At 61.3% G+C, this 57,671-nt stretch carries 53 protein-coding genes and 2 pseudogenes (1 of these 55 running past the window's edge); 14 read left to right on the top strand and 41 right to left on the bottom strand.

Annotated features, from left to right (window positions below; translation table 11 throughout):
* On the top strand, window positions 1-902 hold the 3' portion of the coding sequence (locus HOP51_RS18960) for an EAL and HDOD domain-containing protein (RefSeq protein WP_234275443.1). It extends 331 nt beyond the left edge of the window; 902 of the gene's 1,233 nt are visible here — the last part of the coding sequence; its start codon lies beyond the left edge, outside the window; its stop codon occupies window positions 900-902.
* 121 nt (window positions 903-1,023) lie between these two features.
* Here HOP51_RS18960 and HOP51_RS18955 read toward each other — a convergent pair whose 3' ends face one another.
* Window positions 1,024-1,527: a helix-turn-helix domain-containing protein gene (locus HOP51_RS18955; protein WP_234275442.1), complete on the bottom strand. Its 504-nt coding sequence runs from the start codon at window positions 1,525-1,527 to the stop codon at window positions 1,024-1,026.
* A gap of 532 nt (window positions 1,528-2,059) precedes the next feature.
* Here HOP51_RS18955 and HOP51_RS18950 point away from each other — a divergent pair.
* On the top strand, window positions 2,060-3,277 hold the full coding sequence (locus HOP51_RS18950) for an EAL and HDOD domain-containing protein (RefSeq protein ID WP_234275441.1): 1,218 nt from the start codon (window positions 2,060-2,062) through the stop codon (window positions 3,275-3,277).
* 39 nt (window positions 3,278-3,316) lie between these two features.
* Here HOP51_RS18950 and HOP51_RS18945 read toward each other — a convergent pair whose 3' ends face one another.
* The 3 genes from HOP51_RS18945 to HOP51_RS18935 all read right to left on the bottom strand — a co-directional run bounded on the left by HOP51_RS18945 (window position 3,317) and on the right by HOP51_RS18935 (window position 6,183).
* A complete protein-coding gene (locus HOP51_RS18945) occupies window positions 3,317-4,444 on the bottom strand; it encodes a DUF294 nucleotidyltransferase-like domain-containing protein (RefSeq protein ID WP_234275440.1) in 1,128 nt (375 codons plus the stop codon).
* 100 nt (window positions 4,445-4,544) lie between these two features.
* Window positions 4,545-4,844, bottom strand: coding sequence for an HlyU family transcriptional regulator (locus HOP51_RS18940; protein ID WP_234275439.1), 300 nt, complete (start codon window positions 4,842-4,844; stop codon window positions 4,545-4,547).
* Window positions 4,845-4,962: 118 nt separating this feature from the next.
* Complete coding sequence (locus HOP51_RS18935) at window positions 4,963-6,183, bottom strand: argininosuccinate synthase (protein WP_234275438.1); 1,221 nt, start codon at window positions 6,181-6,183, stop codon at window positions 4,963-4,965.
* A gap of 230 nt (window positions 6,184-6,413) precedes the next feature.
* Here HOP51_RS18935 and rnt point away from each other — a divergent pair, with 230 nt between their 5' ends.
* Window positions 6,414-7,076: a ribonuclease T gene (gene rnt, locus HOP51_RS18930; RefSeq protein WP_234275437.1), complete on the top strand. Its 663-nt coding sequence runs from the start codon at window positions 6,414-6,416 to the stop codon at window positions 7,074-7,076.
* A gap of 16 nt (window positions 7,077-7,092) precedes the next feature.
* On the opposite strand, the gene HOP51_RS18925 is transcribed toward rnt, so the two are convergent.
* Window positions 7,093-7,755: an HPF/RaiA family ribosome-associated protein gene (locus tag HOP51_RS18925; protein WP_234275436.1), complete on the bottom strand. Its 663-nt coding sequence runs from the start codon at window positions 7,753-7,755 to the stop codon at window positions 7,093-7,095.
* 178 nt (window positions 7,756-7,933) lie between these two features.
* Window positions 7,934-8,284, bottom strand: a complete 351-nt coding sequence (locus HOP51_RS18920; protein WP_159552531.1) for a Grx4 family monothiol glutaredoxin — start codon at window positions 8,282-8,284, stop codon at window positions 7,934-7,936.
* Between the two features lie 157 nt (window positions 8,285-8,441).
* On the opposite strand from HOP51_RS18920, the gene argF reads away from it, so the two are divergent.
* Window positions 8,442-9,362 (top strand): ornithine carbamoyltransferase, encoded by a 921-nt coding sequence (argF, locus tag HOP51_RS18915; RefSeq protein ID WP_159552533.1) that lies wholly within the window; start codon window positions 8,442-8,444, stop codon window positions 9,360-9,362.
* 83 nt (window positions 9,363-9,445) lie between these two features.
* On the opposite strand, the gene HOP51_RS18910 is transcribed toward argF, so the two are convergent.
* From HOP51_RS18910 to HOP51_RS18770, 30 genes and pseudogenes are all read right to left on the bottom strand, one after another.
* Entirely contained in the window at window positions 9,446-10,129 is a 684-nt protein-coding gene (locus tag HOP51_RS18910; protein ID WP_234275435.1) for an OmpA/MotB family protein, read from the bottom strand.
* The gene (locus HOP51_RS18905) at window positions 10,122-10,940 is read right to left on the bottom strand and encodes a motility protein A (RefSeq protein ID WP_234275434.1); all 819 of its coding nucleotides are present in this window, start codon (window positions 10,938-10,940) and stop codon (window positions 10,122-10,124) included. The genes HOP51_RS18910 and HOP51_RS18905 overlap by 8 nt, the downstream gene beginning before the upstream one ends.
* A 139-nt stretch (window positions 10,941-11,079) precedes the next feature.
* Window positions 11,080-11,784: an RNA polymerase sigma factor FliA gene (locus HOP51_RS18900; RefSeq protein ID WP_234275433.1), complete on the bottom strand. Its 705-nt coding sequence runs from the start codon at window positions 11,782-11,784 to the stop codon at window positions 11,080-11,082.
* Between the two features lie 56 nt (window positions 11,785-11,840).
* On the bottom strand, window positions 11,841-12,203 hold the full coding sequence (locus tag HOP51_RS18895) for a flagellar protein FlhE (protein ID WP_234275432.1): 363 nt from the start codon (window positions 12,201-12,203) through the stop codon (window positions 11,841-11,843).
* Window positions 12,204-12,259: 56 nt separating this feature from the next.
* Window positions 12,260-12,853, bottom strand: a complete 594-nt coding sequence (locus HOP51_RS18890; RefSeq protein ID WP_234275431.1) for a hypothetical protein — start codon at window positions 12,851-12,853, stop codon at window positions 12,260-12,262.
* Window positions 12,854-15,046, bottom strand: coding sequence for a flagellar biosynthesis protein FlhF (gene flhF / locus HOP51_RS18885; RefSeq protein ID WP_234275430.1), 2,193 nt, complete (start codon window positions 15,044-15,046; stop codon window positions 12,854-12,856).
* Between the two features lie 3 nt (window positions 15,047-15,049).
* Window positions 15,050-17,131 (bottom strand): flagellar biosynthesis protein FlhA, encoded by a 2,082-nt coding sequence (gene flhA, locus HOP51_RS18880; protein WP_234275429.1) that lies wholly within the window; start codon window positions 17,129-17,131, stop codon window positions 15,050-15,052.
* Entirely contained in the window at window positions 17,128-18,324 is a 1,197-nt protein-coding gene (gene flhB / locus HOP51_RS18875; RefSeq protein WP_234275428.1) for a flagellar biosynthesis protein FlhB, read from the bottom strand. Before flhB ends, flhA begins: the two co-directional genes overlap by 4 nt.
* A gap of 205 nt (window positions 18,325-18,529) precedes the next feature.
* Entirely contained in the window at window positions 18,530-19,219 is a 690-nt protein-coding gene (cheZ, locus tag HOP51_RS18870) for a protein phosphatase CheZ (RefSeq protein WP_159552549.1), read from the bottom strand.
* Window positions 19,220-19,258: 39 nt separating this feature from the next.
* Complete coding sequence (gene cheY, locus HOP51_RS18865) at window positions 19,259-19,648, bottom strand: chemotaxis response regulator CheY (protein ID WP_234275427.1); 390 nt, start codon at window positions 19,646-19,648, stop codon at window positions 19,259-19,261.
* A gap of 76 nt (window positions 19,649-19,724) precedes the next feature.
* On the bottom strand, window positions 19,725-21,491 hold the full coding sequence (locus HOP51_RS18860) for a methyl-accepting chemotaxis protein (protein ID WP_234275426.1): 1,767 nt from the start codon (window positions 21,489-21,491) through the stop codon (window positions 19,725-19,727).
* 64 nt (window positions 21,492-21,555) lie between these two features.
* Window positions 21,556-22,617 carry a protein-glutamate methylesterase/protein-glutamine glutaminase gene (locus HOP51_RS18855; RefSeq protein ID WP_234275425.1) on the bottom strand — a complete coding sequence of 354 codons (1,062 nt, stop codon included), beginning with the start codon at window positions 22,615-22,617 and terminating at the stop codon, window positions 21,556-21,558.
* A gap of 143 nt (window positions 22,618-22,760) precedes the next feature.
* Window positions 22,761-23,603: a CheR family methyltransferase gene (locus HOP51_RS18850; protein ID WP_234275424.1), complete on the bottom strand. Its 843-nt coding sequence runs from the start codon at window positions 23,601-23,603 to the stop codon at window positions 22,761-22,763.
* Window positions 23,604-23,623: 20 nt separating this feature from the next.
* Complete coding sequence (locus tag HOP51_RS18845; protein WP_234275423.1) at window positions 23,624-25,813, bottom strand: PAS domain-containing methyl-accepting chemotaxis protein; 2,190 nt, start codon at window positions 25,811-25,813, stop codon at window positions 23,624-23,626.
* Between the two features lie 147 nt (window positions 25,814-25,960).
* The gene (locus tag HOP51_RS18840) at window positions 25,961-27,304 is read right to left on the bottom strand and encodes a methyl-accepting chemotaxis protein (protein WP_234275422.1); all 1,344 of its coding nucleotides are present in this window, start codon (window positions 27,302-27,304) and stop codon (window positions 25,961-25,963) included.
* 80 nt (window positions 27,305-27,384) lie between these two features.
* On the bottom strand, window positions 27,385-27,879 hold the full coding sequence (locus HOP51_RS18835) for a chemotaxis protein CheW (protein WP_234275421.1): 495 nt from the start codon (window positions 27,877-27,879) through the stop codon (window positions 27,385-27,387).
* A gap of 2 nt (window positions 27,880-27,881) precedes the next feature.
* A complete protein-coding gene (gene cheA / locus HOP51_RS18830) occupies window positions 27,882-29,963 on the bottom strand; it encodes a chemotaxis protein CheA (protein WP_234275420.1) in 2,082 nt (693 codons plus the stop codon).
* A 28-nt stretch (window positions 29,964-29,991) separates the two neighbouring features.
* A complete protein-coding gene (gene motB / locus HOP51_RS18825; protein WP_234275419.1) occupies window positions 29,992-30,939 on the bottom strand; it encodes a flagellar motor protein MotB in 948 nt (315 codons plus the stop codon).
* Window positions 30,936-31,808 (bottom strand): flagellar motor stator protein MotA, encoded by an 873-nt coding sequence (gene motA / locus HOP51_RS18820; protein WP_234275418.1) that lies wholly within the window; start codon window positions 31,806-31,808, stop codon window positions 30,936-30,938. The genes motB and motA overlap by 4 nt, the downstream gene beginning before the upstream one ends.
* Before the next feature lie 169 nt (window positions 31,809-31,977).
* Complete coding sequence (gene flhC, locus HOP51_RS18815; RefSeq protein ID WP_234275417.1) at window positions 31,978-32,553, bottom strand: flagellar transcriptional regulator FlhC; 576 nt, start codon at window positions 32,551-32,553, stop codon at window positions 31,978-31,980.
* A complete protein-coding gene (gene flhD, locus HOP51_RS18810) occupies window positions 32,550-32,882 on the bottom strand; it encodes a flagellar transcriptional regulator FlhD (RefSeq protein ID WP_234275416.1) in 333 nt (110 codons plus the stop codon). The genes flhC and flhD overlap by 4 nt, the downstream gene beginning before the upstream one ends.
* A gap of 351 nt (window positions 32,883-33,233) precedes the next feature.
* Window positions 33,234-33,515, bottom strand: a complete 282-nt coding sequence (locus HOP51_RS18805; protein WP_234275415.1) for an EscU/YscU/HrcU family type III secretion system export apparatus switch protein — start codon at window positions 33,513-33,515, stop codon at window positions 33,234-33,236.
* On the bottom strand, window positions 33,496-34,785 hold the full coding sequence (gene fliK, locus HOP51_RS21020; protein WP_234275414.1) for a flagellar hook-length control protein FliK: 1,290 nt from the start codon (window positions 34,783-34,785) through the stop codon (window positions 33,496-33,498). The genes HOP51_RS18805 and fliK overlap by 20 nt, the downstream gene beginning before the upstream one ends.
* The gene (locus HOP51_RS18795; protein WP_234275413.1) at window positions 34,782-35,159 is read right to left on the bottom strand and encodes a flagellar protein FliT; all 378 of its coding nucleotides are present in this window, start codon (window positions 35,157-35,159) and stop codon (window positions 34,782-34,784) included. The genes fliK and HOP51_RS18795 overlap by 4 nt, the downstream gene beginning before the upstream one ends.
* Before the next feature lie 5 nt (window positions 35,160-35,164).
* Complete coding sequence (fliS, locus tag HOP51_RS18790) at window positions 35,165-35,584, bottom strand: flagellar export chaperone FliS (RefSeq protein ID WP_234275412.1); 420 nt, start codon at window positions 35,582-35,584, stop codon at window positions 35,165-35,167.
* Between the two features lie 270 nt (window positions 35,585-35,854).
* Window positions 35,855-36,472: pseudogene (locus HOP51_RS21115) on the bottom strand (HD-GYP domain-containing protein); the annotation flags it as partial.
* 402 nt (window positions 36,473-36,874) lie between these two features.
* A pseudogene (locus tag HOP51_RS21110) lies at window positions 36,875-37,294 on the bottom strand (PilZ domain-containing protein); the annotation flags it as partial.
* A 274-nt stretch (window positions 37,295-37,568) separates the two neighbouring features.
* A complete protein-coding gene (locus tag HOP51_RS18780) occupies window positions 37,569-41,603 on the bottom strand; it encodes a sensor domain-containing phosphodiesterase (protein WP_234275410.1) in 4,035 nt (1,344 codons plus the stop codon).
* An 82-nt stretch (window positions 41,604-41,685) separates the two neighbouring features.
* Window positions 41,686-42,906, bottom strand: a complete 1,221-nt coding sequence (locus tag HOP51_RS18775) for a GGDEF domain-containing protein (protein ID WP_234275409.1) — start codon at window positions 42,904-42,906, stop codon at window positions 41,686-41,688.
* A gap of 129 nt (window positions 42,907-43,035) precedes the next feature.
* On the bottom strand, window positions 43,036-43,296 hold the full coding sequence (locus tag HOP51_RS18770) for a DUF2835 domain-containing protein (protein ID WP_234275408.1): 261 nt from the start codon (window positions 43,294-43,296) through the stop codon (window positions 43,036-43,038).
* A gap of 211 nt (window positions 43,297-43,507) precedes the next feature.
* Here HOP51_RS18770 and mntA point away from each other — a divergent pair, with 211 nt between their 5' ends.
* Window positions 43,508-43,918, top strand: a complete 411-nt coding sequence (mntA, locus tag HOP51_RS18765) for a type VII toxin-antitoxin system MntA family adenylyltransferase antitoxin (protein ID WP_234275407.1) — start codon at window positions 43,508-43,510, stop codon at window positions 43,916-43,918.
* The gene (gene hepT / locus HOP51_RS18760) at window positions 43,908-44,318 is read left to right on the top strand and encodes a type VII toxin-antitoxin system HepT family RNase toxin (protein ID WP_234275406.1); all 411 of its coding nucleotides are present in this window, start codon (window positions 43,908-43,910) and stop codon (window positions 44,316-44,318) included. The genes mntA and hepT overlap by 11 nt, the downstream gene beginning before the upstream one ends.
* A gap of 223 nt (window positions 44,319-44,541) precedes the next feature.
* Here the strand turns inward: hepT and HOP51_RS18755 are convergent, their stop codons facing one another.
* On the bottom strand, window positions 44,542-46,083 hold the full coding sequence (locus HOP51_RS18755; protein ID WP_407061823.1) for an ATP-binding protein: 1,542 nt from the start codon (window positions 46,081-46,083) through the stop codon (window positions 44,542-44,544).
* 131 nt (window positions 46,084-46,214) lie between these two features.
* On the opposite strand from HOP51_RS18755, the gene HOP51_RS18750 reads away from it, so the two are divergent.
* From HOP51_RS18750 to HOP51_RS18740, 3 genes are read left to right on the top strand one after another with little or no spacing between them, the layout of a single operon-like run.
* Entirely contained in the window at window positions 46,215-47,837 is a 1,623-nt protein-coding gene (locus tag HOP51_RS18750) for a CHASE2 domain-containing protein (protein WP_234275405.1), read from the top strand.
* Window positions 47,794-48,201, top strand: coding sequence for a hypothetical protein (locus HOP51_RS18745; protein ID WP_234275404.1), 408 nt, complete (start codon window positions 47,794-47,796; stop codon window positions 48,199-48,201). Before HOP51_RS18750 ends, HOP51_RS18745 begins: the two co-directional genes overlap by 44 nt.
* Window positions 48,192-49,541 (top strand): M48 family metalloprotease, encoded by a 1,350-nt coding sequence (locus HOP51_RS18740; protein ID WP_234275403.1) that lies wholly within the window; start codon window positions 48,192-48,194, stop codon window positions 49,539-49,541. The genes HOP51_RS18745 and HOP51_RS18740 overlap by 10 nt, the downstream gene beginning before the upstream one ends.
* Window positions 49,542-49,640: 99 nt before the next feature.
* Here the strand turns inward: HOP51_RS18740 and HOP51_RS18735 are convergent, their stop codons facing one another.
* Together HOP51_RS18735 and HOP51_RS18730 are read right to left on the bottom strand one after the other, a co-directional pair.
* A complete protein-coding gene (locus tag HOP51_RS18735) occupies window positions 49,641-49,943 on the bottom strand; it encodes an AzlD family protein (RefSeq protein ID WP_234275402.1) in 303 nt (100 codons plus the stop codon).
* The gene (locus HOP51_RS18730; protein ID WP_234275401.1) at window positions 49,940-50,665 is read right to left on the bottom strand and encodes an AzlC family ABC transporter permease; all 726 of its coding nucleotides are present in this window, start codon (window positions 50,663-50,665) and stop codon (window positions 49,940-49,942) included. Before HOP51_RS18730 ends, HOP51_RS18735 begins: the two co-directional genes overlap by 4 nt.
* 226 nt (window positions 50,666-50,891) lie before the next feature.
* On the opposite strand from HOP51_RS18730, the gene HOP51_RS18725 reads away from it, so the two are divergent.
* From HOP51_RS18725 to HOP51_RS18705, 5 genes are read left to right on the top strand one after another with little or no spacing between them, the layout of a single operon-like run.
* Entirely contained in the window at window positions 50,892-52,028 is a 1,137-nt protein-coding gene (locus tag HOP51_RS18725) for a C4-dicarboxylate TRAP transporter substrate-binding protein (protein ID WP_234275400.1), read from the top strand.
* 53 nt (window positions 52,029-52,081) lie between these two features.
* Entirely contained in the window at window positions 52,082-52,738 is a 657-nt protein-coding gene (locus HOP51_RS18720; protein ID WP_234275399.1) for a TetR/AcrR family transcriptional regulator, read from the top strand.
* The gene (locus tag HOP51_RS18715; protein WP_234275398.1) at window positions 52,710-53,207 is read left to right on the top strand and encodes a TRAP transporter small permease; all 498 of its coding nucleotides are present in this window, start codon (window positions 52,710-52,712) and stop codon (window positions 53,205-53,207) included. Before HOP51_RS18720 ends, HOP51_RS18715 begins: the two co-directional genes overlap by 29 nt.
* A gap of 8 nt (window positions 53,208-53,215) precedes the next feature.
* Window positions 53,216-54,523, top strand: coding sequence for a TRAP transporter large permease (locus HOP51_RS18710; protein WP_234275397.1), 1,308 nt, complete (start codon window positions 53,216-53,218; stop codon window positions 54,521-54,523).
* Between the two features lie 27 nt (window positions 54,524-54,550).
* Window positions 54,551-55,777, top strand: coding sequence for a metal-dependent hydrolase family protein (locus tag HOP51_RS18705; protein ID WP_234275396.1), 1,227 nt, complete (start codon window positions 54,551-54,553; stop codon window positions 55,775-55,777).
* Between the two features lie 62 nt (window positions 55,778-55,839).
* Here HOP51_RS18705 and HOP51_RS18700 read toward each other — a convergent pair whose 3' ends face one another.
* Both HOP51_RS18700 and HOP51_RS18695 read right to left on the bottom strand, forming a co-directional pair.
* The gene (locus HOP51_RS18700; RefSeq protein ID WP_234275395.1) at window positions 55,840-57,402 is read right to left on the bottom strand and encodes an AAA family ATPase; all 1,563 of its coding nucleotides are present in this window, start codon (window positions 57,400-57,402) and stop codon (window positions 55,840-55,842) included.
* Window positions 57,403-57,534: 132 nt separating this feature from the next.
* A partial coding sequence (locus tag HOP51_RS18695; protein WP_234274606.1) for an integrase core domain-containing protein occupies window positions 57,535-57,671 on the bottom strand: 137 nt, incomplete at its 5' end.

Here is a 57,671-nt window from a genome sequence, read left to right as displayed (position 1 = left end):
TGCGCCGCCTGCATGATCAGGGATTTCGCTTCGCCCTGGACGACTTTGCCTTTACACCCGACTGGGATCCGCTACTCTCACTGGCCTCATACATCAAGGTTGACATCACCTCATTGTCCCTCGCGACAGTCAAGCAGCACCGCACTCGCCTCGCCCATCTGGACGTGCAGTGGATCGCCGAGCGTGTGGAGACGCGTAACGAGCATGACGCCTGTCTGGCGCTGGGGTTCGACCTCTTTCAGGGCTACTTCTACGCTCACCCCGCCCCGGTCTATGGCAAGAAGGTCCCACCGGCGACACTCCAAGCCACGCAAATACTCAATCAACTCACCCGACCCGAGCCCGATATTGCTGAGATCTCCTCCCTTATCGGATCCGACCCACAACTTACCATCAAGCTGACACGCATCGCCCATAGCGCCTTTTATCCCTGCTATCGCGCCATCGTCTCGATCCAGGGCATCGTCATCCGTCTGGGCTTCCGTCAACTCTTCAGTTGGGTGACGCTATTTGGCCTGCTCGACCATACCTATTCCCCATACGCCTCGCTGGCACTGACACGCGCCAAGGCCTGCGAGCATCTCGCATATCAGGAGCAATTGGACGGCCAAACCGCCTATTTCATTGGTCTGCTCTCTACGGTCGACCTGCTGACCGGCATCCCCAGCGATGAGTTCTTCGCCGACCTGCAGATCGATACCACGATCCGCAAGGCAGTATTGCTGCACCAAGGGAGCTATGGAAGCCTTCTGAACCGCATAGAGGAAGCCGAGCGTCGCCATGCCCAGCGGCAGCCGGTCCGCAACACCGAGGAAGAGAAGCTGTCAGAACTGTATTACCAAGCGCAGCATGCCGCACTCGAACTGCTGGCCACGCTCACGCAGGAAACCGTTACCGAGTAAGTAAACCACGAAAGTCGCCCCCCGAGCCGCAGGATGGACAACGTCCATTTAATTGTTACCAATCACCGCAATACTGCACCCCAAATGGTATTGACCAAGCGGTGCCTACCTTTTTCCCCTGTCAGCGGAAGGCGGCCAGTGCTATGACATTATTCATGGTAGCCTCATCCATAGCATCGCCATGACGCAGATAGTACTCGTAAATTAGCCGGATCACCTTGGCCTCGGCCTCGGGCCGTAGCTTGATATCCTTGGCCTTGAACAAGGCACAAGTCTTAGCGATGACCTCCTCTAGAGTGTCGAAGTCGTGGGCAATGCCACTACCAACGGCAGGCTCCCTATACTGCGGGTCGGCCAGTTCCTCGAGCAGCATTTGTCCTTCACCGGTAAGAAGCCAATGGCCACTCACTCCCACGGCCTTGGCGATTGAGGCGAGCGCCGCCCCTTTGGGCTCACTCCGCCCGCTGAAATAATTCTCGAGCGTCCGTCTAGCCACCCCGGACTTATCTGCCAGGGCATTGCCACTCCCTGCGATACGCGCACAAGCACGTAGCCTATCGCTTAGTGTGCTGCCTAGCTCTGCTGCACCTGAAGGGGCGTCGTGCGTAACACTTTTCTTTTTCACGTGTCGCATTTCCAGTAAGCCGCTGATAATTATATAGAAGCGATGCCACTTCGATAGATACGCACTTATTTCCAACACAGTTGCAAAAAGGCTTGCACAGATTGGCATTAATGGGCTAACATCTGTGACACTAACCCATTTATCTGGCAGAGATGGGTATGTTGACGTAGCCATGGCGTTCGGTACCGCCACCCAAGCCCTGCTGCTTGTCGATAAAGTGGCGTCGCAACTCGGCACCTTACCGCTCCGATGGCAAGGACTGTCGATAGATGGCATAGACCGACAGGATAACATTGCCCGCACCTCCCGCAATGTTGGCAAAACAGCAGTGGCAACCTTCGCCTCTTTGGGCGACCGACCCTGGACGACGATGCTCCGATGCTGAAAGGCACCCCGCCTGCTCATGGATTCGCCCGGCGCACTCATGAGCCGATCGTCCGCTTACTTAATCCAAGCCAGCTTACTTGATCCAAGTTAAAGTATTTTCAAAGCGCTGCCGATAACGGAAAAATAAGAGTCCGAGGGTCAAGGCATGACACAGGGACCGGATAATAATCTCTTACTGGCTTCGCAGCCGATTTTCGATCGCGCGGACAATGTGCGTGGAGTCGAGTTGCTCTATCGCAACGACCAGGGCCTGAGCGCCCTGGATGTCGGTGAAGACCACGCTACAGCGGAAGTGGTTTACCAGTTGTGTACGGCCATATCGCAAAAGACCCTTCATTACCGGGCGCCGGCCTTCCTCAACGTATCCGCCGATCTGTTAATGGCACGCCATTTTCTGCCGGTATCCCCGGCGCATGTGGTGATCGAGCTGGTCGAGCGGATAACGCCCACACCCGCCTTGGTCGAGGCCGTCAGCCGCCTGCACCAGCAGGGCTTTCGCTTTGCATTGGACGATTTCGCCTTTGCCCCGGAGTGGGACCCCCTGCTTCCCTTCGCCTCCTATATCAAGATCGACATTCAAGTGTCGTCCCTGGCGGAAGCACGGGCGTACCGCGAGCGTTTCGCACATCTTGAGGCAACGTGGATAGCCGAGCGGATCGAAACCCGAGAAGAGCGCGACGCCTACCTCGAACTTGGATTCGAACTCTTCCAAGGGTACTTCTACGCGCGGCCGGCGCCAGTGTATGGCAAAAAAATCCCTCCCGCGACGCTACAGGCAACTCACCTCCTCAAGGAGCTTTGTCGATCCGAACCGGACATCGGCGAAGTCATCCGATTGATTCAGGCTGATCCTGAGTTGGCCATCAAGCTGATCCGCATCGTCAATAGCGCCTACTATCATCCGCTCATGCCCATCGGCTCGATCCAGGACGCAGTGACTCACCTTGGCTTCCGGCAGCTTTCCAGTTGGGTGACGCTCTTCGGGTTGCTCGGCAACGCACCATCCGCATACGCGGAGTTGGCGCTGACCCGCGCCAAGGCCTGCGAACTCTTGGCCCAGCGGGACCAATTGAATAGCCAGGATGCCTATTTCATCGGTTTGCTATCGACGGCCGAGCTGCTCTTGGGCATCCCACGCGAAGAGTTTCTCAGCTGTCTGGAACTCGAGCCGGCCACCAGCGATGCCATACTGCGCCGGGAAGGAGTTTACGGAAATGTGCTGCAATGCATCGAAGGGACGGAGCGGCAGTTCGCCATGCGCCAGATGGCGCCATACGATGGCAATTCCTGCCTGTTCGATATTTATCAACAGGCTCACCATCAGGCCAATGAACTCCTGACCGCCCTCACGTCCACGTCATAGGAGTGACAGCAGGGACATGCGTAGCGCTCAAGACTGGAATTACCTGCCAGCACTCCCCTGTGCCAGCCTGACCAGGCTTCGAATCGCCTGCATGTCGTACCGTAGCAACAATCGGTGGTCATCCTCGAGCCTGACGACATCGATCCATCCATCGGCGGCTCCCCCCGCCTTCAGGTTGATCAACTGCTCCATCAGCAACCGCTCCTGAAGACGGTCCAGCGCGGCGATACCCGACCTCGCCTGGCGCGCCGTGAGCGCTTCCTTGAGTACCAGCGCCGATAATCTCCGGCGCGTATCGGGCACCCTGACACCATGACGCAACGACAACAGACGTACCGCATTGACCAACGGCAGTAGTCCTTGTCGCTTGAGATTGAGAGCGTTCTCGTGAGGCGCCCCCTCGCCGTCTCCGGACAGCCGGCCGAAACGGTCCAGCGCCACGGGTAGCTCATCGAGCAGTTGCGCCATCTCATCGAGGAACAGACCGGCCCGAGGCATGAGTTGGGCGACATGTTCCGCCAGCGCGCCGGCCAGATTGGCATCGCCGAATACTGGATGAAAGTCGAGCAGGATATTGCTCTGCTGGACACGCTTGACGCGACGCTCCTGGGTCCACAGCGTGAGCTGGTCACACCACTCGGAGAGGCGCTTGCGCCACATTGGCCAGCGCGCCATGACATGGCCGTTGCACAGCGGGATGCCAGCCTCGTCGAGGCGTGCAGTGAAACGCTCCCCCAGGGCCTGAAAGAAACCGTCGATCTCTGAGTGACGAGCGTCTGGGTAATCAGCCACGATCATGGCGTTGTCCTGATCGGGGGCAAGCAGGCTCTCGTGACGGCCGGCAGAGCCCAGCGTGAGCACACAGAACGTCACCGGCGGACTACCCCACCCTTGGCCCTGCATCTCGTCCAGCGAGAGCTGTATGGCACGACGATAGAGCAGGTCGTTGTGATCGCTGATCAACTGACTGATGCGCCAGGCAGGCAGGTCGAGCCGCTGCAGCGCTTCGACCAGGCGTAGTTGCCAGGCATGGGCGGTAGGCAGATCGGGGCTTGGTCCCAACTCGTCCAGCGCGGCGCACAGAGGGGCCAGCAGAGCCACCGGCTCCGGCTCGCCATCGCCTACGAACAGCTCCCGCCAGGGTGAAGCCCGATGCAGCACACGCATGTCGTCTCCCGTTGCCCGACCCCATCAAGCGAGTGTAACGAGAGAAGGCCCGCGAGGCACTTGGGCCAAGGGATGAAGTCGCCTCGCGGCCAAATCCGCTTCAGCGCGATTCGAACATGTCGTCGCCGATCTGATCGATGTAACGCTGTGCCTTACTCACCATCAACTGGTCGCAGGCTTCGCGCCCCGGAACCAGGTCGGAACGCTCGAAGCGATGCTCTCGCACCTCACCATTCTCGCCCGGCTTGCGAATCCAACCGCTGACGCGAAATTGCCCGCTCTGCTCAGCCGGCTCCGAGACGATCTGATAGCCGTTGTACTCGACCGGCTCGGCGGCCTTGGCATTCTCCGGCTTGGCTTCGCCGCTTCCGAACAACCCGCTCAACAGTTTCTTCAGCATTGTTCTCTCCCCTATGGCTTTTCCCTACGAATTCTTCCCTACGAGCTCTTTCAATGCGAACCCACCAAACGAGAGCGCCGGCCACTGGCCGGCGCATTCAAAGCAGATCGACAGGCAATCAGCCTTGCTGGCGGCCCTTTCCGGCCGCAATACGTAACCGCAAGGCGTTGAGCTTGATAAAGCCTTCGGCATCCTTCTGATCGTAGGCGCCGGCATCGTCCTCGAAGGTAGCGATGGATTCGTCGAACAGCGACTGTTCCGACTTACGGCCCACCACGGTGGCGCTGCCCTTGTAGAGCTTCATGCGCACCACGCCGGAAACGTTCTTCTGAGTCTCGTCGATGGCGGCCTGCAGCATGCGACGCTCCGGGCTCCACCAGTAGCCGTTGTAGATCACCTTGGCGTACTTGGGCATCAGCTCGTCCTTGAGGTGCGCTTCCTCGCGGTCGAGGGTAATCGATTCGATGGCGCGATGGGCGCGCAGCATGATGGTCCCCCCCGGGGTCTCGTAGCAGCCGCGGGACTTCATGCCGACGTAGCGGTTCTCGACGATGTCGAGACGGCCGATGCCGTTGTCGCCGCCCAGCTTGTTGAGGGTTTCGAGCACTTCGTGGGGCTTCATCGGCTTGCCGTCGATGGCGACGATGTCGCCTCGCTCATAGGTCAGCTCGACGTAGGTGGGCTTGTCGGGAGCGGCTTCCGGCGACACGCTCCAGCGCCACATGTCCTCCTCGGCCTCGGCCCAGGGATCCTCGAGAATGCCGCCCTCGTAGGAGATGTGCAGCAGGTTGGCATCCATGGAGTACGGCGACTTCTTCTTGCTCTTGGAGAAATCGACGGGAATGTCGTGCTGCTCGCAGTAGGCCATCAGCTTCTCGCGGGAAGTGAGATCCCACTCGCGCCAGGGGGCGATCACCTTCACGCCGGGCTTCAGCGCGTAGGCCCCCATCTCGAAGCGCACCTGATCGTTGCCTTTGCCGGTGGCGCCGTGGGAAATGGCGTCGGCACCGGTTTCGTTGGCAATCTCGATCAAGCGCTTGGCGATCAGCGGGCGCGCAATGGAGGTGCCCAGCAGGTATTCGCCTTCGTAAATGGTGTTGGCACGGAACATCGGATAGACGTAGTCGCGTACGAATTCCTCGCGCAGGTCCTCGATATAAATCTCCTTCACGCCCAAGGCCTGAGCCTTGGCACGTGCGGGTTCGACTTCCTCGCCCTGACCGATGTCGGCGGTGAAGGTCACGACCTCGCAGTTGTAGGTTTCCTGCAACCACTTGACGATGACGGACGTGTCCAGGCCGCCGGAATAGGCAAGCACGACCTTCTTGACATCGGACATTCGGGGGCTCCTTTCAGATAAGCGTCACAAGGCGTCCAGTATAGCGTGGCTGCCGCCCGGCGAATACCGGCGGCGGGACGTATCGCCTCCGAGCTGATAGACTTTTTGCTCATGACTGCCGGCCGGACAGGGAACTCCTGCCGGCAGCAAGCCGATGCCGAAACGGCAGACGAGCAACAACGACTGACGACGACAGAGAGAGGCGCGTGACGCGTAATGAGGAGAGGCGCATGAGCGAGGCGACTCGCGAGCTGATGGCACAGAGGTTTCGCAGTTTCCTGCCGGTGGTGGTCGATCTGGAAACCGGGGGGTTCAATCCGGAGCGCGATGCCATTCTCGAAATCGCCGCCGTGACGCTGACCATGGACCCCGATGGCAACCTGATGCCGGACGCGACCTACGCCTACCATGTGCAGCCTTTTTCCGGGGCCAACGTGGAGCAGTCGGCACTGGACTTCACCGGCATCAAGCTCGACGACCCTCTGCGCCAGCAGGTGGCGCTCTCCGAAGCCGAAGCCCTTGGTGAGATCTTTCGCCCGGTTCGCAAGGCGATCAAGTCTCACGGCTGTACCCGCGCCGTGCTGGTCGGCCACAATGCTGCCTTCGACCACGGTTTCCTCAACGCCGCGGTCACCCGCTGCGGCATCAAACGCAATCCTTTCCACCCCTTTTCCAGCTTCGATACCGCCAGCTTGTCGGGTCTGGCCTACGGCCAGACGGTACTCGCCCGCGCGTGCCGCGCCGCGGGCATTCCCTTCGACAACCATGAAGCGCATTCGGCACGCTACGATACCGAACGCACCGCGGAATTGTTCTGCGCCATCGTCAACCGCTACAAGGATCTCGGCGGCTGGACGCTGGCGCAACGGGAACAGGGCCTGGAGGACCTGTAAAGCCCAGCGATGAGGCTTAATGGCGGGTGCCGGTATCCTGCTCCCAGCCGGCGGGCATGTCGAGGTCATCTTCGCCTGGCGTGCCGCCAACCCCCGGCTTGTCGATGATCTGCACGGTGCTGGCGTGCAGCCCCTCCTCGCCTTCATCGGGTTCGAAGCGCACCCGGGCACCTACGGTCAGGCGCTTGAAATCATCGTGCAGCACCGAGTTCCTGTGGAAGTAGAATTCCTCACCGCTGAGGCTCTTGAGAAAACCGTAGCCATCTTTCTCGAATAGGCGAACCACCGTCGCCACTGGAGGTATCGGCTCATCGTTATGCTGCTTGACCTTACCAACGCGCTTCGCCGTCTGTTTCTTGAGCTGCTTTTCCATGGCTTCGAAGGCGTTACGAATGATGGGGCGCAGTTGGACCTGTGGGTCGGTGACCTTGTCGCTCTTCTCGGCGACGAGTTCTCCCTTGGCCGGCAGGGACACCTCGACCAGGGCGCGATACGGATTCCCCGTCTTATGGGGGTTCTGGGTCTGTTCGATAGTGACGCGGCATGACACGATATCCTTGCTGAAGTGCTCCAGCTTGGCCACGCGCGACCTGACGTACTCATCGATCCAGTCGGAACGTGAAACGTGCTGGTAGGTGATTTCCAATGGTGTCTGCATCTTGCCTCCCTGGCGTTGCATGCCTGAATCCATTTCGCCACTCAGCTGTCAGCGTGGCCATGCCGGCAGGGGATTTCAAACCCGTTGCTTCGTCATTTGGTTTCCTAACGTATCAAGCTCGTGGACGCAGCCCGGAAACGACAAGGCCCGCGAGCCGAAGCTTGCGGGCCTTGTCGGGGCATGCCGTATCGAGGTGGAATCAGGCTTCGCCTCCCTCCTCCTTGGCCTTGGTACGTGCCGCCGCGTCCTTGATCAGCTTCTCCAGCTCGCCGCTCTGGTACATCTCTACGACGATGTCGCAGCCACCCACCAGCTCGCCTTCCACCCATAGCTGGGGAAATGTCGGCCAGTTAGCGTACTTGGGCAGCTCGGCACGGATGTCCGGGTTGTCAAGCACGTTGACGAAGGCGAAGCGCTCGCCACACGACATCAGGGCCTGCACGGTCTGGGCGGAAAAGCCGCACTGGGGCAGTTGGGGAGTGCCCTTCATGTAGATCAGGATGGGATTCTCGCTGATCTGGCGCTGAATGTTCTCGAGGGTAGTGCTCATGTGCGCTCCAGGTTGGATCGTGGACGCCGAGGGTGCCGGTAATATCCGAGTACCGCGCTCGGCCTTTTGCTCTTGGTCCCATTCTACTGATGACGGGCGAATTGCGCATCCCCCGCCGGCTGGATAGGATGGTGGTTTTTCGCGCGGAGAGATCGCCATGGCGACACGCCATTTCCTGACCTTGCTGGACCTGAGTCCCGAAGAGCTGCATTACCTGATCCAGCGCGCCATCACGATCAAGAACCGCCTGCGTGCCCAAGGACCAACCTACGCGCCGTTCACCAACCGCACGCTGGCCATGATCTTCGAGAAATCGTCGACACGAACACGGGTCTCGTTCGAAACGGCAATGGCTCATTTCGGCGGCCACGCCCTGTTCCTCTCGCCGCGAGACACTCAGCTTGGCCGGGGCGAACCGATCGAGGATACCGCAAGGGTCCTGGCGGAGATGGTCGATATCGTGATGATCCGCACCTTCTCTCATGCCGGCCTCGAGGCGTACGCCGCTGCCAGTTCAGTGCCGGTGATCAATGCCCTCTCCGACGATTATCACCCCTGCCAGTTGCTGGCCGACGTGATGACCTGGACCGAGCTGCGTGGCAGCGTGCGCGGGCGCACGGCGGTATGGATCGGCGATGGCAACAACATGTGCCACTCCTGGATCAACGCCGCACGCCAGTTCGACTTCCAACTGCGCGTATGCTGCCCCAAAGGCTACGAGCCGCGCCAGGACATCCTCGAGGCCGCTGGCGACCGGGTCACCCTACTGCACGACCCCGCCGAAGCCGTAGCCGGCGCCGATCTGGTGACCACCGATGTATGGGCCTCGATGGGCCAGGAGGAGGAACAGGCCAAGCGCGAGGCCGATTTCGCCGGCTTCCAGGTCAGCGAGGCGCTGCTCGACAAGGCCAAACCGGACGTGCTGTTCCTGCACTGCCTGCCGGCCCACCGCGGAGAGGAGATCAGCGAGACCCTGCTCGACGACCCGCGCGCCGTGGTGTGGCAGGAAGCCGGCAATCGACTGCATGCGCAGAAGGCACTGATCGAGTTCCTGCTGCTGGGTCGCGTCGACCACTGAGCTTTCGCCGCATCGTCGTGCCCTGTCCCCGCGACGCTGCGGCTATCCTCCATCCCCTTCGAGCGAGCCGCCTGCGACCGCGCTTAGCCGCTCGCGTCCTGATGCAGCAACAGCTCGACGCGCCGATTGGCAGCTCGCCCTGCCGCTGTCTCGTTGCTCTCCAGCGGTCGCGTCTCGGCATAGCCCACCGCCCGCAGCCGCTCGGCCGGCACGCCCAGTTCGGACAGGTAGCGCAGCACGGCAATGGCGCGCCCCGAGGAAAGCTCCCAGTTGGACGGGAAACGAGAGGTCGCAATGGGCATGCTGTCGGTGTGCCCCTCCACGGACACCTCACCTTCGAAGGAGGCGAGGACATCGCGCAAGCGTCCCAACACTTCTCTCCCCTGCATGGTAAGAATGGCCTGGCCGCTATCGAACAGCAGGTTGTCCTCAATGCGCAGGGTAACGCCTTTCTGATCTTCCAAGACGCTCACACCTTCGATCTCGAGTCCCGGGAAACGTGGCTGCAGGCCATTGTGATTCGGCATGATCCCCGCCCCCGCCACCATCCGAGCGGCGACCTCAGCCTGCGGAGTCACCAGTGCGGTCGCTTCACCGCCGTGTCGGCTGCCCTTTACGGCCAGGCCGTTACCGGCCAGCGAGAGCAGCAGGACGAACAGCGTGATCAACAGCGTCAATACATCGAGATAGCTCACCAGCCAGCCCTCGCCCTCCCCTGGCTCGATAGGAGGAGGGTGCAGCATGTCTCGCGTGCTGCGATCAAGCATTTTGCGTCTGTCCGTCAGTGGCATCGGGCTTGGTCACGACCGAGTCGCGAATCTCGTCGTGATAGTTGGCGACGAAGGAGTTCAGAGTCTCCTCGATAAACGAGGGCAAACGGCGCTTGGTGATCAGCGAGATCCCTTCCAGCACCATGTTCATGGCGATCAACCGCTCTTCAGTGCGTCGCTCGAGCTTCACGGCGATCGGCTTGAACACCAGGTTGGCCAGCAGGATGCCGTAGAAGGTGGTCAACAGCGCCACCGCCATGCGCGGTCCGATGACGTGCAGGTCGCCCGACTCCATGACCTCGAGCATGTTGACCAGCCCGACCAGGGTACCGATCATGCCGAAGGCCGGCGCATAGGTGGCCATGGTGCGGAAGATCTGTGCTTCGGCATGTTCACGCGCCTTGAGCCGCGCGATACGCCAACGCAGCAGGTCGAAGATCTCCTCCTCCTTGGTATTGGCGATCACCAGTTGGATGCCGGTACGCAGGAAGGGATTGCGGGCCTTCTCCAGCGCCGCCTCGACGGCTCTCACGTCGCCCTTGAACCATAGCCGCGAAATGTCGACCAGTTCCTTGATGTCATCGCGTATGTAGGTGTTCTCGCGCCGGAACACCAGCCCCACCAGGCGTACGACCCGGACGACCTCCTTCAGCGGGTAACTGATGAACGTCGCCGCCATGGTACCTGCCAGCACGATGGCGAGCCCGGGCAGGTTGATGAAACTCTGCGGAGACTCGGCGGTGAAGAAGAGTACGCTGACCAGCAGTATCGTGCTGGCAATCATGCCGATGATGGTAGATGGATTCATTGAAGCTCCTGAGCGTACGGGGCCGACTTGTCAGCCGAAGCCTAACGGTGCAATTCGGCTGCAGTAACAACTACTTTAGCCATGCCAGTGAAAAAGCATGCGAGAATTGATGTAGATCAAAGGAAACGCTGAACGACCTTCAATCAGGTTCCGTCAGACGCACCCGCAGCCGGCTCACCGCCTGGCTGTGTAACTGGCACACACGCGATTCGGTCACGCCGAGCACGACACCGATCTCCTTGAGGTTGAGTTCTTCCTGGTAATAGAGCGCCATCAAGAGTTTTTCGCGCTCGGGAAGCGCCTCGATGCCCTCGGCCAACTGCTGTCGCTTCTCCTCGTCGACGAGTACGCGGTAGGGAGTATCGACGGAGGCATCTTCGATGCCCAGCTCGATGCCCTCGGCCATCAGCACCTCAAAGGGCAACAGGTGTCCGCTATTGGTGTCGCTCAGCAGTTGGCGGTACTCGTCCCGTTCCATACCAAGTTCGGCGGCGATCTCGCTCTCCTCGGCCGGCCGCCCCAACTGCTGCTCGAGACGTCGCACGGCTTCGTCTACCGTTCGAGCGTTGCGTCGGACGCTGCGCGGCAGCCAGTCGCGACTGCGTAGCTCATCCAGCATTGCGCCACGAATACGCTGGCTGGCGAAGGTGGCAAAGCTGGCTCCCTGGGTCGCATCGAAGCGCCCCAGAGCTTCGAGCAGTCCTACCATGCCGGCCTGAATCAAATCATCGAGTTCAATGCTTGCCGGTAGCCGGACCTGCATGGAGAGCGCCTGGCGCCTTACCAGCGGCAGGTACTCATCCAGCAGGTCTGCCTGTTCGATCTTGCCTCGTGCTGTGTACATGCGCTTGCTCTCACGTCTGACGATGCCCTCGAGCTTCGATTCGATGGCTCGACGGGTCAGGGACGTTGCGGGTGTTCATGATTGACGATCACCTGCAGCCCTTGCAGGGTCGTGGCACGCTGGCGGCGATCCTGCAGTGAAAACTGAAAATGCAGTGGCGTATCGGCCGGCAGCCCGGCCATGGCTGCGGTCTGCCCTCGTGGCCCAGGCAGACGCACGCAGTTTCCCGGGTGGCACAACCAGGCGTTCACCTCGCCACCCACCGGAGCCTGATATTGCCAGCCGACCCGCCCCATGACCTGTCCACGCGCCAGCTCGGGCGTGGGCGGCAACATAGCGGCGGAGCTCATCGGGCGCTCGACCATGACCACCGTCAGCGCAGGGGCGGTGGCCACCCAACTGCCGGCAGCCTGTGCCATGCCCACCCAAAAACCGCTCGCTGCGATGGCCGCGAACCAACGGCTCCTGCAATATCTCATCTTGCCAATACCAACAATTCGATGCCGAAATAATCCTGCGCCACGTACTGCAGGTTGCTCAGCAGGCCCTGGCGCCCTACTCCCGGGGGGTGCACGGCAATCAGGCGTTGCGGGCCACCCCGCTCGGCAATCTGACGGAGCATGCGATAACCACGCCGGAAGGCCTCCAGGTCGTCATCCACCCACAGCGCCCAGTGCGATTGCTGAGCGGCCAGCACCGACAAGTGTGGGCTGCTGATGGGCAGGGCAACGACGCTCCAGGCACGCGGGTTGCCGACCCAGCGGCGACCCTCTCGCGCCCAGCACTCCAGCACTTCAGTCACCCTGGCAGTGTGGCGCTCGGCAGTACCCGGCAGGCCCAGCACCATCAACGTCGCCTCTTGAGCGTTACGCGCCGTGCGCGGAGGCACGGCGGCCGTGCTCGGCGCCGGCTTGGCCGGCGGCTTCACAGCAGCCTGCGGCCTGGGTTTGCTTGCGCCTCCGGCGGCAGCCAGCTCCACCAGCATTTCGGCCACATATGCCGGGCAATCCTCCTGCGAGGCTCCCTTTGCTGCCCATTGGCGCAGTCCAGCGGCCTGGTCCCATCCCATCTAGCCTGTCTCCCGTTCACCAAGGCCAAGGTGGCGAATGGAATCGCGCACCATGAAGAGTTGTACCAACGACTCGAGCAAAGCAACGTCACGGCGCCGACGACGCCCACCGCCGAGTCCCAACAGTTCCGCCCGAAGATCCATCGCCCCCTCGTCTTCGGCAATATCCAGATGAGCCGCCACCGTTGCCAGGCCACTCGCCATCAGCAGACGCACGTCGGCACGCAGTTCCCCAAATGCCCCCGGGTCGAGGTGCCGCCAGGCACGGCGGGCAAGCTGCGGCAGGACTTCCGCTTGCAGCAAGGCCAGCAGTAACGGCTGCGGCCCACGGCCCAGTCGCGCCGGAGTGAGCCAATAGCGCTTGGCCAGGATCCTGCCGCTTTCCTCGTCACGAACCTCGCCGAACCAGGCACGAGCGTCCAGGCTCTCGCGCCGGTTACCTTTGAGCATGCTCCCAACAGGCAACGTGGCAAGCTCGAGGCGGCCAGGCACGCCGCGGAAGCGGCAGCGGACTTCCCCGACGGGTTCACCTACGGCGCCAAGCATCGCCAACGACGAACGTTCGGCGGCATGCTCGACCCGCTGGCTACCCCGCACTTGGCTGCACCAGCTCAGTGCCTGGTCTTCCAACCACGCACCGGCTTCACCGTCGGGCAGACCGTTCAGCAGATGCACGCCAATCTCGCACTGCTCCAGTGCCGCCTCCAGGCGCGCCTGCTGCCCTGCTACCTGGCGATGCTGCAGCAGCGGCAGCGCCAGCCAGATGCCTTCCGGACTGAGTGCCACATCGGGCATCGACCAGGCTTCACCCGCGACACGGCGCCGCTCGCTCCATAGCATGCCAAGTGCCTGGCCGGAATGAGGGTATTCCGCCAACAGCGAATCCAGGCGTTGCTGCTGGATCGAAACGGGCAGTCCCGGCAGATTCCAGACTTCCTCGAGCCGATCGAATCCCGGCAGGTGCTGACGCAGCGTGCGCAACAGCGTCGCCAAGCGACGCCCCTGTCCCAACAGGCTGCCCGTTCCCCTCGCGACCGGCTCAGTCACCGGACGAGCCAGGGGCGCGGTCAGCGGTACACGCTCGGCGAAAGATTGCTCGATCAGGGCAGCGGGATCGGCGAGCGACATGTCTTCCGGCACCCGTTGACCATGCGAGACGAACAGCAGTCGCAGCCCATGGCGCATGATGATGTCCAGCACCGGTGCCAGCCGGCCCGCCTCATCCTGCTTGGAAATGATGCAGTCGTGCAGCTCGCCGCCAGCAGCCTGAGCCGCCTGACGGTAGCGCACCACCACCTCCTCGAGAGTCTCCGGCTGGCTGGCGGCATTGAGCAGCAGTACCAGACGAACCGGTGAGTCACCGCCGTGCAGGTGCCTGACCTGCTCGATGACACGCTGATCGCGCTGGCTCATGCCCACCGTGTCGATGATGATCCAGGACTTGCCCTTCATGCGCCCCAGCAGCTCCGATACCGGCTGGTCGGCATTGAGCGCATACATCGGTACGTCGAGCAGGCGCGAGTAGATCCGCAACTGTTCATGGGCGCCGATACGGAAGCTGTCGGTCGTCACCAATGCCACCGGACGCGTGCCGTGACGCATGACGTAGCGTGCCGTCAACTTGGCGGTGGTGGTGGTCTTGCCCACTCCAGTGGGTCCAATCAAGGCGATGATGCCGGTACGATCCATGAATCCGGCTTCATCATCCAGGCTGCCGAGCCGCTTGACCAATTGGCGTGTCAGCCAGGAAAGTGCCCGGTCATCCAGAGTGCTACCGGCCGCCAGCTCCTCGGGCAGGGTCGCCACGACCTCGTCGGCCAAGGCTTGGCCGAAGCCGGCTTCCCGCATAGTGAGGATGAGACGTTCGCTCAACGTATCGGCCGGTTCCGCCTGGCTGCGCTCACGGGCAAGCATGGCGCGCATCTCTTCGAGCAGCCGTGCGCTCATCGTCTCGAAAGCCTGGGCCGGGTCCTGATGCACGGGTGCGGCCGGGCTCTGCTGCCGGAGCTCAGTGGCGGGTGGCGTCACCGCCTCGGCGCTACTCTCCGCTGCCACCGATTCGGCCATGGCCAGGATCTCGACCCCCTGCTCGGTATGACGATTGGCCAGGATCAATGCCTCATCGCCCAGGGCCGCACGGACCTGGCGCATGGCCTCGCGGCTGTTGATGCCAACGAAACGCATGACACTCATCGGTTATCGACCTCCTACCGGCGTCACGATGCGCAGTGTACGATCGTCGGGCAGTTCCGCCTGCGACATGACCACCAAGTGGCGCATGCGCCGGCGCAGGAACCGGGAGAGCAGCGGACGCAGACTGTGCTGTACTACCAGCACCGGCGGCTCACCGCTTGCCTCATGCCGCTCTAGGGCTTGCTCGGTCTGGTGCATCAAGGTTTCGGCGAGCCCAGGCTCGAGCGCGCCATTGCCATTCATTGCCTGCAGCAGAACCTGCTCGAGCTGGGCGTCCAGGCCGATCACGTTCAGCGTATCGTGCCCAGGGAACCATTGCTGGGTAATGGTCCGCCCCAGTGCGACGCGCACCAGCGCCGTCAATTCGTTGATATCCTGCTGCTGCAGTGCATGTTCGGCCAGCGTATCCAGAATGGTACGCATGTCGCGGATGGAGACGTCTTCGTCGAGCAAGCTCTGCAGAATGCGCTGCAGAGCCGTCAAGCTGATCGCCTTGGGCACCACGTCCTCGACCAGCGACTTCTGCTCCTCGCCCAGCTTGTCGAGCAGCTTCTGCACTTCCTGCCGCCCCAGCATTTCGGCTGCGTGACGATGCAACAAGTGGTTGAGATGGGTCGCAATCACGGTACCGGCATCGACTACGGTATAGCCGTAGACCTGAGCATGCTCGCGCTGCCCGCTGTCGATCCAGATGGCTGGCAGGCCGAAGGCGGGATCGGAAGTCGGGGTGCCCTGGAGCTGCCCGGTGACCTGACCAGGGTCGATGGCCAGCCACTGACCGGGGAACGCTTCGGCACGGCCGATCTCGGCACCCTTCAGGGTGATCACGTAGGTATTGGCCCCAAGCTCCAGGTTGTCGCGGATATGCACTACCGCGGGCAGGAAGCCGACCTCTTGGGCGAATTTCTTGCGCACGCTCTTGATTCTTCCCAGCAGCTCGCCATCCTGGCGCTGATCGACCAGCGGAATCAGCCTATGCCCGACCTCGAGCCCTAGCGTATCCACCAGTTGAACGTCCTCCCAACTGGCCTCGGGCGCCTCGGGCTGGGGTGGCGGCTCGGCATTGAGCTCCTGCTCCACCAGACGCTGTTCCTGCTGACGAGTCAGCATCCAGGCCAGCCCCGCCAGCAGCCCGGTGAAGAGCAGGAAAACCAGGTTGGGCATGCCCGGCACCAGGCCCAGCAGGCCCATGACCAGCGCCGCCAGCACCATGACCTGAGGGTTGACGAACAACTGGCTGATCATCTGCTGGCCAACATCCTGTTCGGTGTTGACGCGCGAGACGGTAACGCCGGCGGCAGTGGAAATGATCAGCGCAGGAATCTGTGCCACCAGGCCGTCGCCGATGGTCATCAAGGTATAGGTCCTGGCGGCGTCGCCGAACCCCATGCCGTGCTGCAGCATGCCGATCAACAATCCGCCGATGATGTTGACCACCATGATCACCAGGCCGGCCATGGCATCGCCGCGCACGAATTTGCTGGCACCGTCCATGGAACCGTAGAAGTCGGCTTCCTGGGCGACTTCGGCACGCCGCTTGCGAGCGTCTTCCTCGCCGATCAAGCCGGCGTTGAGGTCGGCATCGATGGCCATCTGCTTGCCGGGCATGGCGTCGAGCATGAAGCGCGCGCCGACCTCGGCGATACGCCCCGCCCCCTTGGTGATGACCATGAAGTTGATGATGACCAGTATCAGGAACACCACCAGGCCCACGGCGAAGTTACCGCCGATGAGGAACTGGCCGAACGCCTCGATCACCTTGCCCGCAGAGTCGCCGCCCTGGTGGCCTTCCATCAGGATCACGCGGGTGGAAGCGACGTTGAGCGACAAACGCAGCAGCGTGGTGAACAGCAGCACCGCAGGGAAAGCGGCAAAGTCCAGCGGCTTCTGGGTGAACATGCTGACCAGCAGCACCATGACCGCCAGTGCGATGTTGAAGGTGAAGAGCAGATCCAGCGCGAATGGCGGCAACGGCACGACCATCATGCTCAGGATCATGATGATCAGGACGGGACCGGCCAGCAGCTTCATGCGCACGTCACCCAGCAGGTCGCGACGTCCGATGATATGACTGAGAGGTTTCATCGACGCTCTCCGCCGGGTCCGACCGCACCTTGGTCAGCGGCTGCGTCGCTCGCATCGGCGGCGGGCACTTCCAGGCTCGGCGGTATAGGCAAGTTCTCGGGTGTAGGCGGCACCTCTCCTCCCTCTCGTGTTACGTGCCTGAGACGGAAGGCCCAGGCCAGGACCTCTGCCACGGCAGTGTACAGATCCAATGGAATCTCATGCTCGAGATCGACGTGATGATATAGCGCTCGCGCCAGCGGCGGCGCCTGGAGCAGCGGCACACCAGCCTCCTCACCGAGTTCGCGGATACGTGCCGCCACCATATCGGCTCCCTTCGCCACGACGCGGGGAGCGCCCATGCGCTTCTCGTCGTACTGCAGCGCCACGGCGTAGTGGGTGGGGTTGGTGATGATCACATCGGCCTCCGGCACCTTGCTCATCATGCGGCCTCGTGCCATGGCCTGCTGCTGGGAACGAATCCGTGCCTTGACGTGCGGGTCGCCCTCGGACTCCTTGTGCTCGCGCTTGATCTCGTCCTTCGACATGCGCAGCTTCTTGGCGTGGCTCCAGAGCTGATAGGGCACGTCGATCAGAATCACCACCAGCAGCGTCAGCACCATCAACCCGCAGGCTTCGGCCGCCATCATCAACGCTCGGGCCAGCGCCTGAGAGGTCGGCTGATCCATCAACGACAGGTATTCCCCGCGATGGAAATAGAGATACGCCATGCCGACCCCGCCAACCAGCACCGACTTGGCCACTGCCTTGAACAGCTCCACCAGCGCCTGGGTGCCGAACATACGCTTCAAACCCTTGAAAGGGTTGAGCTTCGACATCTGTGGCTTGAGTGACTTGGCTGAGACCAGCCAGCCTCCCAGCAAGGCCGGCGCAACCAGTGCCACTACCGTCAGCAGCACGAACAACGGCAGCATGGTCAGCAACGTGCGATTGGCAAGATCGAGCACATTGCTCAACATGGGACCGGTTTCAAAGGCCTGACGGCGCTCGAACAGGAATGCTTGTTCCATCACCAGGCCCAATTGATCGTAGAGCAGCGCGCCCATCGACCACATGCCGACCACTCCGCCCAGCAACAGCATGAAGGTGGTCAATTCACGGGAGCGGGCGACCTGGCCCTCTTCACGTGCCTTCTCCAGGCGTCGTGGCGTGGCCTCTTCGGTCTTTTCCTGATCGCTGCTTTCGTCCGCCATGGTACCCGCACAGTTCTTCTCACGATGGCCATTGTCGCGTCAACGGCGGGTTGGCGATACGCCAAAAAGCGCCGATGATCGTAGTCTTATCGACCACGACCGTCGGCGCGGAAACGTTCGCTGAACGAAATGTATGGATTTCCGGTATCAGGCAACGGGCGCCGAACGACGGCCCGGGCCGGCTGTCTACGACTGACGAGGTCGCTCAGAAGCCCAGTTGATCGAGCAAATCATCAACCTGATCCTGACTGGTGACGATATCCACCCCTGGCTTGATCTGCGGACCGTTGAGCAATCCTTCCTGACGACGGGCTTCGTTCTCCCACTGATCGTTGGCCTTGCGCTGCATGTTCTCGCGAGCCTCGCCCTCGGGCACGTTATCGATCAGCACCTGAACCAGTTGATGCTCGATCTCGCGGATGACATCCATCATCTTCTTGATCACCTGGCCGGTCAGGTCCTGGAAGTCCTGGGCCATCATGATCTCGAGCAGCTCCTTCTGGGTTGCCTGGGTCTTGTCCGGCACCTCGGCCAGGTAGGAGCGTGTCTGCTTGACCAGGTCGCGTGCCTCGTCGAGTTCCTTGGGTTCGGCAAACCACTCCGCCCAGCGCTTGTCCAGCGACTCGGCGCCACTGCTGATGGAATCCTGAAGCGGCTGGGCACGATCGATGGCGTTGAGCGCACGCTCGGCGGCCTGCTCGGTCATGGTCGCCACGTAGCTCAGTCGATCCCGTGCGTCGGGAATCGCCTCAGCGGCCTTTTCGATTTCCTTGTCCAGGCCCAGCTCACGCATGCTTTCACGCAGCATGCGGGTCAGTTGCCCGATACGCTGAACCAGATCCTCACCACCGGCGCCGGGCGCTTGAGCCTGGTCAGGCTGCTCGTTTGCGCTCATCTCGTCATCTCCTCCGCAAGCGGGACTCGCCTGCCGGCGTCATTTGCCCAGTTTTTCGAAAATCTTGTTGAGCTTCTCTTCCAGGGTGGCGGCAGTGAATGGCTTCACCACGTAACCGCTGGCGCCCGCCTGGGCGGCGGCAATGATGTTCTCCTTCTTCGCCTCGGCGGTCACCATCAGAACCGGGAGCTCCTTGAGCGCGGCATCGGCACGAATCTGCTTGAGCATCTCCAGCCCGTCGAGATTCGGCATGTTCCAGTCCGACACCACGAATTCAAAGGAGCCGGAACGCAGCTTGGCCAAGGCTTCTTGACCGTCCTCGGCCTCCTCGACGTTGGTGTAACCCAGCTCCTTCAGCAGACTGCGAACGATCCGACGCATGGTCGGAAAGTCGTCTACCACCAGGAAGCTCATGTTCTTGTCAGCCATCGGTATTCCTCTTTTCTGTCAGGCTATGGTCGTCGTCAACGGCGCATGGAACCGTCGTAGATTTCGTCTTATGGATTCAAAATTCTTCCCAGTCGCCCTCGGCCACCGCCTCGCTGCGGGACCTGTGCTTGGGCTTGGGGTCGACCTCGGCCGGCTCGTGCCCTCTCGGACGCGTCTGGGCGCTCGGATTGGCCAGTGCAGGGACGCCAGTGCGTTGGGCCGGAGAAGTCTTGTCACTCAGGCCGTCTTTCTCTCCCTGCCGATGGCGGTGCTCGCGCTGCGCATCGCCTGACAGGCGGAACACGGCAACGGCCTGCTCGAGGCGGCCCGCTTGCTCCTCGAGAGAGGCAGCGGCAGCCGTGGCCTCCTGAACCAGCGACGCGTTCTGCTGGGTCACTTGATCCATCTGTCCCACCGCCTGGCTCACCTGCTCAATGCCGTCACTCTGTTCCTGCGATGCCGCCGAAATCTCATCCATGATGTCGGTCACACGGCGAACCGCCCTGACCACTTCGTCCATCGTCTCGCCCGCCTGCTCGGCCAGAGTCGAGCCTTCCTTCACCTGAGCCACCGAGCCTTCGATGAGTTCCTTGATCTCCTTGGCTGCCGTGGCACTGCGGCTGGCAAGGTTACGCACCTCGCCGGCCACCACGGCAAAGCCACGACCCTGCTCACCGGCTCGCGCCGCCTCCACCGAGGCATTCAGCGCCAAAATATTGGTTTGGAAGGCAATGGAATCGATCACGTTGGTAATATCGCTGATTTTCTGTGAGCTGGCCGAAATGCCCCCCATGGTCTTGACCACGCGATCCACCTCCTCGCCGCCACGCTCGGCGGTGGTAGAAGCGTCCAGGGCCAACCCACTGGCCTGGCGTGCGTTATCGGCATTCTGACGCACCGTGGCGGTGATCTCTTCCATGCTCGATGCGGTCTCCTCCAGCGAGGCCGCCTGCTGCTCGGTGCGCGAGGAAAGATCCACGTTGCCCTTGGCAATCTCGCGCGTGCCGACATGGATCGAGCTGCTGCTGTCACGTACCTGGCCGACGATGCGCGTCAGGCTCTGCTGCATGTTGCGCATGGCATTGAACAGCGTGCCGATCTCGTTGCGGCTGCCCTCGGGAATCTTGCCGGTCAGGTCGGCCTTGGCGATGGTCTGCAGATGCTTGACGGCGGAGCCGAGCGGCTGGATCACCGTGGCACGCAGCCCCATGTAGACCAGCACCAGCACCACCGCGGCCACCAACAGCGCTGCCAGAATGATGTAGACGAAGCGATTCGACTGGGCGTAGTACTCGGCGGTCATCGTCCGGGCATTGCTGAAGCCATATGCCACGAACTCGGTCATGCTGTTGGCCAGGACCGCACTCGGCTCGCTCAACTCGTTGCGCAGATTGCCGAATCCAGGCGTATTGAGTTCGTCAAGCGCCTGATGCTGCTGGCGTACCAGGGCGAGAACCTCAGCAAAGGCCTGCTCCAGCGGCTGGGATATCTCCTGGGCTTGCTCCGACTTGGGTACGGCAACGAAATTGTTGAAGCGCACCTCGGCACGCTCCATGCGATCGGCAGCGATATCGAGCTGCCCGTTAGCCTCGCCCATGCGCCCCAGCATGATCTGGTTTGAGGCAACCTCGAGGCTCACCCGGGCCACGTTGAGCAGGGCGTCGGCACGGTTGATCTCGTTGAGCTGCTGCACGTTGATGCGGTCGAGATCCTCCATGATCCGAGCCGCCTGTCGGTCGGACATGAGCGAGAGCAAAGACACTACGCCAATCAGCACGGCAAAACTGGCCAGGGCGGCAATCATGGTAGCGTGAATGCTGATGTTGCGTAACAAGCGGCTCATTCTGGCGTTCCTCGCGATGAAACGGGCACTTTGCGTAACGTTCGGTATCGTCTTGATATTGCGCTCAAACCCTCTGTGCGCGGCCCGATGCCGCCACCAGTGCCATCAGGCGCTCGGGTATGTCATCCAGGCTCACCACTTCCCCCGCTCCCCCCAAGGCAATGGCTTCCCGCGGCATACCGAAGACGACACAGCTTGCTTCGTCCTGAGCCAGTGTGGACGAGCCGGCCTGACGCATCTCGAGCAGGCCAGCGGCACCGTCCTTGCCCATCCCGGTCAGGATCACCCCGATGGCATTGCGGCCAGCCTGGGTGGCGGCGGAGTGAAACAGGACGTCCACCGAAGGGCGGTGCCGGTTGACCGGCGGGCCGTCGTCGAGTTTGGCAACGTAGTTCGCCCCGCTGCGCGCGAGCTTGAGGTGTGCATCGCCCGGGGCAATGTAGGCATGCCCCGGCAGCACGCGCTCACCGTCGCCAGCTTCCTTCACGGTGATGTTACACAACCGATTGAGGCGCTCCGCGAAGGAACGGGTAAAGCCACCTGGCATGTGCTGGGTGATCAGGATCGCAGGACTGTTGGCCGGCAACGGCTCGAGCACGCTACGGATCGCCTCGGTCCCTCCGGTGGAGGCGCCGATGATGATCAGTTTCTCGCTCGATACCAGCGGTGCTTTCAGGGTGGCCCGCGGCGTTGCCTTGTCCTGACGCGCCTGGCGAGGCCGCGATTTGGCGGCGGCCCGAATCTTCTCGGCGATGTCGTTGGCATACTCCAGCATGCCGTTGCGAATCCCCAGCGAAGGCTTGGCGACGAAATCCAGCGCCCCCAGCTCCAGCGCGCGCAAAGTAATTTCCGAGCCGGCCTGCGTCAGCGATGACACCATCAGTACTGGCATTGGCCGCAGGCGCATCAGGCGCTCAAGGAAATCGAGGCCATCCATGCGCGGCATCTCGACGTCCAGCGTCAACACATCGGGGTTATGGCGCTTGATCAGGTCCCGCGCCACGAGTGGATCCGGCGCTACGGCCACTACTTCCATGTCCGGCTGCGAATTGATGATCTCACTGAGCAGGTCACGAATCAGTGCCGAGTCATCAACGCACAACACCTTGATCCTGTTCGATCCCAAGGCAAGTCTCCTATGTCACGGGGAGTCACTGCGACCCGAGGCAAATACATATTCGATAGACATCGGCGCAACCGGCAGAAACTTTAGCCCCTTCCTGGGTTCTGCCCAGAAAATAGCGACGCCCGTCAGCATTGCTGACGAACCTAGGCGAGGGTGTACACCGTTTGCCCCCTCAGGCGAAACACCTTGCTGATGTACGAGAAATTCTCCGAGTGGCCCGCAAACAACAAACCATCGGGCTTGAGCAAGGGAGCGAAGCGCTCGAGGATCCGCGCCTGGGTCTGCTTGTCGAAATAGATCATCACGTTACGGCAGAAGATGGCATCAAAGGGTCCCTTGACAGGCCACTGTGATGCCAGCAGGTTCATGGAGAGAAATTCGACCATCGACGACACTTCGGGCCGCACTCTGGCCAGCCCCTCATGCTGCCCCCGCCCCTTCTGGAAGAAGCGTCTTACTCTCTCTTCGTCGAGCTTGCGTACCTGTTCGACGGGATAGACGCCGGCACGAGCGCGCGCCAGGGCTTCGGTATCGATGTCCGTTGCCACGACACGCGCTTCCGCTGCCCGAGAACCCAGGCTCTCCTGTAGTGTCATGGCGATCGAATAGGGCTCTTCCCCAGTCGAGGCGGCTGCACTCCAGACTCGCACGGGTCCACTCGACTTGCGCACGTGTTCGGCCAATATCGGGAAATGATGCATTTCCCGGAAGAAGGCCGTGAGGTTGGTCGTCAGGGCGTTGGTGAACGCTTCCCATTCCCTGGAATCCGGCTGACGTGCGAGCCGCTCCAGATAATCGTTGAAGCGCGTCAGCCCGTGATGGCGCAGGCGCTTGGCCAGGCGGCTATAGACCATCTCGCGCTTATGCTCCGCCAGCACAATACCCGCCCGCTGATAAATCAGCTGGCGTATGCGGGAAAAATCCTCATCGGTCAGGATCAGGTCACGCTCGAGGTGACCCAACCCGGACCATTGTCCCGGCTCCATTTCAGAGCCCTGTGCTTTCGTCAAAATGTTTCCCACTCTTCCTCGGCTGCTGACTTGTGCGTATCAGTCGCAGCCCGTCTGGCAGGAAGTGGGTCGCGCTGCGCAATCGGCGCAGGCGACGACTTGATTCTGGAACCTGCCGACGAATGCGCTTCCGCTTCTCCTACTGCCGGCACTATCTCGGGACCGGCATCGCGCAGACGATAGACACGGATGGCCTGGGCCAGCCGTTCCGCCTGCTGCTGCAGATCGGCGGCTGCCTGTGCGCTCTGCTGCACCCGCTCGGCGTTCTGCTGGGTGACCTGATCCATTTCGGTGATGGCCTGGGTGATCTGGCCGATGCCGCTGCTCTGCTCCTCGGAGGCCGCAGTAATCTCACCCATGATGTCGTTGACCCGCTGCGATGCCGTCACCACCTCGGCCATGGCGTTCTCGGCGCGCTGCACCTGGCTGGCCCCTTCATGGATCTCACTGGCGGAGCCGTCGATCAGTTGGCGGATCTCACGCGCGGCATCCGCACTGCGTCCCGCCAGGTTGCGCACCTCGCCGGCCACCACGGCGAAACCGCGGCCCTGCTCGCCCGCCCGTGCCGCCTCCACCGAGGCGTTCAGCGCCAGGATGTTGGTCTGGAAGGCGATCGAGTCGATCACGTTGATGATGTCCTTCATCTTCTCGGCGCCGGCGGTGATGCGCTCCATGGTCTGCACCACGCCCTGCATCAACTCGCCGGTGTCGCGCACGCGGCTGGCATTGTCCAGCGCCAGCCCGCTGGCCTGACGGGCATTGTCAGTATTCTGCTGCACCGTGGCGGTCATCTCCTCCATGCTGGAGGCGGTCTGCTGCAGCGAAGCGGCCTGCTGCTCGGTGCGTGACGACAGATCCTCGTTGCCCCGGGCAATGGAGCGGGTGGCGGGCGTCACCACGTCGATACCGCGCTGTACACTTTCGGTGGTGACATAGAGGCTCTTGCGCATGGTATCCAGCGAGCCGAGCAATGCACCAATCTCGTCACGGGTTTGCTTCGGCGTGGTGACAGCCAGGTTGCCCGAGGCGATCTGCAAGGTGAAGTCCGCCGCGCGGCGCACCGGGCGGGTAATCGCCCGCATGATCCATACGCTGATGACCAGCAGCAGCACGAAGCCAATCGCCATGAATCCCAACTGACCGGCCAGCACCTGCTGCTGCCCGCGCTCGGCCTCTTGGGCCATGCCCAGCGCGGCGATGCGCTGCTGATCGATCAACCGGTTCACCAGCACCGTCAGCGCTTCGGCCTGCTCTCGCAGTCCGGCCGTACTGTCGTTCAGCGCCATCATGGCTTCAAACGCCTCCTCGCCCCCCAGCGCGTCGGCCATGGGTATCAGCCCCTCATCGAGAAAGCTCGACAGCGAAGCGTCGAATTCCATCGCCATCTCGGTGCGATTGACCTCGCGATCCAGATACTCGCCCCACAGCTCCGAAAGCTGCTCACCGACATGCGTTAATGCCTCGGCATGCTGATGACGCTCGCTCAGGACCTCCATACGCTGCTCGGCGCTCAGGCGCTGTGGTCCCTCGCTCACCAATTGGCCTAGCTGTTGCAGGCGAATGATATCCTGCAAGCCATCGCGGTTCAGCTCCGCCAGGCGCTCGCCCGAAGCGTTCAGGCCATAGAGCCCGACTCCACTGCTGAGGGCGAGTAGCAGCAGGGCCGACAACGTCAACATGGAGAGCCGTGCGCGAATCGAGTGCAGATTGATACGCGAAAGCCAGCCCAGCGGGCCACGGCGGATCAGCTGTCCCTGGCGAACGGCCAGGCCGGAGCGCCCTTCGCGCAGTTGCGCATAGGCACGCTCTGCGGCCTCTGCAGCAGCCGGCTCGATGGCGCTACGCACCGAGGTGTAGCCCAGGCACTGGCCATTCTCGAGGATCGGCGTGACCGTGGCCCGAACCCAGTAATGGTCACCATTCTTGCGACGGTTCTTGACCAATCCCTGCCAGGTTTCGCCTGCCTTGATCGTCCGCCATAGATCGGCAAAGGCCTCCTGCGGCATGTCGGGATGGCGAATGAGGTTATGCGGTGAGCCAATCAGCTCGTCATGACGAAAACCGCTGACCTCGACGAACGCCGCATTGGCGTATGTAATCCGTCCTTCCAGATCGGTGCGGGTGATCAGCAGTTGCCGATTATCCAATGTGTATTCTCGCTGAGTTACCGGCTGATTGTTGCGCATCGTTATAGTCCTTGCCGATTCGATTCGTCAGGGGGGAGAAGCGGCGTACCGATCGGCCACTGCGCCCCCTCCTGCCCTATGACCGGTAGCGCCCCATAATCGGGAGTGCTCCTCAATCGGGAGTGTTGCCCTGCTCCCAGGAAATCCCTAGAAGGAAGCCCACTCCTCTTCTTCATTCGATCTACTGGTATTCACGGCGGTGCCGCGCGACTTGCCCTCGACCGGCCGCGGATCATGTTCCATTGGTGCCGCCAAGGCCCTGACAGTCTCACGCTTGGGCGAAGCGGTATGAACTGGCTGGCCCTGCTGGCCTGCCAAGCGGAAGCGCAATACGGCCTCACGCAGGCGAGCGGCCTCGGCCTCGAGCTGGGTCGCCGCCGTGGCTGCCTGTTGCACCAGCGCCGCATTTTGCTGGATGACCTGATCCATCTGGGTCACCGCCTGGTTGACCTGACCGATCCCGTTGCTCTGCTCCAACGAGGCCGAGGCGATTTCGTCCATGATGTCGCTGACACGCTGAACGGCCGCCACGATTTCGCTCATGGTCTGGCCCGCCTGGTCCACGCGGGCCGTGCCCACGTCCACCTTCTCTAGCGATGCCTTGATCAGGGTGCGGATCTCCCCCGCCGCCGACGCACTGCGCCCGGCGAGGTTGCGCACTTCCTGAGCCACCACGGCAAAGCCACGACCATGCTCACCGGCGCGTGCCGCTTCGACCGAGGCATTGAGCGCCAGGATGTTGGTCTGGAAAGCGATGGTATCGATGACGCTGATGATGTCGGACACCTTGTGCGAGCTTTCGCTGATGTCGTGCATGGTCGCCACCACTTCGCCGACCACCTCGCCGCCCTGGACGGCGGTGCGCGAGGCATCGGCGGCCAGCTGGCTGGCCTGGCGCGCATTGTCGGCGTTCTGCTCCACGGTGGAGGCCAGCTCCTCCATGCTCGAAGCGGTCTCGGCCAGCGAGGCGGCCTGCTGCTCGGTGCGAGACGACAGCTCGCCGTTGCCTTCGGCGATCTCCTGGGCGCCCAGGTAGATGCTTTCGCTGCTGCCACGCACGGTACCGACGGTTCCCGAGAGGCCGTCCTGCATGTGCCTGAGCGAGGTGAAAAGCCGCCCGATCTCGTTGTTGCCGCGACTCTCCACCGGCTGGGAGAGGTCGCCTTGCGCCAAGCCCTCGAAGTACCCCACCAGGCGAGCCAGCGGCCGCAGCACATTGGCATTGATGCCCCATACTACGATCACCATCACGACCGCCGAACCCGCCAGTACGGCGACGATGGCCAGTCGCATCAGGCCGGCCGCGGCGGAGAATGACGCCTGGTAGGCGGCCCCCGACTCTCCGGCATGCGGCGCCATCGCAGCGACGGCATGGCTCCCCTGCTGCAGCGCGTAGAGGCCCAGAATACTCAGCACGACGAGCATCGCGCCGAAGAACAGCAGCACCAGAAACCAGCTGGCCCGGACCGTAAGGTTGTCGAGTAACTTCACGTCATCCCCTCATGAACGACAGGCGTAAGGAAACGGCTTTATTTGTTATCGGCTCGAGCGAGGCAAACTTGAATTCGTCATTACTCGGCCACGCGATCCACCAGCTCCATCTCGTCGCTGGTCAACAGCTTGTCGATGTCGACGATGACCAGCATGCGATCCTCGAGGCTGCCCAGCCCGCTGAGGAAATCCGACGACAGCGTGACGCCGAACTCCGGCGCCGGCTTGATCTGGTCGGGTGACAGCGTCATCACGTCGGAAACGCCGTCGACGACGATGCCGACGACCCGATCCTCGACGTTGACCACGATGACCACGGTCTGGCCACCATATTCCACCTTGTCGAGATGGAACTTGATGCGCAGGTCGACGATGGGCACGATCACCCCGCGCAGGTTGGTCACGCCCTTGATGAAATCGGGCGCGTTGGCAATTCGGGTGACGTTCTCGTAGCCGCGGATCTCCTGCACCTTAAGGATATCGACGGCGTACTCCTCATCGCCCAGTGAGAACACCAGGAATTCACGGTTGTAGGCTTCAGCCGCAGCCAGGGCCGCATCGTTCGTCTGGTTCATGTTCAGATCTCCAGCACTTTGTCAGTATCAGCTTCGAGTGTTTGCCATCCGCGCTCGGGCCTACGGTCTTCCTTCTTGGCCCGGCTCAGGCGGTGCAGTCCGGTAATGTCTAGGATCAACGCCACGCTGCCATCGCCGAGGATGGTGGCCGCGGAGACTCCCGGCACCTTGCGATAATTGGTTTCCAGATTCTTGACCACCACCTGCTGCTGGCCGACCAGGTCATCCACCAGTAGCGCATAGCGACGCCCCTCGCCCTGCACGATCACAGCGATCGTCTCGGTGAGTTCGGTCTTGGCATTCGGCACATCCAGTGCCTCGTGCACCGCCACGACCGGCAGGTACTCATCACGGACCTTGAGCACCACATCGTCACCTGCCATGGCGTACAGGTCCTCCTTGGCCGGCTGCAGCGACTCGAGTACGGCGGACAGTGGCAGGATGAACATCTCGTTGCCGACCTTGATCGACATGCCGTCGAGGATCGCCAGCGTCAGCGGCAGGACGATGCGTATGGTGGTACCTGCGCCGGGTGTGGACATGATCTGCACGTGGCCGCCCATACCCTGAATGTTGCGCTTGACCACGTCCATGCCGACGCCACGACCCGAGACGTCGGTCACTGCCTTGGCCGTGGAGAAGCCGGGAGCGAAGATGAGCTGCCACACCTCGTCGTCACTCATGGTGTCGGCAACGGGCAGGCCATTTTCACGCGCCTTGGCCAGCAGCCTGTCACGGTCGAGGCCGGCACCATCGTCGATCACTTCGATGATGATATTGCCGCCCTGATGCTTGGCCGAGAGCACCAGCTTGCCGGTACGCGGCTTGCCGGCTGCCTCGCGAACCTCGGGCGGCTCGATGCCATGGTCAAGACTGTTGCGGACCAGATGCGTCAACGGGTCGATGATGCGCTCGGTGAGGCTCTTGTCGAGTTCGGTCGACTCCCCTTCGGTGGTAAGTTCGATCTCCTTGCCCAGCTTGGCGGCGGTTTCACGCACCACCCGCGGGAAGCGGCTGAAGACGAAATCCATCGGGATCATGCGAATCGACATCACTGATTCCTGCAGGTCTCGCGCGTTGCGCTGAAGCAGGCTCATGCCATTCAACAACGCACTGTCGGCGGCCCCCTCCAACTCGCTGACGGTCTGGTCGAGCATCGATTGCGTAATGATCAGCTCACCCACCAGGTTGATGATCTGATCGACTTTGTCGACCGAAACCCGGATCGAAGTCGACTCACCGCCACCCTTGGCCTTGGCCTTCACCTTGGCGGTCTTGGCATCACCAGCAGGCTTGGCGGCTGCGGAGGGACGTGCTGGCTCGACGGGCTTGGCTGGTTCAGCGGCTTTCGCCGCCGGCTCGCTCTTCGCGGGAGCGACCTCGGATGCCTGGCCGTTCTCGGCGTCACGAATCTTGACCTGATCGGCATCGACGATGAAGCACATCACGGCCTCGATGTCGTCACTGTCGATCGTCGAAGCTAGCGTGATTTCATAGCACGCCTCATCGCCACCATGCGTCACGACCTCGCCCAACTGCCCCAACTCCTCGACGAGCAGTTGCCGGTCCTTTTCACCGACATTGAGAAGCGTCACGATACGCCGGCCAGCCCCGCCGGCGCCTTCACTTGGCGTAGCGGGCTCCGGCTCGGGCTCGGGAGCCGGCACCGGAGCTGCCCCCCCATCCAGATCCCGCCCGATCTCTTCGAGCGCTATCTGCTGGAGTGTCTTGCAGATACGCTCGAAGGCCTCCTGATCGGGCTCGTCGCCGTTACGATAGGCGTCTAGCTGATCGCTGAGCATGTCCTTGGTTTCCAGAAAGGTATCGACGATATCCCGGCGCAGCTTGAGCTCGCCCTTGCGGGTATGGTCGAGCAGGTTCTCGAACAGATGCGTGGTCTTTTGCAGCACGTCGAAGCCGAACGTGCCTGCTCCTCCCTTGATCGAGTGAGCTGCCCGAAAAATCGCGTTGAGATGCTCGGTATCGGGCTCATCCACGTCGAGTTCCAGGAGGTAGCGCTCCATGTCGGCCAGCAGCTCTTCGGCTTCCTCGAAGAAAGTGTCATAGAAATCCGTGATATCCATGCGCTTTACCACCTGGTGTCAAAATAGGTTATTGGGGATTGAGAGCACGGCGCAGGCCTTCAGTGAATTGGTGTACGGGTGCCAGATCGACCTCGCTCTCGAGGCGAGTACTCATCGGGCTCGGCACGCCCGGACCATTCAGGATGCTTGGCCGGCGGATGAACTCTGCCACCTCGGGCAGCAGTACCAACAGCTCGATGCGTCGATTGTCCGCGTCGAAGGGATCGGTATCGGGCAACAGCACGCGGTCGGCGAAGCCGGACACACGCAGCAGCTTGCCCGAATCGAACCCACCGGCAACCAGCTCACGACGCGAAGCATTGGCCCGATCGTTGGAAAGCTCCCAGTTGCTGTAGCCCCGGTAGCCGCCAGCATAGGGCCGGCTGTCGGTGTGCCCGCCGATACTGAGGTAATTGGGCAGATCGTTGAGCAGCGGTGCAATGGTACGCAGCAGGTTGCGCATGTAGGGCTCGACGCGGTCGCTGCCGATATCGAACATCGGCCGCTGCTCGGTATCGAGCAGTTGGATACGCAGACCCTCGGGCGTCAGGTCGAAGCGCATCTGCTGACGTAGCTCGCGCAGCTCTGGATCGGCCTCGATCACCGCCTCGATGCGGCGCTGCAGATCCATGAAGAAACGCCGCTGCTGCTCACTTGGGCGCGAGAACTCCCGGGTGTCGATACGTGCCCGCTCGCCATCGCTATGGGAGGGATCGGGACCGCCACCGGGAATGGCCCGGGTGCTGCCTGAACGATCCCCTCCGGTCACGGCGCTGACCAAGGGGGTACTGAAGTAGTCGGCGACACCCTCCCGCGTTTCCGGACTTGCCACCGCCAAGATCCACATCACCAGGAACAGTGCCATCAGGGCCGTCATGAAGTCGGCCAACGCGATCTTCCAACTGCCGCCATGATGGCTGTGGACTACCTTCTTGCGCCGAATGATGATCGGGCGCTTGTCGCCGCCTGCACTCATTCCGTTGTCGCACCCGATTTGGCATTACGTACGTAGGTCTCGAGTTCGGTGAATCCGGGGCGCTCAGAGCTGTGCAGCGCTTTGCGACCGAACTCGACCGCCAGCTGCGGCGCATAACCGTGCAGGCTGGCCAGCAGTGTGATCCGGATGCACTGGAGCATCTTCTCCGCTTCCTTGGCCTGACGCTCAATGCTGCTGGCCACCGGGTTGATGAAACCGTAGCCCAGCAGGATGCCAAGAAAGGTACCGACCAGGGCGTGAGCGATCATCTCGCCCATCTGCTCCGGCCCGGCATCGGCATAGGTCAGCGCCTTGACCACCCCCATGACGGCCGCCACGATACCGAACGCCGGCATGGCGTCGCCCACCTTGGCAATGGCATCTGCGGGAATGTGGGCCTCCTGTTCAAAGGTCTCGATCTCATGAAGCATCAGCTCGTCGATCTCCAACGGATCCATGCCGCCGGCCACCATCAGGCGCAGGTAATCGGTCAGGAAGTTCATGATCATCGGATCGGCCAGCACTTTGGGGTGCTCCTGAAACAGCGCGCTCTCCTGCGGGCTGTCGATGTCGCGCTCGATGCCCAGCATGCCTTCGCGGCGTACCTTGGTCAGCAGCTTGAACTGCACCGCCATCAGTTCCATGAACATTTCTTTCTTGTATTTCTTGGTACGCCGCAGCTTGGGGAATATCTTGAACGTCGCGACGATGGCCTTGCCATTGTTGGCGGCAATGAAGGCCCCCACCCCTGCCCCGCCAATCATCAACAGCTCAACCGGCTGATAGAGTGGCCCAAGATAACCTCCAGCAAGCACGAAGCCGCCGAAGACACACAATATGACTACGATGTAACCCAGCAGAATCAGCACAACCGATACCCTTCATTGGATGTAAGCCGTCGTTATCACTGTTTATCGGCCGACTGTCGAAACACTTGAGCCCTTGGTTCAAAAAGAAATGATGGGGCCGGACGGCAAGACGCCGCCCGAAGGCGGCATCTTGTGAGACAGGCAACCGGCACGCGCCGGTAGCCGAGCGTTAACCGACCTGCGTGACTCTCGGCGTGGCGCAATCGTCGACCGCCGCTTCGCGCTCGCGGCGCTTGCGGGTCTTGCCGGCCCGAGAAGGCGGCATGCAAATACCACAGGCGTAGTCGTGGTCCGGCGAATGCGCGTGAGCAACGAAATGCCCCCCGCAGTGAGTACAGGTGGATAGCTGCAGCAGCTCGCTTTCGAAGAACCTGACCAGGGTCCAGGCGCGGGTCAGCCCCAGCACCGGCTCGGCTTGATCGATGCTGACCTGCTCGTTATACAACCGATACGCCGTGACGAAAGCCTGCATCCGTTCGCATTTCTGCCCCACGAGCAGGTTGCGATAGATGTTGTAGAATAGCGAGGCATGTACGTTGGGCAGCCAGGTAATGAACCAGTCGGTCGAGAAGGGCAGCATTCCCTTGGGCGGGGACATGCCGCGCACTTCCTTGAACAGGCGAATCAAGCGGGCACGACTCAGGTCCGTTTCGGTCTCCAACACTTGAAGGCGAGCGCCCAACTCGATCAGCTCGATGGCCAATTGGACTTGCTGCATCTCCTCAACCAGGCTTTTTTGGGTCATTTCATATCCCCCCGCGACATTGGCATCGCTTCAAGACCCGCCATCAGCAGAGCGGCATGAAACTGCGACAGTCCATTGTCACGGGGATTATCGACCACTTGGCGCAGCTGCTCCGCGCCCTCGAAACCGAAATGGCAGAGCAGTTGGTTGGTACGGGCCAGGCGGGTCAGCTGCGCGGCACCAAGGGACACGAGCAGATCGGCTGTTTCGTCATCGATCTTGAGGCGGAACATGGCCGCAGCACGATTGTCGTTGAGCAGCCGCTGAGCCAGCAGCAGATAGGCGAGGTTGAGCTCCTGGATATCACCCAGGTGATTCGTGTTCTTCATTTTAGGTTCCCTGCACGCTATTGATTCGCGTGTCCTTATTTTCTTGTAACGCACTTGTTCAGGACTAGCCTAGAGATACGTCATGCAGCTCATTGTAGCGATCAGGTAATACCTGATAAGGACATATCTCATACGCGAGCTATTGTGACCACTGTTTTTCACGCTGCCAAGCGCCTTACAGAGATGACTGCACTCAGCAGAAAATCTTAGCTTGTCAAGCCCTAGCACTAAATCGTTAACGCATTGTGCGAAAACATAAAAAAGGCTACATAACGCCCTTGACAAAGTCATTTCCATAACATTTCAGTTACATTTTTTTACAAAAAAACCAGCCGAATCCTGCTTGTGCACTCAACGCTGCTCTTGCACCTCGACCAACTCGTATACCCATACGAGCAACTCGGCGATTACCTGGTAGAGCATGGGAGGGATCCGTTCATCTAGGTCCAGCCCCATCAGCAATGACACCAGTTCAGGGGCGTCATGGACGTAGATGCCTTGACGCTTGGCTTCGGCCAGGATCCGTTCGGCCATGTCGCCATATCCCTTGGCCAGCACCCGAGGAGCATCGTCACCCTCGCGATAGGCCAACGCCACTGCCTGCTGGCGGCGCTCAGGCTTCGGTTCCGTCATTCGCTTCCTCCCTGCTCCAAGGGCGCGCATCGATCAGCACCGTCGAGAGCCCGGCATTCCGCAAGCGCTGCTCCAATTGCGGCAGCCCACCCTCCAAGACTCTCAGGGCATCTTCATCCCGCGCCAGGAGCTGCAGCCGCATCTGTTGGTCTTGTAGCCACATCGCCACACGAATATCGCCCAGGCTTGGCACCGAGAGCTGGAGCTCGGAGTGCCAAGCCCCTTGCTGCGATTCCTCCCCCTCCTGCCCCTCTCCGCGCTCCTCACGCCGGAAGCCGGCTGGCATCTGGATCATCAATGCCATGAAGATCCCTGACCAGACATCCCCCTCCCAGCGCAGCACAGGCGTGACCAGCATCTCGAGCTGATGCCGCACCACCCCCTGCAGGCCCTCGTATACTACCTCGCTCCCTGCGGGGCGTGCGCGCGCCCACTGCTCGCCACCCTCGCGCCCGCTCGATTCGACACCCTCGCCCCGCGCCATACCGGCTGGCGTCATGTCGCGCGGCTGAGCGGTCGTAGACATGGGGGCCTCCCCGCCGGCACGTTCGCCGCGAGCCGCCGCAGGATACAAGGATTCGGTAACGGCATAGGTATTGGCCATGGAAGCTGCCTGCCCAGGCAGCACTTGGCCAGGCACTACCCCCGACTGCAGCTGTCCTACCGATGCCTGGCTCTGGGCATTCGGCGCTGCGGCGGCGGCATTCGCCGACTGCATGGACGCGCCACCTGTCGTCGACGCAGCCGGCGCGAAGCGCTGCGTACGCAGCATCTGCGGCTCGTTCTCCAACTGCTGACGACTCATCTCGCCACGATACCAGCGCGCCAAGTGGGACTCGTAGAACAACCCGCTGTCTCGCACGCTGGATTGCAGCCTGTCGGCCAGCGTGGACGCGCCAGGTGTCTCGCCCGCATTCATCAATGGAGCCTTGGCACTCAATACCGAAGGTGGAGCCGGGAAACGTAACAGCAGGTCAGCGATGGTGCGCGCCGTGGGGCTGAAGTGGGTCTGAAAGGAAGCGGGAGCCAGGGGAGTGTCGCCCCGCAACGGCTGGCCATCGCCGCGCTGCGCAGGAGTCGACGTTCCCTGAAGGGGTGCCGTGGTCGGCCGGCGCCCTTCCAGGCGAGAGTCACTGTGCAGCGCCCTGGGGCCCTCTCCTGGGTCGACCGACCGCACTGGCTCGGTCAGCTCTCGCGGAGGCGCCGTATCGACACGCTTGCCCAGCACTTGGTGGAGCAGCGTATCCAGTAGCGGCGTGATGCCACTCACGACGTCCCCGGGCTGAACTTGTCGGCGGCATCGACCACGGATGCAGCCTGCTTGCCATAGCTGCGGTGCAGGTCGCGCTGGCGCCGGCTGGTATCCATCAGATGGCCGAGTTCACTGCGTCGCGCCATCAGTTGCTCACGGATCTCCAGGTCGTCGTTGAGGATGGCCTCCAGCAGATCGGCCTTGCAACGTCTTTCTTCGTCGTCCAGCACGGCCTCCCTATCGAGATGCCTGAGCCGGTCGACGAGTTGCAGATAATCGGACTGGCGTTCGATCAGCGCATCCCACTCACCGGCTCGCGCCAGTTCGAGCATGATGGCAACCTGTTGCCTGAGCTGGGCATAGCCGTCAAGCAGAGCACGGGCGGTCGACATGGCCATCAATCCTGCGCTCCGGTATTGCCGATTTCCCGCCACGCCGAGGCAATGTCGTCCAGCAGGCTTTCGGCCTGGTCCAGGCTTTCCTGATCGTTATGCAGGTTGGCGGACAGCAGCAGTCGACTGATGTAGTCGTAGAGGGAACCGAGCCGCTCGGCAATCTCGCCTCCCTTCTCGGTATCGAGAGCGGCCAGCAGGCCGTTGTTGACGATATCCAGCGCCTTGGAGATCGATTTGCCCTTTTCAGCTGTGTTACCCGCCTGCATGTGAATGCGGGCCGCGCGAATGGCACCCTGGGCGCCATCGAACAGCATCACGATCAGTTGATGCGGGCTGGCCGACATGACACCGCTTTCGACGCCAACTCTGGCATAGGCACTGGCCCCTCTCCCGTAAGCAGCAGCTCCCTTCAAGGTACTCATGTCTCATTCTCCGATTTTTGTGGCTGCGAAACGGTCACGAACGCAAACGGGTAGAACTGGCCTCTCAAACTAGTCAGCCCCAGCTCCTTCGCTCCAGGCTTGAAACGCCATAAGCCTAGTGTGCCAGGCTTCGCGCCAACATTTCCGGTGGAAAAGCCCGCGACCGAGGGGTTAATTCGTATTATCGGCACAGCGTGCCGCCGACTTTAGGCTCCCAGGGCCTCATTGCCACTCCTTCCGGCCGGCCTGGTGTCGCCGGCCCCGAACCCCTCACGTCGAGACGGGCAGTTCCTCGATCATCTCGCCCAGCCGCGCCGTAATGTCACCCCGCAGCACCTCGCCCAGGGCCTCACCGGGCGGTGCGATCTCCCCGACAAGCTGCACCTGGAAGGGCTTGCCCTGCTGGTCGAGCCGCTGTATCCAAGCCAACGCACCGCCGGAGAAACGCACCAGGGACCCGACCGGACGCAGCCCAAAGCGCTGCACGTAACGCTTCACCCAGCGCGGATCGAACAGATGTGGCGACGTAAGCAGATGACGATATATCGCATCGATACGCCAGGCGGGACGATCGGCCCGGTTGCGGCGCATCGCATCCACCACGTCCACCACCGCACTCATGCGGGCCAGTTCGGACAGGTCGTCGCCGGTGGCGCCGCTCGGATATCCACTGCCGTCGAGGCGCTCGTTGACACCGCCTATCACTGCTGTCCTGACTCCCACCGACAACCATTGACACCCCGCCAGGCGCTGCTGCAACCATTCCACATGCTCATGCAACTGAGCCCGCTCTTCAGCTCTCAGCGATTCGGCCCCCAGTAGCGCAGGCGGCAGGAGTCCCTTGCCCAGGTCGTGCACCATGGCGCTAGCCGCCAGCGCCTTGCGCACGTCCCGAGGCACCGCGCCGCTGCCGGCCAGGGCCAACATGTGCACGGCGACCCCCAGCCCATGGCGTACCAGCAGCGGCTCCTGCCCCAGGCAACGAGTGGCGAAGAGCAGCGCCTCAATGTCCTCCTCGGCCAGCTGCAATAGCATATCGGCGTGTCGGGACAGCTGCACGGAGTCGATATCGTCGCCCTGCTGCAACTCTAGCAGTTGTGCGTCTAGATAGCCGGCCACCCTGGCCAAGCGTCGCGCCATGGGCGTGGGATAGGTCAACAGGTTACGACGCCCGACGGGTGGCGCGCCCCCCGCCGCTTGGCTCTGGAACAGCATCGAAGGCAAGCGACCGACATCGGACTCGTCGTCGTAGCGTGACGACTCGCGCTCGATTTCACGCACGAAGAACCACAGCTTGCGCTCCTGCTCGGCGGTGCAGTTCTCGAAGTGGAATCCTACCCGCAGGGCCTGGCGGTCGCTATCGGCCACTTTGTGACGCGCCGCGGCCTGCACCGTGAAACGCGTCTCGTTGGGAAAACAGAATTCGATCTCGACCAGCAGCGCCTCGGCCAGCAGGCTCGCCGCCGAAGCGGGCAGTTCGAGCTGGCAGCCCTGCTGAGAGAGATCCTTGAGATCGCCCTGCACTGCCGTTTCGCCATTTCCCTCCACTCCACGCACGATGGCGCCCACCTCCATGCCCAAGCGCAAGCGCGCGCGGAAGGACTCGCGACGCTGCAGCTCCTCGAGATAGTGCGGATACTCGCACTGACAGTGGATTCGCCCTTCCTGGAGATCGAGCTGCAGCGACTTGAGCACCGGCGTGCGGATCATCTTGCCCTGTACCTGGCCCAGCAATCGAAACCCCGTGCCACGCTTGAGTTCACCGACGATTTCCCGTACTGCCGTGATGTCGAGAAGCAGCGTCTGCGGTGACCGCTGCTCCATCACCACCACGGGTATCGGGGTCGCGTCGGGCTTGTCGAGCAGCAGCGAAGCGCCACCGGGCTGGATCAACCGCTCCAGCAGCACCTCGATTTCACTCGGGCTCCCCACCCGCAGAAACTCATCCTGGACCTGCGCCATCCTTGCTACCCCACCCTTTGAGCTATTGGTGATCATCGCCTGGCCATGACGGCACACTTGCCAGCGTCTCGTTATCGGCATTTCGTTGCAGGACTTGAGCCGGACCGACCTCGATGGTCCGCTCCTTCAGGTAGACCCTGAGTGCTTCGAGCGGCATCGGGCGAGCGAAGAAGAAACCCTGGAACACATCACAGCCGTGGGCCGTCAGGAAATCGCGCTGCGCGGCCTCCTCGATCCCTTCGGCCACCACCCCCAGCCCTAAATGATGGGCCATGGAAATGATACCCTGCACGATGGCGCCATCGTGACGATTGACGGTGACGTCGCGCACGAAGCTGCGATCGATCTTGATCTTGCCGATAGGCAGCTGTTTCAGATAGCTCAGGCTGGAGAAGCCAGTGCCGAAATCGTCGATGGAGACCTCCACCCCCATGTCGCGCAGGTGATGTAACGTCTCGACTGCCGCCACGGTGTCGATCATCAGAATGCCCTCGGTGAGCTCCAACTCGAGACAGTCCGGCGGCAAGCCGGTCTCCCGCAGAGCCTGCTGCAGATTGCTGAGGAAATTGGTTCGACGGAACTGCAGCGGTGAAAGGTTGACCGACACGCGATAACGGCCATAACCCTCGGCGGCCAGACGGCACATGTCGCGGCAGGCCTGACGCAACACCCACTCGCTAATCGGTCCGATCTGGCCGGTTTCCTCGGCCAGCGGTATGAACAGGCCCGGGGAGAGGTAGCCCTTGATCGGGTGATTCCAGCGTACCAGCGCCTCGAAGCCCACGATCTCTCCGCCGCGGGCACCCAGCAGAGGCTGATAGTGGAGTTCGAAGTTCTGCGCCTCGATCGCTTCCTGCAAGTCGTTGCGCAGTGCCATGCGCATGCTCACCTCATCGTTGATGTCGCTGGTGAAGCACTCCCAGGCGTTGCGCCCCTTCTGCTTGGCCCGGTACATCGCCATATCGGCCTGTTGGATCAGCTCAACCGGATTGTCGCTACCCTCCTTGAGGCAGGCGATCCCCACGCTGGCCCCGATGTAGAGTTCATGACCGTCGACCCGATAGGGGCGGCCGACACGCGACAACAGGCGTTCGGTCAAGCGAATCGCATCTTCCTCACGGTCCAGCCCAGGCAGCAGGATGACGAACTCATCGCCACCGAACCGGGCCAGGGTATCGCCCGTGTCCAGCTCCTCCGCCAGGCGCTGGGCCACCTGAATCAGCACCTGATCGCCCACCTCGTGGCCGAGGCTGTCATTGATCGGCTTGAAGTCGTCCAGATCGACGAAAAGAACGGCCAAGTGACGGCCGTGCCGCTGTGCCTGCGACACGTCATGCAGCAGGCGATTCTCGAACAGCGACCGATTGGCCAACCCCGTCAGGGCATCGTGGCTGGCATGGAACGACAGCTTGGCCTCGTAGGACTTGCGCTCGGAAATATCGTGCTGCACGCCGACGAAGTGGGTGACGCCCCCTTCGGCATCCCTTACTGGAGCCAGGTGAAGGTCGTTCCAGAAGGGCGTACCGTCCTTGCGATAGTTGCACAGCGTGACGTTGATCTCGCGCCGCTCGGCGATTGCATGCCTCAGTTGGGCCATGGCCTTCGCATCGGTCTCCCTGCCCTGCAGGAAGCGGCCATTGCGACCAAGCACCTCATCGCGCCCGTAGCCAGTGATACGTTCGAACGCCTCGTTGACGTAGACGATGGGATTGTCGGGTTGACGGGCATCGGCGATAACGATGCCATTGGTGCTCGCCTCGACGCTTCGCTGCAGTATGCGAAGCTCCGTCTCCCGCCGATGTCGTTCGGTCATGTCCTTGGCGATGCCGTAGAAGCCGATGACGCGTTCGTTGACGACGATGGGCAGGTTGGTCACGTCGAGATAGACGCTGCGTGACTCGCGATGCTGGATAGTGACCGAGTAGCGGAACGCCTCGCCCCGGTCGACGTCGCGATAGAGCGATTCGAAGCGCGCCCGGTCACTGGGCTGCACCAGTGACGAGAAATGCGAGCCGAGCAATTGCTCCAGGGGATACCCGGTCACATTGCTGCACGCCGCATTGGCCGAGGTGAAGTGTCCCTCCAGGTCGAGAGAGAAAACGGCATCGGGGTGATAGGTGAAAAGGGAGCGGTAGCGCTGCTCGTTCTCTCTCAGCGCCTGGCGATTTCGCTCGCGCTCCACCGCCAGCGACACCAGCTCGGCCGCCTCGATCACACGTCGGCGGTCGCTCCGTGAGGGTTCGCCCGGCTGGCGATAGTAGATGGCGAAGGTACCCAGCAAGAGGTCATTGCTGCCGATCACCGGATAGGACCAGCAGGCGCCCAGGCCATGACGAGCCGCGAGATCATGTACCCCCTCCCAGCGCGAGTCGTGAGCGATGTCGGCGCAGACCACGAAATCGCGCAGATAGGCGGCACTGCCGCAGGCGCCGTTTCCCGGCCCGATCGCCACCCCCTCGATCGCATCGCAATAGGCTTGCGGCAGACCGACGCTATGGATCCGCTCCAGGCGCAGCTGGGCTCCGTCGCAGAGCATGATGGACGCGATGCCGCCCGGCACCTGAGCCTCGACGATCCGGCAGATGGCCTTGAGAATTTCCTCCAGGGGTTGGTCGCGCGCGATCAGCGTCTGAACACGCTGCTGCGCACGCAGGTGGCGCTGGGTGCGCGCCAGCGCCAGAGAGCGGCGCCGACTCAATCCGGCCATACCCAGACTGAAGGCCAGCAGGTAGCTCATCACCAGACCGCCTACGGCCACCGCCAGCGGCATCAGGCCAGCCAAGTCCGCTGCCAGCGGCCCATCGCCATGAACGATGACCTCCATGGCCACCCCGCCAGGCAGCAGCACCCAGCCGCGGCTCAACGCCATCCCCTCGCCGGTTTTCTGCTGATGGTTGGCCACCATCAGGCTCGCATTGCGCTGTACCGAAAGCCGCAGCGGCGTTACCAGGGAGCGAATCTCTTCATGAAAGAGTTGGGCAAGGTCCAGCACGGCAACCAGCGCGCCGTGCGCAGGCAGGGACAAGGGCACCGCCACCAGGGCAAGCTCGGAACGCTGCTCGTCGGGCAATACCCAGCGCGGGTAGGATCCGCCCACCGCCAACCAGTCCAGCAACCAGTCGTGCTCGGCCACCCACTCCAGAAGAAAACCCTCGTCCCGTTCGCGCCCCCAGCGGAACTGCTCGTCCCGCCCTGACTGCCAGTGAAGCGACATCAGGCTCGGCATGTCGCGGAAATAATTATCGACTTCCGCCTCGCGATAGCTCAACGGAGGCAGCCCGCCGGATTCCACCCAACGCGCCGCCATGCGCTGGATCTCACGCTGCTTGTTATCCACGACGCGCTCGGCACCGACCTTGAAGGTCAAGAACAGCTCCGAGGCATGCCGCTGCTTGGCATCGTACTGCTGCCAGGTGAGCGCATACCAGACGAAGCCGCTGGCCAGCACACCACCGGTCAGGGCCAATACCATGGCGCGGTTCAATGACGGGGCCACGGTCGGATGGCGTGCCATCAGCATCATCGCCGTGCCGCACAACAGCGCGGGCAAGGCGGTAAAAGGTGTCGTGAAGGCTACTCCCCATGAGCTGGAAAAAAGCCGCTCGGGCCAGACACCGGCCACGAGGCCCATTCCGCCCGCCACGAACAGCCCTCCCCCACCAAGCCACCAGGCAAGGCGGGCACGCGGTGAGTCGTTGCCCGCCACTAGACAAACCGACACGATCAATACTGCGATACTGGAGGCTGGCGCCAGTGCCCCCCGCCCCAGTCCGAACGGCTCCACTAGCCCGGATGGCAACCAAGTCAACACCGGCGCATACAGTCCAACAGGCAACAACAACGCCCCACACAGCTGCGCCACGTGCACCCTGCCCAACAGCCTGGCCAACAGGCCGCTCCCCACCAGCAGCATGATGGGCAGGGTGAGCCAGGGTGGCTGCCAGTCGACCGGCAACTGCCAAGTCGCAAGACCGTTGACGATACCCATGACCAGCAGCAGTACCGGCACCAGTACCAGCCAGGTATGCAACGCCACCTGCTGTGAATTATTGGGCATTCGCCCCTCGCTCGCTAATTTCCTTATCCGATTTATCGGCTGGAAATTGCGAAACTTGAGATCGATAAAAGCCTGCCTAGACTCATGGCAATGCAGGCTCCACGGCAGAGATCACTTGATTGCGCCCCTCACGCTTGGCCTGATAGAGCGCCTCGTCGGCTCGCTTGAGCGCCTCTTGAGGCGGCTCATCCTGCTGCAGATGGGTCACGCCAATGCTCGTCGTCACCGGAATGGGCTCGTCGTCGTGGCCGGTGAACTCGGTTTTCTCCACGGCGTAGCGGATGCGTTCGGCGACTTCCAGTGCCCGCGCCTGGCCGCTCCCCACCAGGATGATGACGAACTCCTCACCGCCATAGCGCGCCACGCAGTCGTGCCGGCGGGTTTGACGCACCAACAGCTCGGCAAACTGGCACAGCACGCCGTCGCCCACCGAATGGCCGTAGCTGTCGTTGATATGCTTGAAATGATCGAGATCGAGCATCAGCAGGGAGCAGGGCACGCACACCAGGCTACCCCGCCCTTCGGTATCGCGCTGCCAGGCCTGAACCTTTTCCAGGTGAACCTCCAGCGCACCGCGATTGAAGAGCCCGGTCAGAGGGTCGTGCGTGGCCTGGCGATAAAGTCTCAGCAGCAGGCTAAGCTGGAAATGGTTGGCCGCCAGCGACACGATCAGCAGGCTCGACAGCAGCCAGATACTCTCCACCCCGTGCCCGGTCAGCCAACTGCCGTCGACCGTCTGTGAGAACGCCAGTAACCCCAACATGGCAAGCCCGGCAGCCAGCGACTCCAGCAGGGTGAACGGAAAGACGCTCAGCGCCGCCACCAGCAGAAAAGGTATGAAGCCATAGCCCACCAGGCCATGCACCTGATCAGGCGGCAGCATACTCAGCACCAGCAGATAAAAACCCGCCGGCAGCGCCAATAGCATGCCGGCACTGAAACGTATGTGGCGTATCCGCTCACGGCTGAAATACGCCAATGCCAGCACTCCCACCAGCCCCAGCAGCAATATGACCCTACCCAGCAGGGTATACCCGAGCAGCTCGGTTGGCAGCATCAGGGAATCGACCACGATCCACAGCGGCGAAAGCAGCGCGAAGATGAGCCCCAAGGCCAGCACCCGGCTACGCAGATAACGCGCATGAGCGAAGGTGAAATCACGCGAGTGGTAGCGGCTGCTCAGAGTATCTCGCAAAGCGCTGAGCCCGACGAACAGCTCATGCCCCACCTCGGGCGGTTCGGCCAGCTCATCCAGACGGCGGTTCTGGTACTCGCGAAGTTCTCGTGACTTGCTGAAAAGCATGGTAAGGCCTTGTCGGGTGGCCACACATCACATGGCCGGAACTATGCAGAATCGATGTTATAACAGAGCAAAGTCAGCCTAACGAGAGGGCTGGATCCGATATACGTCAAACATCGGGCCACTCCTGGGCTATTTCACGTCCAGCTTGTCAGGCCATGTCTCAGCCACATCGCCCAGACGCGTTATCGACAGGAAACGACCCTCGGAGGTAAAAGAGAGACGAAAGGTGCCCTGAACACCCTTCCGGGACACCACGCGGCGTAGCGCTTCGGCAGGAAACACCACACGACGGCCATCGAGGCTGCGGGCCATCACCTGCCCTACCCGGCCTTCATAGTGAGCAAGGCAAGCCTCGGCGGAAAGTTCAAGCACGACATCGATATTCGGCATGAAGACTGACTTCTCAGCAATCTCGAACGGCCTTATTCTACCCCTTTCACTTGCCTCGGTCGTACTCACGGTGGTTGAGAATATCGCGCCTGGCTCACTAGCTCTACTCGAAATCCACGTTTGGGCGGGCAGTGGTAGGAAGGCGTCAAGATTGCCAACCATGATCCCGGCAGGCATCCTGTCCTCATCGTAATCATCATGGTGGAGTGCCATGCCCTACTCACCCGACGCACTAGCAGCAGTCTCGGAGTACTTGGCTTCAGCGCTACCTGAGCTTCAAGCCGTCTACCTTTATGGCAGCCAGGCCACAGGGGCGGCAACACCCGACAGCGATGTGGATCTTGCCCTGCTGCTGCCCACTCGCCTGACAGCCGAACAGCGCTGGCAGATGAGCGGTGAAGTAGCAGAAAGGTTGCGGGCCGATGTCGACCTGGTGGATCTGCGTCGGTCTTCAACCGCTTTGCAATATCAGGTCGTGACCGAGGGACGAAAGCTTTGGCAGAGCGGCAACAGCAGCGATGAATTCGAGTTGATGGTACAAAGTGAATATTGGGACTTGGCCATTCAACGACGGGAACTGATCAAAGACATCAAGCAAAGAGGCAGCGTTTATGGCCGATGAAGTGCTTCTCAACAAGAGTGCAACCATCGAACGCTGCGTGGCCAGAGCAAGGGAGGAGTACAATAAAGATCCCGTCACATTCGAACACGATCAGACGCGACAAGATGCAGCGATACTGAACTTGCAGCGAGCTTGTGAAGCCAGCATCGATGCTGGTAACCGTCTTATTCGACTGCGAAAGCTGGGGTTACCGCAGAGTGCACGTGATGTATTCGATATGCTCGCACGTGAGCACCTGATCGAGCCTGACCTTGCCACGGCGATGAAACGAATGACGGGCTTTCGCAACATTGCCGTACACGATTACCAGGCCGTGCAGATCCCCATCGTCGTCTCCATCATACAGAAACACACCGACGAGCTACTCAACTATGCCACTCGCTTGATTGAGCTGGCTTAGCCAGAATTCACGCTCAAGCGTATGCATGCCAAAGCGTTCAACATCGCCAAAGTATGCTCGCGCTGTTGCTTTACGGCGTCATCCAGAATCGTCAGCAACTTCTCGTATTCCTCCAGCATTTTTTCATCCATGCCGGTGACCTCGAAGCGGTTGCCCCCCTCGCCGCATACTCGAGCGCCCTTCCGCTTCGCATACAGGCATGTGCGGCCCGAACGAGCGGCAATTACTGCGTCTCCACCTCGAACGCCACGATCTGGCGCCGCTCGCGGGAGAATTCCACCCCGATCAGATGCATCGGTTTGCCCTGGCCGCGGTACTTGTCGGCGTAGCCCCTGGCCTTGATCTGCTCGAGTGCACTGCCTTCGGGTAGCTGCTCCACCACCTTGAACTCGAACAGGTACAAGTGCCCGGCGAAATCCACCGTCATATCGACCTTGCCGTGGTGGCTGGCGTCCTCCACCGTCACGCTCACCCCCAGCGCGGCAAAGTGGCTGTAGAACACGCTGGCATAGTGGCCCTCGTAGCGGGCGATGGGGTTGTTGCGGTACCAGTCGTGGGGCAGCCCGGCATAGAGCGCCTTGAAGTAGGCCTCCAAGCCGACCACGTCCGCCGCCTTGAGCAAACCTGGCAGCTTGAGAGTCAGTTCGTCCAGCGCATCGTCGCCGAGCCCCAGCACAGGCAGCAGCGCTTCGTTGAGGCTGGTTTCCACCTCCTGATTGGGAAAGCCCAGGCGATAGATGGGGCGGTTCGGCACCTCTTCACGCACCCCCTTCAGAGTGAGATAACCGGCCTGGAGCAGCAGCGCCTCGGTGGCGATATCGTCGACATCGAAGCGCCCCAGTAGCGCCGGTCGGCTGTGCCAAGCAATCAGCGAGGGAGTGAACACCCCCCGCTGCTTGAGCACCTCCACCAGAAAGGTGGGCGTGGCGCTCTCGAACCAGTAAGGGCCAAACTGACGTTTCTGAAACAGCAGCAATACGTCGAAGGGATTGTAAACGGCCGTGACCTCCTGCCCGCCCCAGCGGTAGCCGTTGTACCAGTGCTTGAGCTGGCTTCGCTCCAGCCCCGGCAGCTCAGGAGCGAATACCATGTCGATGTCCTCGTCAGTATAGCCGCAGATGGTCGCGTAGGGGGCATCCAGGGTGATGTCGTTGAGATTGTTGAGACCGGAGAACAGGCTCACCTTGCTGAACTTCGATACCCCCGTAAGCAGCACGAAAGCCAGGTGCGGGTCGGCATCCTTGAGCACGCTGTAGAGGTTCTTCAGCCCCTCGCGCAGCTCGCGCGCCCGTTCGGGCTCGAGCAGGTTGTCGAGAATGGGCTTGTCGTACTCGTCGACCAGCACCACCACGCGCTGGCCGTGCTTTTCGTGGGCACCCCGAATCAGGGCCGAGAACTCACCGGCTATGTCGGTCTCGCGCCGCAAGGGAACACCCAAGCGTTCGCGGTGCTGAAACAGTTGGTCGCGTATACGCTCATCGAGTTGCTCGCGGTCCTGCAGCACGCCATCGGCAAAGCTCAGGCGAATCACCGGATGCCGAATCTGCCAGTCCCACTTGTCGTGGATATGGAGCCCTTCGAACAGCGCCTCGCGCCCCTCGAACAAGCAGCGCAGCGTATCCAGCAGCAGGCTCTTGCCGAAGCGTCGCGGGCGCGAGAGGAAGTAGTAGCCCCCCTGTTCCACCAAGCGATGCAGCTGTGGGGTCTTGTCGACGTAGTAGCCGCCTTCGCGCAGCTTGTCGAAGGCTTGAATACCAATGGGCAGTTTCTGTCAGGGCGCGGCGGACACGACACTCTCCTGGGACAAGCGCTGATTCCGGGCCAGCATAGCATGGTGCACCGCCGGGTGGCTTGGTGTGGACGCACCTCTGTTTAAAGTGGCCTCTTCGAGACTAGGTGTGGGCGACCGACGTCAGCTACATTCCGCTGGCACGCGGGTTCATGTACCTGGTGAGGATGGGGTCCACTTCACATTACACCCATGATAAGATCAAAAAAACTAAAAAAGATGAGCTAAGCCATGAGAGCCTAGCCGCAAATATACGCAAGGAACCTGATATGCCTCGGGAATGGCTGCGGCGGCTTCCTTCTCGTGCCTTTTGGTCGATCAACAGGTGTGGGGTACGATGGCTGACGCTTTTGTGCGATGTTTGGCGTCATTCATTCGTGCGCTATGCATGCTATGTGGCTCTGGGCGTGTGGGCTCTTGCCGCGGATCCATTCACGCTCTCTTCGACTTCAGATCGTGCGCTCTCGCGTGAATATCAGAACATCCATGTGCGGCTCTCCGGCGTTGAAACCGCACCATTAACAGTGGTAATGATCGATGCGCAAAGCATACGGGAGTTGCATGCCGGCGGCCTAGGCTGGATGTCGAGCGATGATTGGCCACTGAATTACAATGACCATGCCCGGTTAATCACCGACTTAACCGTCAACCAGCCTCACCCTCCTAGCACCCTTTTTTACGATGTTTTTTTCGAGGTTCCACGCAGCTCGAGCGGTGATCTAGGACGGCTCGGCACTCGCATTTCCCGACTATCGAATCAAGCAAATCTTGCTGCTTTGTTTTTTGCCGGCGGCGGTAGCCCCATGCCCATTTCCGAGCTTTCTTACCAGCTGCTCGCCGAACCTCGCGTGGCGCCAACCTCGTGGAGCGGTCATGGCGACGACTACCCGATGACGGCGCCCGTGCCCTTTCAAGATTCAGATAGGGTCGATGTGATGCCAACCCCGGCAGTGGCTTTATATCAGGCGCTGTGCGACGCCGAAGAGCGTTCGTGTGACTGGCTCACTCCCAGCGAGGCACCCGACCTTTCCCTGCAATGGGCGGCTAGGGCAGCTCCGGAATGCGTGCCCGAGGAACCATTCACGCGTACGAGAGCGCTACTGAAACGCTTCTCACAAGGCGTGCTCCAGGGGCTTTATGGCAGGGCTGAGCCGCATCACCTTTCCCCGACCTGTTTGCCGATACATCTGGTTCGCGCCTCTCAGCTTTACGGCAACGAGCCAGTCTCGCTGGTACCGCCAGGCATCGATGAAGGAGCGCCCTATGCCGTGATGGTCGGGGTAGTCATGCCAAGCACACTCGATTACGTTACCACGCCCATCTATGAGCAGCTGCCGGGAGTGTTACTGCATGCCGTCGCCTTCGAGAATCTTTGGCGCCTGGAAAGCGACTATTTCCGGTACAGCGATATGACTCTATGGGGCATAGGGGCCTGGTGTCTGACGGTACTGCTATTCATGCAACAGGCGAAACGACGTCAACACTCCCCTCCCCGCTCGAAGATTCTGATGTTTTTACTCTGGTGGCTCGTCATTACCTTGGCGGTGCTTTTTCTTCAAGGGGTTTTTTACAGCCTGATGAGAGTCGTGCCGGAGGGGTGGCTATCACTAATTGCCGTCATTCCTCTGCTTCGTGAAGTGGTACTGCGCAATGAAGCCGCTACCCTACAACTCAAGGAGAAGAAAATTGTCACGAATAAGAAAGCCTTTACCAGCGAAAAAACGCCTTGATAAAAAAGCACTAGTCGCTGCCTTCGTCATGATGGCCGCTTCATACGCTTGGGCGGAAACCGTCCAGATCGTGGAAATTCCCAACCCACGCTTTACTGAAGCCCAACAGGCCGAAAGTGGCCAGTGGTTTCTGATTGAAGAGATCGATGGGTTCGTCTTACCTCTGCAGGCGAGTACCGATTCCTCCAGTCCACGGCGTGAGTTACTGTTCACCGCGGGCGGTGAGCAGTATCGCATTGCTCGAGCCGACGTGGTCCTCGCCAATGAGGTACTCGTCACTAGCGCTTGCGATACGGTTCCACTGGCCCTGGCGTCTGACACACGCTCCGCCAGCGTAAAGGGAGCCGGTGAATCATGCCATTGACGAAACGCGCTACTGCCATACTCTTTACACTGCTACTGGCAGGATGTGCCGCGCTACCCAGTGGCAATACCGAGCTCACTGGGGTGGGCTATGAAGTACGCGCCAGCGATCTCCAGAAAGTTCATCGCATGAATCGCATGCTGGTCAGCGACCAAGTCATGCTGGACTACCTCAACGGCATACTGGCTCGACTCGAAACGGCACTTGACGAGCCCTGCCATTGTATCGCCGTCGTCGATACCTTCGGCGGCTATGAAGCCTATACGCTCTCCCCTCACACCATCGTCGTAACGGCAGGCGTCATGGCCCAGGCGGAGAGTGAGGATGAGATCGCCGGCCTGCTGGCCCATGAGCTATCGCACGTCATTCATGACGATACGACAAAAGGCCATTTTCAACAGGCCGCTATCACGGCAGCCCGAGTCGGCGGTATCGCGGCCGGAAATGCCTACAGTGTGGTGCTGGGCGATGCCGCCAGAGAAACCGCTAACGGGCTGATTTATCATCGCTGGAATAGAGAGCACGAAATCCAGGCCGACGCCTTCGCTGTAACCCTGCTGGCATCGGCAGGCTACTCCCTGGACGGACTGAAAATGGCCATTCGCCGTGTGGCGCAATATTCGGAGAGCGCCCTGGCCAGCCGAGGTGACGATGCTCCCGACTGTATAACTGACGCAGGCAACAACCGCTACAACGTCAACTTCACCGGCTGCGCAGCCCGTATGACCGGCTCACGGGACAGTGTCTACGAGCCCCTCGACAGCCGGTTGGAGATGTTACAGGAAAACATCTGGGCGCTCGCCCCCGAAAAGCGGCGTCGACGTATTCAGAATGTAGTGCCACGGTTTGCCTCGGTTGACTATCTATACGGCCTCAATCGTCTCGTCTCGAACGATGAAGCCGAGCTCAGGGCAGGATTGGCCGCGGTGGAAGCGCAAGCCATTCCCACCGTGCTGGAGAAAAACGCATACGTGTACAACCAGCTCTCGCTCGCCCATATGATGCTCAACGACCTTGAGACAGCACAGCGCTATTTTCTCTACACGCTGGAAAGCGATTACCGTACCACGTTCAATTACCAACGCCTGCTGCACTATGCCAATCAGCAGCGGGACCCACAGTTGGTGAGCCACATGATTACGCTCATGCATCAGGATATTGGCCTATCCGACGAAATGCTGCCAATCGAGTACTATCTGGCAAAGCGTCACGACTTGAAATTGATGGAGATGCAGGCCTTCGCCCGCTGCGGCCTCGCCTTGGCAAGGGACATGGAGCTTGCTCAGCGCTGTTCTGACTTTGGCAAGGCTGCAGATGCCAATCGGAACATCAGTTGGTGAATGCCGACCGAGAGGAGACTTGGAAAAGCCAAGCTTCTGTATTCAGATTGGGTTCGAGCAAACCGTGCCCAACTGCGGACCAGGCAGGGGAGGTTAAACTCACCAGCGCCAGGCGGCCGCAGCCACCATGCCCAAACCGATGGCGAGCAGCGGGCTACGCCATAGGATGGCCACCAGCGTCGTTGCCAGGGCAGCCAGGCGGGCTCCTCCGTCTCCGTACACGATCAGCGGTGCCACGATGGCGATGAGCACCGAGGTGGACATGGCATCGACGAAGCGCTGCACCTTGGGGCCCAGGGGCACTCTCGACATGACCAGCAAGCCAAGCACCCGGGAGCCATAGGCGATTGCTGCCAGCAGGCCGATGGCCAACAGCGCATGCCACAGCGATGGAGAGTTCATGATGCGGACTCCCCCGCCCTATTCCTGGGCATTACCACAGCCACCAGGCCACCGGCCAGCCCCCCCATCATGATATGCAGGTAAGGCGGCAACCAGTGGTAGGCCGCAAGCGCCGCTAGCGTCGCCGCCAGCCACGGCATGGCCATGACCAGGCGTGGCCGACCGCCGAATAGCATCATCAAAAAGAAGCAGAGCATGATCACGTCCAGGCCGTAGCGCTCCGGCTGGGAGATTCCGCCTCCGAAGGTCACGCCCACCAGGGTACCCAGTATCCATGCCCCCCACAGGGCAATACCGCTGCCCAGCAAGATGCCCAGGTTGCGCTCACCGCGGTGATACTGACCCAGCGCCATCGCCCAGTTGGAGTCGCTCATCAGCAGGACCATGGCAAACTGACGTCCACGGCCAAGGGTATGCAGCCACGGGTAGAGCGCTGCGCTCATCAGCATATGGCGCGTGTGGATCGCCACGGTGACGGTGGCCAGCGCGAGCAGCGGCATGGACGAGTGCCACATATCCAGCGCCGCGAACTGCGACGGTGCCGAAAATACCAGGGTGCTGAGTAGCATCGCTTCCCAATCGGCCAGGCCGTGGTGAACGGCAGCCACCCCGAAGGCTAGACCAAAAGCCACCGTGAAGGCAGCGACCGGCATCATCATGAGCAGACCGCGCCAAATGCCCGGTGCATCCAGCCAAGCCTCGCTATTCGCCTGCCTCTTCATCATCATCCCCCTTGCATGACGGCCCCTCGTCATGGCGTTCCTCAAGCCCAGTGACTGAGAGTCGCCGCCCCCGTCGAGCTTGGCGCTAGGAAAGAAAAACAAACAGTCCTGCTTGTTTTTTTCCTTCTCAGAGTCTAGTTTGGAATTCGCACGTTGGCTATTCACTCTGCCAACGCGGGAACACAAGAGCAACAACGCCGCCGTCAACACGGCTCGGGAGAACAAGATGACCTTCAAACGCAAGGCGCTGACACTGGCAGTCACCACACTGGCCCTACCTGCTCTCTGCACCACGGCGCAGGCTTCCACTTCCTTCATCGCCAATTCCTTCTACGACCAACAACACCCGCATTCGCGGTATGGCTACATCGAGTGGGCCGAAACGGTCGAGCAACTTTCCAATGGCGAGCTGCAGCCCGAGGTGTACACCGGCACGGTGCTGTTGGCCCCGCGCGCCAATCTCCAAGGCATTCAGGACAATATCGTTCAGGTAGCCCACCACGCTGCGGTATACACCCCATCCGAGATGCCGGTCGCAAATGCGGTGCAGGAGCTTGGCTTCAACTTCGACGACCCGCTTATCGGCATTCTGGCCGTGACCGATTTCAGTACCCGCAACCCGATCCAGCTGGCGGAGTGGGAGGAGCTGGATATCGTCTACCTGGGGGCTTACAACACGCCTCCTTACGTGCTGTTCTGTCGCGAGCCAGTGCGCACGCTGGCTGAGCTGCGCGGAAAGCGCATTCGTACCGCGGGCTCCACCGTTTCGGCCTGGGTGGAGGAAGCCGGCGGCGTACCAGTCAACGTTCCTTCAAGTGAGATGTACAGCGGCCTAGATCGCGGCTCTCTGGACTGCGCCTCCAACGCTGCCAACGATTTGATCGACCGCTCGCTGTGGGAAGTAGCACAGCACACTACCCTGCTGCCCACCGGCATGTACTGGTCGGGCCCTCAGTGGGGCTTCAATCCTGAGTTCTGGGCCGGTCTGAGCAACGACCAACGCGATGTCTTCAAGGAAGCGACCGCTAAGGCCATGACACGAATGATCGTGCAGTACCTGGCCATCGCCGATGCGGCCCTGGAAGAAGCGATTGGTCACGGCAATAACGTTTATGAACCCGGCGAAGACCTAATGGATTCGGTCGAGGCGTACCGTGAAAAGGCGCTGGCCAGTGTCTACGATACGGCCCGCAATAACTACGGGATAGACGATGCCGAAGCCTTGATTGACGACTTCCTTGCGACCTACGAGAAGTGGCAAGGCTTGGTGGGTGAAGTAGACCGTAACGATGAAGAAGCCCTTGCCGCTCTGGCAATGCGCGAAATCTTCGATAAGCTGCCGGCAGACTACGGGATCTACTGACCCGTCTTGCTCAGGCCGCCTCACCGAGGCGGCCGCTGCCAACGGAATTCGCCATGACCAAGCGCCAGACCCAGGAAGAACGTTCACGCCAGACCCAGAGCCGGGTCAAGCAAGCGACCATCGAATGCATTCTGGAGAAAGGCATTCGCGCCACCTCGACGGTGGACATCGCGCGGAAAGCCGGCGTTTCACGCGGCGCTTTGCTGCATCAATATCCCTCTAAGGAATTGCTGATGCAGGCCGCGCTGGAGGACATCCTCAACAGAGAAGTCGATAGCGTTCAAGACATGGCAACACGCATCAAGGCAGGCAAGCTCGACTTCGAAACCATGCTGCAGGCGTTGCATGAGCACTTCAAGGGCGACATGTACATGGTGACGCTAGAGTTTCTCACCACGGCACGCACCGACCCAGCCATCAAGGAAGTGTTGGTGCCCCTGGCCACGAGGTTCAATGCCTCCCTAGAGCAGATCTGGGAGCAGTTGGTCATGAGTGCGGAGCATACTTCCCATGAGAAGCGTGTGGCGCTGAATGCCACGCTCTGCATGATGCGCGGTATGGGAGCACAGAGCATCTGGCGTAACGACCCGGGGCTGTACCGGGACATGCTGTTGTTCTGGAAACGAACCCTGTTGGAATTGGGTTTTTCCACTTCGGAGAACACCAAGAGAGTTCCACACAATGACAAGAACGATCGAGATACTGAATGACTGGGTGGCCAAACTCGCCCTGACGCTGGCGGCGCTGTTCTTGCTACTCATGGCGCTACATGTCTCCCTCGACGTGGCACTTCGCTACCTGTTCGGCAAGTCGTTCCCCGGTACGCTGGAAGTGGTCTCCTTCTATTACATGGTGGCCGTGGTATTCCTGCCCTTGGCGTATGTTGAGCTCAAGCGTGAGCACATCAGTGTAGATGTACTGGTCGGCCGTCTTCCCGCTTCGCTGCAGTTGGTCCTTTACCTCTTTGCTTGCAGCCTCGGCCTGCTCTACTTCGGCATGCTCTGTTATCAGAGCTACCTCGATGCCATGCGTGCGACCACCCGCATGGAAACGGCCATGGCCAACTTCCGCTTTTACCTCTGGCCCAGCCGCTGGGCGCTACCCGTCGGTTTCGGCGCCATGATGCTGGCGATTATCGCCAACATGCTGAAGGCATTGCGTTTACGTCAAGCCCTGTAGGAGTCTCCATGAGCAACCTCGAGATAGGCGTGGCAGGCATTGCCATCGCCTTGGCCCTGATCGCCCTGCGCGTGCCAATTGGCGTAGCGTTGGGACTGGTTTCGATCATCGGCATCAGTGAAATGACCAGCATGCACGTGGCCTGGGGCATGATTTCCGCCACGCCCTTCGACTTCGCTGGCACCTGGGAACTGACCGCCGCGCCGATGTTTCTGTTCATGGGCTACCTATGCACCTCGACCAACATGACCCAAGGGCTGTTTCACGCGATGCGCCTTTTCATGGCGAGGCTGCCGGGCGGCTTGGCGGTTTCCAGTGTAATGGCTTCCGCTTTTTTTGCCGCTGCCTCCGGCTCCAGCGTGGCGACCTCGGCGGCCATGTCGCGCATTGCCGTTCCCGAGATGCTGAAGTACCGCTACGACAAAGGCCTGGCCACCGGCACTGTAGCCGCCTCCGGCACGCTGGGCTCGCTGATCCCCCCTAGCGTGCTACTGGTGCTTTACGGGGTTTATGCTCAGGTCTCGGTGGGCCAGCTGTTCATGGCGGGCTTCATTCCGGGAGTGCTCTCGGCGCTGCTCTACATCGCTATGATCATGGTACGCACCAAGCTCAACCCCAGCCTGGCCGGTGATGCTGCCGTGCGCTCCAGCGCCAAGGAAAAATGGGATGCCTTTCGTGACATCTGGCCGTTGCCGCTGCTGATCGGCTCGGTGTTGGGCGGTATCTTCCTGGGTATTTTCTCCCCCACCGAGGCCGGTGCGGTAGGCACTACCATCGCCGCCCTCATCGCATTTACCAGGCGCACCCTGACCCTGCGCGCGCTGAGGGAAGCGCTGATCAGCACGGCCGTCAGCACCGCCAGCATCTTCATCATCTTGATTGGCTCGCTGTTCTTTACCCGCTTTTTGGCCCTGAGCGGCGTGCCGGCCGCTTTTTCGGAGCTGATTCTCGGCGTGAGCACCGAGACCTGGTGGATCCTGCTTGCCGTTGCTCTGATCTATCTGGTGCTCGGCATGTTCATCGACTCCATTGGCCTGCTGCTGCTGACGCTGCCGCTCATCCTGCCGCTGGTGCAAGGGGCCGATCTCAACTTGGTGTGGTTCGGCATCATCGTCGTTAAGCTGCTCGAGGTCGGCCTGGTTACGCCCCCCATAGGACTTAACGTCTACGTGATCAAGGGCGCTCTCGGTAAAAGCGTCACCCTGCCTGAAGTCTTTAAGGGCGTGAGTTGGTTCATCGTGATGGACATCGTCGCCCTGCTGTTGATTGTGCTGATCCCGGCACTCTCACTCTTCTTGCCACAGTTGATGTTTTGACATCCCGGCTCCTACAAGGAAACTCTCATGACAACGACTCGCTTCATCAATGCCAACGTCATCGATACCCGTAACGGCCAAGTCTTGCCCGACCGGCAGGTGCGCGTGCAGGACGGCCGCATCGTGGCTGTCAGTGACACCGCCCTAGAAGGAGCGGACGACCAAGTGATCGATGTACGCGGACGCTACCTGATGCCCGGTCTGGTCGATTCTCATGTCCACGTAACGGCCATTACGCCCAACTTTGCCCTGCTGGAAACGCTCTCCCCTTTCTATGTAGGCGCCAAATCGAGCCAGCTGTTGAAGGACATGCTGATGCGAGGCTTCACCACCGTGCGCGATGCCGGCGGTGCCGACCACGGGCTTGCCAGTGCCGTGGAGGAGGACAGCCTGATTGGCCCTCGGTTGATGTATGCCGGCAGGGCACTATCGCAAACCGGAGGGCACGCCGACATGCGCGGGCCGGGACAGCAGACCTTTGAAGGCTGCTTCTGCTGCGCCGGGCTCGGGCGGGTGTGCGATGGAGTGAGTGAGGTGCGCCGAGCCGCCCGCGACGAGATCCGTAAGGGCGCCACCCAGCTCAAGATTATGGCATCCGGAGGTGTCGCCTCCCCCACCGATCGGGTCGACAGCACGCAGTTCTCCATAGAGGAGATCGACGCCATCGTCGAGGAAGCCACCGCCGCCAATATCCACACCATGGCCCATGCCTATACCGCGCGCGCCATTAATCGGCTGATTCCGCGCGGCGTACGGACCATCGAACACGGCAACCTGATGGACGAAGAGAGCTGTCGCCTGTTTCTAGAGCACAGCGCCTACCTGACCCCTACGCTGATCACCTACGATGCGCTGGCAAGAGAGGGAGTCGAGGCCGGCATGGCCGAGCATCTGCAGCGCAAGGTTTACGATGTTCTGGAAGCTGGCCACAAGGCCTTGGCAATGGCTCAAGAACACGGCGTGAAGATGCTTTACGGCTCCGACCTGCTGGGCCGTATGCAGTGCTACCAGTTGGACGAGTTCCACCTTCGCAAGGACGCGATACCCACTGCCGAACTGCTCCGCAGCGCTACCTGCAACGCGGCCGATGCCTATGGCCATAGCGGCGATTTCGGCGAGGTCATTCCCGGCGCACGCGGCGACCTGCTGGTGCTCGAGGGCAACCCCCTCGACGACATCACGCTGCTGACACAGCCGAATGAGCAGTTGTTGCTGATCATGAAGGCTGGCAAGCTCTACAAGAACGTGATGTAAGCCTCCAAGCAGCCCGGCCAAGGCCGGGCTGCTCGGTTACGGGTTGAACCCTCACGAGTAAGTTACTGCGTCTCCACCTCGAACGCCACGATCTGGCGCCGCTCGCGGGAGAACTCCACCCCGATCAGATGCATCGGTTTGCCCTGGCCGCGGTACTTGTCGGCGTAGCCCCTGGCCTTGATCTGCTCGAGTGCACTGCCTGCGGGCAGCTGCTCCACCACCTTGAACTCGAACAGGTACAAGTGCCCGGCGAAATCCACCGTCATATCGACCTTGCCGTGGTGGCTGGCGTCCTCCACCGTCACGCTCACCCCCAGCGCGGCAAAGTGGCTGTAGAACACGCTGGCATAGTGGCCCTCGTAGCGGGCGATGGGGTTGTTGCGGTACCAGTCGTGGGGCAGCCCGGCATAGAGCGCCTTGAGATGGGCCTCGAGGCCAATCAGGTCATGCGCATGCAGATGCGTGAACAGCGTCTTTCGCTCGCGTGGCGCATTCTCCACCCCCAACACAGGCAGCAGGGCGTGGTTGAGGCTGGTTTCCACCTCCTGGTTGGGAAAGCCCAAGGTATAGAGCCGATAGCCCAGCATGGGCTCTTCGATATGTTTCACCGTGAGATAACCGGTCTGGAACAGCAGCGCCTCGGTGGCAATATCGTCGACATCGAAGCGGCCCAGCAATTCCGGCTCGGTCTCCCACCGATCCAACGACGGCGTGAACACCCCCCGCTGCTTGAGCACCTCCACCAGAAAGGTGGGCGTGGCGCTCTCGAACCAGTAAGGGCCAAACTGACGTTTCTGAAACAGCAGCAGTACGTCGAAGGGATTGTAAACGGCCGTGACCTCCTGCCCGCCCCAGCGGTAGCCGTTGTACCAGTGCTTGATCTGGCTTCGCTCCAGCCCCGGCAGCTCGGGAGCGAATACCATGTCGATGTCCTCGTCGGTATAGCCGCAGATGGTCGCGTAGGGGGCATCCAGGGTGATGTCGTTGAGATTGTTGAGACCGGAGAACAGGCTTACCTTGCTGAACTTCGATACCCCCGTAAGCAGCACGAAAGCCAGGTGCGGGTCGGCATCCTTGAGCACGCTGTAGAGGTTCTTCAGCCCCTCGCGCAGCTCACGCGCCCGTTCGGGCTCGAGCAGGTTGTCGAGAATGGGCTTGTCGTACTCGTCGACCAGCACCACCACGCGCTGGCCGTGCTTTTCGTGGGCACCCCGAATCAGGGCCGAGAACTCACCGGCTATGTCGGTCTCGCGCCGCAAGGGAACACCCAAGCGTTCGCGGTGCTGAAACAGTTGGTCGCGTATACGCTCATCGAGTTGCTCGCGGTTCTGCAGCACGCCATCGGCAAAGCTCAGGCGAATCACCGGATGCCGAACCTGCCAGCCCCACTTGTCGTGAATATGGAGCCCTTCGAACAGCGCCTCGCGCCCCTCGAACAAGCAGCGCAGCGTATCCAGCAGCAGGCTCTTGCCGAAGCGCCGCGGGCGCGAGAGGAAGTAGTACTTGCCCGCCTCCACCAAGCGATGCAGTTGTGGCGTCTTGTCGACGTAGTAGTAGCCGCCTTCACGGATATCGGAAAAGGTCTGAATCCCGATGGGCAGTTTCTGGTGCGGCGCGACAGTCACGATACACTCCTGAAGCAAGCTGAGCTGCGAGGCTGACAAGTGGCCAGCATAGCATTTCCAGAGCCAGCTTTACCCGGCCGGCAGATCGATAGCGATCGTGATCTTGTAATGACCCCCTGGTTTTTGCACACCCTACGCTGCTAATGCAGGGTGTGCTTGGGGTGCCACATAGCCAAGAGACTGATGTGGCCGCTCTTCGTTGTAGTATCGGATCCAGCGGCCGATGATCGCTCTGGCCTGCCCCAGCGACTCAAACCGATGTAGCCAGA

The sequence above is a fragment of the Billgrantia zhangzhouensis genome, assembly GCF_021404465.1.
GTDB classification, from domain to species: Bacteria; Pseudomonadota; Gammaproteobacteria; order Pseudomonadales; family Halomonadaceae; genus Halomonas; species Halomonas zhangzhouensis.
Note: the sequence above shows the minus strand (reverse complement) of the source record. Positions and strands in the feature narration are given on the sequence as shown.

Bases quoted from the DNA above. Each gene is read 5' to 3' on its own strand.
- HOP51_RS18950 (WP_234275441.1), top strand. From the start codon at position 2,060: ATGACACAGGGACCGGATAATAATCTCTTACTGGCTTCGCAGCCGATT.
- HOP51_RS18945 (WP_234275440.1), bottom strand. From the start codon at position 4,444: ATGCGTGTGCTGCATCGGGCTTCACCCTGGCGGGAGCTGTTCGTAGGC.
- HOP51_RS18940 (WP_234275439.1), bottom strand. From the start codon at position 4,844: ATGCTGAAGAAACTGTTGAGCGGGTTGTTCGGAAGCGGCGAAGCCAAG.
- HOP51_RS18935 (WP_234275438.1), bottom strand. From the start codon at position 6,183: ATGTCCGATGTCAAGAAGGTCGTGCTTGCCTATTCCGGCGGCCTGGAC.
- rnt (WP_234275437.1), top strand. From the start codon at position 6,414: ATGAGCGAGGCGACTCGCGAGCTGATGGCACAGAGGTTTCGCAGTTTC.
- HOP51_RS18925 (WP_234275436.1), bottom strand. From the start codon at position 7,755: ATGCAACGCCAGGGAGGCAAGATGCAGACACCATTGGAAATCACCTAC.
- HOP51_RS18920 (WP_159552531.1), bottom strand. From the start codon at position 8,284: ATGAGCACTACCCTCGAGAACATTCAGCGCCAGATCAGCGAGAATCCC.
- argF (WP_159552533.1), top strand. From the start codon at position 8,442: ATGGCGACACGCCATTTCCTGACCTTGCTGGACCTGAGTCCCGAAGAG.
- HOP51_RS18910 (WP_234275435.1), bottom strand. From the start codon at position 10,129: ATGCTTGATCGCAGCACGCGAGACATGCTGCACCCTCCTCCTATCGAG.
- HOP51_RS18905 (WP_234275434.1), bottom strand. From the start codon at position 10,940: ATGAATCCATCTACCATCATCGGCATGATTGCCAGCACGATACTGCTG.
- HOP51_RS18900 (WP_234275433.1), bottom strand. From the start codon at position 11,784: ATGTACACAGCACGAGGCAAGATCGAACAGGCAGACCTGCTGGATGAG.
- HOP51_RS18895 (WP_234275432.1), bottom strand. From the start codon at position 12,203: ATGGCACAGGCTGCCGGCAGTTGGGTGGCCACCGCCCCTGCGCTGACG.
- HOP51_RS18890 (WP_234275431.1), bottom strand. From the start codon at position 12,853: ATGGGATGGGACCAGGCCGCTGGACTGCGCCAATGGGCAGCAAAGGGA.
- flhF (WP_234275430.1), bottom strand. From the start codon at position 15,046: ATGAGTGTCATGCGTTTCGTTGGCATCAACAGCCGCGAGGCCATGCGC.
- flhA (WP_234275429.1), bottom strand. From the start codon at position 17,131: ATGAAACCTCTCAGTCATATCATCGGACGTCGCGACCTGCTGGGTGAC.
- flhB (WP_234275428.1), bottom strand. From the start codon at position 18,324: ATGGCGGACGAAAGCAGCGATCAGGAAAAGACCGAAGAGGCCACGCCA.
- cheZ (WP_159552549.1), bottom strand. From the start codon at position 19,219: ATGAGCGCAAACGAGCAGCCTGACCAGGCTCAAGCGCCCGGCGCCGGT.
- cheY (WP_234275427.1), bottom strand. From the start codon at position 19,648: ATGGCTGACAAGAACATGAGCTTCCTGGTGGTAGACGACTTTCCGACC.
- HOP51_RS18860 (WP_234275426.1), bottom strand. From the start codon at position 21,491: ATGAGCCGCTTGTTACGCAACATCAGCATTCACGCTACCATGATTGCC.
- HOP51_RS18850 (WP_234275424.1), bottom strand. From the start codon at position 23,603: ATGGAGCCGGGACAATGGTCCGGGTTGGGTCACCTCGAGCGTGACCTG.
- HOP51_RS18845 (WP_234275423.1), bottom strand. From the start codon at position 25,813: ATGCGCAACAATCAGCCGGTAACTCAGCGAGAATACACATTGGATAAT.
- HOP51_RS18835 (WP_234275421.1), bottom strand. From the start codon at position 27,879: ATGAACCAGACGAACGATGCGGCCCTGGCTGCGGCTGAAGCCTACAAC.
- cheA (WP_234275420.1), bottom strand. From the start codon at position 29,963: ATGGATATCACGGATTTCTATGACACTTTCTTCGAGGAAGCCGAAGAG.
- motB (WP_234275419.1), bottom strand. From the start codon at position 30,939: ATGAGTGCAGGCGGCGACAAGCGCCCGATCATCATTCGGCGCAAGAAG.
- flhC (WP_234275417.1), bottom strand. From the start codon at position 32,553: ATGACCCAAAAAAGCCTGGTTGAGGAGATGCAGCAAGTCCAATTGGCC.
- flhD (WP_234275416.1), bottom strand. From the start codon at position 32,882: ATGAAGAACACGAATCACCTGGGTGATATCCAGGAGCTCAACCTCGCC.
- HOP51_RS18805 (WP_234275415.1), bottom strand. From the start codon at position 33,515: ATGACGGAACCGAAGCCTGAGCGCCGCCAGCAGGCAGTGGCGTTGGCC.
- HOP51_RS18795 (WP_234275413.1), bottom strand. From the start codon at position 35,159: ATGTCGACCGCCCGTGCTCTGCTTGACGGCTATGCCCAGCTCAGGCAA.
- fliS (WP_234275412.1), bottom strand. From the start codon at position 35,584: ATGAGTACCTTGAAGGGAGCTGCTGCTTACGGGAGAGGGGCCAGTGCC.
- HOP51_RS18780 (WP_234275410.1), bottom strand. From the start codon at position 41,603: ATGCCCAATAATTCACAGCAGGTGGCGTTGCATACCTGGCTGGTACTG.
- HOP51_RS18775 (WP_234275409.1), bottom strand. From the start codon at position 42,906: ATGCTTTTCAGCAAGTCACGAGAACTTCGCGAGTACCAGAACCGCCGT.
- HOP51_RS18770 (WP_234275408.1), bottom strand. From the start codon at position 43,296: ATGCCGAATATCGATGTCGTGCTTGAACTTTCCGCCGAGGCTTGCCTT.
- mntA (WP_234275407.1), top strand. From the start codon at position 43,508: ATGCCCTACTCACCCGACGCACTAGCAGCAGTCTCGGAGTACTTGGCT.
- hepT (WP_234275406.1), top strand. From the start codon at position 43,908: ATGGCCGATGAAGTGCTTCTCAACAAGAGTGCAACCATCGAACGCTGC.
- HOP51_RS18740 (WP_234275403.1), top strand. From the start codon at position 48,192: ATGCCATTGACGAAACGCGCTACTGCCATACTCTTTACACTGCTACTG.
- HOP51_RS18735 (WP_234275402.1), bottom strand. From the start codon at position 49,943: ATGAACTCTCCATCGCTGTGGCATGCGCTGTTGGCCATCGGCCTGCTG.
- HOP51_RS18730 (WP_234275401.1), bottom strand. From the start codon at position 50,665: ATGAAGAGGCAGGCGAATAGCGAGGCTTGGCTGGATGCACCGGGCATT.
- HOP51_RS18725 (WP_234275400.1), top strand. From the start codon at position 50,892: ATGACCTTCAAACGCAAGGCGCTGACACTGGCAGTCACCACACTGGCC.
- HOP51_RS18720 (WP_234275399.1), top strand. From the start codon at position 52,082: ATGACCAAGCGCCAGACCCAGGAAGAACGTTCACGCCAGACCCAGAGC.
- HOP51_RS18715 (WP_234275398.1), top strand. From the start codon at position 52,710: ATGACAAGAACGATCGAGATACTGAATGACTGGGTGGCCAAACTCGCC.
- HOP51_RS18710 (WP_234275397.1), top strand. From the start codon at position 53,216: ATGAGCAACCTCGAGATAGGCGTGGCAGGCATTGCCATCGCCTTGGCC.
- HOP51_RS18705 (WP_234275396.1), top strand. From the start codon at position 54,551: ATGACAACGACTCGCTTCATCAATGCCAACGTCATCGATACCCGTAAC.